The 57,671-nt window shown below is 33.9% G+C and carries 53 protein-coding genes and 1 riboswitch (2 of these 54 cut by a window edge); of the genes, 36 read left to right on the forward strand and 17 right to left on the reverse strand.

The features are described 5' to 3' along the window. The 11 genes from ACSVH5_RS02320 to ACSVH5_RS02370 all read left to right on the forward strand — a co-directional run. A protein-coding gene (locus ACSVH5_RS02320) for a hypothetical protein (protein ID WP_438059850.1) crosses the window boundary here: on the forward strand, positions 1–23 show its 3' end. 640 nt of this gene lie to the left of the window's left edge; the window shows 23 of its 663 coding nt (coding positions 641–663); its start codon lies beyond the left edge, outside the window; it ends in the stop codon at positions 21–23. Positions 24–148: 125 nt separating this feature from the next. Beyond that, a complete protein-coding gene (locus tag ACSVH5_RS02325) occupies positions 149–454 on the forward strand; it encodes a hypothetical protein (RefSeq protein WP_438059851.1) in 306 nt (101 codons plus the stop codon). 97 nt (positions 455–551) lie between these two features. After that, positions 552–962, forward strand: coding sequence for a hypothetical protein (locus ACSVH5_RS02330; protein ID WP_438059852.1), 411 nt, complete (start codon positions 552–554; stop codon positions 960–962). Between the two features lie 57 nt (positions 963–1,019). Beyond that, positions 1,020–1,430 (forward strand): DUF3293 domain-containing protein, encoded by a 411-nt coding sequence (locus ACSVH5_RS02335; protein ID WP_438059853.1) that lies wholly within the window; start codon positions 1,020–1,022, stop codon positions 1,428–1,430. 315 nt (positions 1,431–1,745) lie between these two features. Beyond that, positions 1,746–1,864, forward strand: a riboswitch (SAM-I-IV-variant riboswitch). Positions 1,865–1,924: 60 nt separating this feature from the next. After that, a complete protein-coding gene (locus ACSVH5_RS02340; RefSeq protein WP_438059854.1) occupies positions 1,925–2,713 on the forward strand; it encodes a hypothetical protein in 789 nt (262 codons plus the stop codon). Between the two features lie 97 nt (positions 2,714–2,810). Next, positions 2,811–3,299, forward strand: coding sequence for a hypothetical protein (locus tag ACSVH5_RS02345; RefSeq protein WP_438059855.1), 489 nt, complete (start codon positions 2,811–2,813; stop codon positions 3,297–3,299). A 320-nt stretch (positions 3,300–3,619) separates the two neighbouring features. Then, positions 3,620–4,012, forward strand: coding sequence for a hypothetical protein (locus ACSVH5_RS02350; protein ID WP_438059856.1), 393 nt, complete (start codon positions 3,620–3,622; stop codon positions 4,010–4,012). Continuing rightward, positions 4,012–4,761: an N-formylglutamate amidohydrolase gene (locus tag ACSVH5_RS02355; protein WP_438059857.1), complete on the forward strand. Its 750-nt coding sequence runs from the start codon at positions 4,012–4,014 to the stop codon at positions 4,759–4,761. Before ACSVH5_RS02350 ends, ACSVH5_RS02355 begins: the two co-directional genes overlap by 1 nt. Before the next feature lie 85 nt (positions 4,762–4,846). After that, positions 4,847–5,299, forward strand: coding sequence for a hypothetical protein (locus tag ACSVH5_RS02360; RefSeq protein WP_438059858.1), 453 nt, complete (start codon positions 4,847–4,849; stop codon positions 5,297–5,299). A gap of 2 nt (positions 5,300–5,301) precedes the next feature. Beyond that, positions 5,302–5,604: a hypothetical protein gene (locus tag ACSVH5_RS02365; RefSeq protein WP_438059859.1), complete on the forward strand. Its 303-nt coding sequence runs from the start codon at positions 5,302–5,304 to the stop codon at positions 5,602–5,604. Positions 5,605–5,881: 277 nt separating this feature from the next. Then, the gene (locus ACSVH5_RS02370) at positions 5,882–7,936 is read left to right on the forward strand and encodes a tetratricopeptide repeat protein (RefSeq protein ID WP_438059860.1); all 2,055 of its coding nucleotides are present in this window, start codon (positions 5,882–5,884) and stop codon (positions 7,934–7,936) included. A gap of 213 nt (positions 7,937–8,149) precedes the next feature. On the opposite strand, the gene ACSVH5_RS02375 is transcribed toward ACSVH5_RS02370, so the two are convergent. Next, positions 8,150–9,166: a helix-turn-helix transcriptional regulator gene (locus ACSVH5_RS02375; protein ID WP_438059861.1), complete on the reverse strand. Its 1,017-nt coding sequence runs from the start codon at positions 9,164–9,166 to the stop codon at positions 8,150–8,152. An 808-nt stretch (positions 9,167–9,974) separates the two neighbouring features. On the opposite strand from ACSVH5_RS02375, the gene ACSVH5_RS02380 reads away from it, so the two are divergent. The 13 genes from ACSVH5_RS02380 to ACSVH5_RS02440 all read left to right on the forward strand — a co-directional run bounded on the left by ACSVH5_RS02380 (position 9,975) and on the right by ACSVH5_RS02440 (position 23,663). Then, entirely contained in the window at positions 9,975–11,330 is a 1,356-nt protein-coding gene (locus tag ACSVH5_RS02380; RefSeq protein WP_438059862.1) for a reverse transcriptase family protein, read from the forward strand. Positions 11,331–11,333: 3 nt separating this feature from the next. Next, the gene (locus ACSVH5_RS02385; protein WP_438059863.1) at positions 11,334–12,587 is read left to right on the forward strand and encodes a hypothetical protein; all 1,254 of its coding nucleotides are present in this window, start codon (positions 11,334–11,336) and stop codon (positions 12,585–12,587) included. After that, entirely contained in the window at positions 12,584–13,198 is a 615-nt protein-coding gene (locus ACSVH5_RS02390; RefSeq protein WP_438059864.1) for a hypothetical protein, read from the forward strand. The genes ACSVH5_RS02385 and ACSVH5_RS02390 overlap by 4 nt, the downstream gene beginning before the upstream one ends. Continuing rightward, a complete protein-coding gene (locus ACSVH5_RS02395) occupies positions 13,195–14,943 on the forward strand; it encodes a response regulator (protein ID WP_438059865.1) in 1,749 nt (582 codons plus the stop codon). The genes ACSVH5_RS02390 and ACSVH5_RS02395 overlap by 4 nt, the downstream gene beginning before the upstream one ends. Before the next feature lie 87 nt (positions 14,944–15,030). Continuing rightward, positions 15,031–15,378 (forward strand): DUF3127 domain-containing protein, encoded by a 348-nt coding sequence (locus tag ACSVH5_RS02400; RefSeq protein ID WP_438059866.1) that lies wholly within the window; start codon positions 15,031–15,033, stop codon positions 15,376–15,378. A gap of 59 nt (positions 15,379–15,437) precedes the next feature. Beyond that, positions 15,438–16,496, forward strand: coding sequence for a DnaB-like helicase C-terminal domain-containing protein (locus ACSVH5_RS02405; protein WP_438059867.1), 1,059 nt, complete (start codon positions 15,438–15,440; stop codon positions 16,494–16,496). 190 nt (positions 16,497–16,686) lie between these two features. Then, positions 16,687–17,796, forward strand: coding sequence for a reverse transcriptase family protein (locus ACSVH5_RS02410; protein ID WP_438059868.1), 1,110 nt, complete (start codon positions 16,687–16,689; stop codon positions 17,794–17,796). Positions 17,797–18,929: 1,133 nt separating this feature from the next. Further along, a complete protein-coding gene (locus ACSVH5_RS02415; RefSeq protein ID WP_438059869.1) occupies positions 18,930–19,562 on the forward strand; it encodes a murein L,D-transpeptidase catalytic domain-containing protein in 633 nt (210 codons plus the stop codon). A gap of 50 nt (positions 19,563–19,612) precedes the next feature. Continuing rightward, entirely contained in the window at positions 19,613–19,990 is a 378-nt protein-coding gene (locus ACSVH5_RS02420; RefSeq protein WP_438059870.1) for a hypothetical protein, read from the forward strand. A gap of 135 nt (positions 19,991–20,125) precedes the next feature. Then, complete coding sequence (locus ACSVH5_RS02425; RefSeq protein ID WP_438059871.1) at positions 20,126–20,641, forward strand: hypothetical protein; 516 nt, start codon at positions 20,126–20,128, stop codon at positions 20,639–20,641. A 65-nt stretch (positions 20,642–20,706) separates the two neighbouring features. Further along, positions 20,707–20,913, forward strand: coding sequence for a hypothetical protein (locus ACSVH5_RS02430; RefSeq protein ID WP_438059872.1), 207 nt, complete (start codon positions 20,707–20,709; stop codon positions 20,911–20,913). A 106-nt stretch (positions 20,914–21,019) separates the two neighbouring features. Next, on the forward strand, positions 21,020–22,270 hold the full coding sequence (locus ACSVH5_RS02435; protein WP_438059873.1) for a hypothetical protein: 1,251 nt from the start codon (positions 21,020–21,022) through the stop codon (positions 22,268–22,270). Between the two features lie 97 nt (positions 22,271–22,367). Next, positions 22,368–23,663 carry a DUF2130 domain-containing protein gene (locus ACSVH5_RS02440; protein ID WP_438059874.1) on the forward strand — a complete coding sequence of 432 codons (1,296 nt, stop codon included), beginning with the start codon at positions 22,368–22,370 and terminating at the stop codon, positions 23,661–23,663. A gap of 140 nt (positions 23,664–23,803) precedes the next feature. On the opposite strand, the gene ACSVH5_RS02445 is transcribed toward ACSVH5_RS02440, so the two are convergent. From ACSVH5_RS02445 to pabB, 4 genes are all read right to left on the reverse strand, one after another. Beyond that, positions 23,804–25,651: a CocE/NonD family hydrolase gene (locus tag ACSVH5_RS02445; RefSeq protein WP_438059875.1), complete on the reverse strand. Its 1,848-nt coding sequence runs from the start codon at positions 25,649–25,651 to the stop codon at positions 23,804–23,806. Between the two features lie 85 nt (positions 25,652–25,736). Continuing rightward, complete coding sequence (locus ACSVH5_RS02450) at positions 25,737–27,770, reverse strand: protein-disulfide reductase DsbD family protein (RefSeq protein WP_438059876.1); 2,034 nt, start codon at positions 27,768–27,770, stop codon at positions 25,737–25,739. An 8-nt stretch (positions 27,771–27,778) separates the two neighbouring features. After that, a complete protein-coding gene (tilS, locus tag ACSVH5_RS02455) occupies positions 27,779–29,086 on the reverse strand; it encodes a tRNA lysidine(34) synthetase TilS (protein ID WP_438059877.1) in 1,308 nt (435 codons plus the stop codon). A 193-nt stretch (positions 29,087–29,279) separates the two neighbouring features. Then, entirely contained in the window at positions 29,280–30,566 is a 1,287-nt protein-coding gene (pabB, locus tag ACSVH5_RS02460) for an aminodeoxychorismate synthase component I (RefSeq protein ID WP_438059878.1), read from the reverse strand. A 515-nt stretch (positions 30,567–31,081) separates the two neighbouring features. Between pabB and ACSVH5_RS02465 the strand changes: the two genes are divergently transcribed. Further along, positions 31,082–31,456, forward strand: a complete 375-nt coding sequence (locus ACSVH5_RS02465) for a DoxX family protein (RefSeq protein ID WP_438059879.1) — start codon at positions 31,082–31,084, stop codon at positions 31,454–31,456. A 60-nt stretch (positions 31,457–31,516) separates the two neighbouring features. Here ACSVH5_RS02465 and lpdA read toward each other — a convergent pair whose 3' ends face one another. Then, positions 31,517–32,920: a dihydrolipoyl dehydrogenase gene (lpdA, locus tag ACSVH5_RS02470; protein WP_438059880.1), complete on the reverse strand. Its 1,404-nt coding sequence runs from the start codon at positions 32,918–32,920 to the stop codon at positions 31,517–31,519. A 303-nt stretch (positions 32,921–33,223) separates the two neighbouring features. Beyond that, on the reverse strand, positions 33,224–33,682 hold the full coding sequence (locus ACSVH5_RS02475; RefSeq protein WP_438059881.1) for an Lrp/AsnC family transcriptional regulator: 459 nt from the start codon (positions 33,680–33,682) through the stop codon (positions 33,224–33,226). Positions 33,683–34,057: 375 nt separating this feature from the next. Here ACSVH5_RS02475 and ACSVH5_RS02480 point away from each other — a divergent pair, with 375 nt between their 5' ends. Together ACSVH5_RS02480 and ACSVH5_RS02485 are read left to right on the forward strand one after the other, a co-directional pair. Continuing rightward, on the forward strand, positions 34,058–35,266 hold the full coding sequence (locus ACSVH5_RS02480) for an aminotransferase class I/II-fold pyridoxal phosphate-dependent enzyme (RefSeq protein ID WP_438059882.1): 1,209 nt from the start codon (positions 34,058–34,060) through the stop codon (positions 35,264–35,266). 149 nt (positions 35,267–35,415) lie between these two features. Further along, positions 35,416–35,976, forward strand: coding sequence for a DUF6642 family protein (locus tag ACSVH5_RS02485; protein ID WP_438059883.1), 561 nt, complete (start codon positions 35,416–35,418; stop codon positions 35,974–35,976). On the opposite strand, the gene ACSVH5_RS02490 is transcribed toward ACSVH5_RS02485, so the two are convergent. Both ACSVH5_RS02490 and ACSVH5_RS02495 read right to left on the reverse strand, forming a co-directional pair. Next, positions 35,973–36,503 carry a DUF4442 domain-containing protein gene (locus tag ACSVH5_RS02490; RefSeq protein ID WP_438059884.1) on the reverse strand — a complete coding sequence of 177 codons (531 nt, stop codon included), beginning with the start codon at positions 36,501–36,503 and terminating at the stop codon, positions 35,973–35,975. The genes ACSVH5_RS02485 and ACSVH5_RS02490 overlap by 4 nt on opposite strands. 1 nt (position 36,504) lies before the next feature. Then, positions 36,505–37,455: an NAD(P)H-dependent flavin oxidoreductase gene (locus tag ACSVH5_RS02495; protein WP_438059885.1), complete on the reverse strand. Its 951-nt coding sequence runs from the start codon at positions 37,453–37,455 to the stop codon at positions 36,505–36,507. Between the two features lie 367 nt (positions 37,456–37,822). On the opposite strand from ACSVH5_RS02495, the gene ACSVH5_RS02500 reads away from it, so the two are divergent. The 5 genes from ACSVH5_RS02500 to arsB all read left to right on the forward strand — a co-directional run bounded on the left by ACSVH5_RS02500 (position 37,823) and on the right by arsB (position 41,186). Then, positions 37,823–38,542, forward strand: a complete 720-nt coding sequence (locus ACSVH5_RS02500) for a DUF547 domain-containing protein (protein WP_438059886.1) — start codon at positions 37,823–37,825, stop codon at positions 38,540–38,542. 89 nt (positions 38,543–38,631) lie between these two features. Next, complete coding sequence (locus tag ACSVH5_RS02505; RefSeq protein ID WP_438059887.1) at positions 38,632–38,985, forward strand: ArsR/SmtB family transcription factor; 354 nt, start codon at positions 38,632–38,634, stop codon at positions 38,983–38,985. Between the two features lie 19 nt (positions 38,986–39,004). Further along, complete coding sequence (locus ACSVH5_RS02510) at positions 39,005–39,475, forward strand: DUF6428 family protein (RefSeq protein WP_438059888.1); 471 nt, start codon at positions 39,005–39,007, stop codon at positions 39,473–39,475. 27 nt (positions 39,476–39,502) lie between these two features. Beyond that, positions 39,503–40,117: a low molecular weight phosphatase family protein gene (locus tag ACSVH5_RS02515; RefSeq protein ID WP_438059889.1), complete on the forward strand. Its 615-nt coding sequence runs from the start codon at positions 39,503–39,505 to the stop codon at positions 40,115–40,117. A gap of 4 nt (positions 40,118–40,121) precedes the next feature. Beyond that, the gene (arsB, locus tag ACSVH5_RS02520; protein ID WP_438059890.1) at positions 40,122–41,186 is read left to right on the forward strand and encodes an ACR3 family arsenite efflux transporter; all 1,065 of its coding nucleotides are present in this window, start codon (positions 40,122–40,124) and stop codon (positions 41,184–41,186) included. 101 nt (positions 41,187–41,287) lie between these two features. Here arsB and ACSVH5_RS02525 read toward each other — a convergent pair whose 3' ends face one another. Further along, positions 41,288–42,349: an outer membrane beta-barrel protein gene (locus ACSVH5_RS02525; RefSeq protein ID WP_438059891.1), complete on the reverse strand. Its 1,062-nt coding sequence runs from the start codon at positions 42,347–42,349 to the stop codon at positions 41,288–41,290. 927 nt (positions 42,350–43,276) lie between these two features. Between ACSVH5_RS02525 and ACSVH5_RS02530 the strand changes: the two genes are divergently transcribed. The 3 genes from ACSVH5_RS02530 to ACSVH5_RS02540 all read left to right on the forward strand — a co-directional run bounded on the left by ACSVH5_RS02530 (position 43,277) and on the right by ACSVH5_RS02540 (position 46,133). Next, on the forward strand, positions 43,277–44,911 hold the full coding sequence (locus ACSVH5_RS02530) for a SulP family inorganic anion transporter (RefSeq protein WP_438059892.1): 1,635 nt from the start codon (positions 43,277–43,279) through the stop codon (positions 44,909–44,911). Between the two features lie 14 nt (positions 44,912–44,925). Further along, positions 44,926–45,561 carry a carbonate dehydratase gene (can, locus tag ACSVH5_RS02535; protein WP_438059893.1) on the forward strand — a complete coding sequence of 212 codons (636 nt, stop codon included), beginning with the start codon at positions 44,926–44,928 and terminating at the stop codon, positions 45,559–45,561. A gap of 125 nt (positions 45,562–45,686) precedes the next feature. Continuing rightward, positions 45,687–46,133 carry an N-acetyltransferase family protein gene (locus ACSVH5_RS02540; protein WP_438059894.1) on the forward strand — a complete coding sequence of 149 codons (447 nt, stop codon included), beginning with the start codon at positions 45,687–45,689 and terminating at the stop codon, positions 46,131–46,133. A 45-nt stretch (positions 46,134–46,178) separates the two neighbouring features. On the opposite strand, the gene ACSVH5_RS02545 is transcribed toward ACSVH5_RS02540, so the two are convergent. After that, positions 46,179–46,643 carry a YciI family protein gene (locus tag ACSVH5_RS02545; RefSeq protein WP_438059895.1) on the reverse strand — a complete coding sequence of 155 codons (465 nt, stop codon included), beginning with the start codon at positions 46,641–46,643 and terminating at the stop codon, positions 46,179–46,181. 135 nt (positions 46,644–46,778) lie between these two features. Continuing rightward, entirely contained in the window at positions 46,779–47,231 is a 453-nt protein-coding gene (bcp, locus tag ACSVH5_RS02550; protein WP_438059896.1) for a thioredoxin-dependent thiol peroxidase, read from the reverse strand. A 290-nt stretch (positions 47,232–47,521) separates the two neighbouring features. On the opposite strand from bcp, the gene ACSVH5_RS02555 reads away from it, so the two are divergent. After that, the gene (locus ACSVH5_RS02555; RefSeq protein ID WP_438059897.1) at positions 47,522–48,175 is read left to right on the forward strand and encodes an endonuclease III domain-containing protein; all 654 of its coding nucleotides are present in this window, start codon (positions 47,522–47,524) and stop codon (positions 48,173–48,175) included. Positions 48,176–48,792: 617 nt separating this feature from the next. Here ACSVH5_RS02555 and ACSVH5_RS02560 read toward each other — a convergent pair. The 5 genes from ACSVH5_RS02560 to ACSVH5_RS02580 all read right to left on the reverse strand — a co-directional run. Next, positions 48,793–49,377, reverse strand: coding sequence for an RNA polymerase sigma factor (locus ACSVH5_RS02560; protein WP_438059898.1), 585 nt, complete (start codon positions 49,375–49,377; stop codon positions 48,793–48,795). Positions 49,378–49,753: 376 nt separating this feature from the next. Continuing rightward, the gene (bglX, locus tag ACSVH5_RS02565; RefSeq protein ID WP_438059899.1) at positions 49,754–52,039 is read right to left on the reverse strand and encodes a beta-glucosidase BglX; all 2,286 of its coding nucleotides are present in this window, start codon (positions 52,037–52,039) and stop codon (positions 49,754–49,756) included. A 258-nt stretch (positions 52,040–52,297) separates the two neighbouring features. Further along, the gene (locus tag ACSVH5_RS02570) at positions 52,298–53,728 is read right to left on the reverse strand and encodes an MFS transporter (protein ID WP_438059900.1); all 1,431 of its coding nucleotides are present in this window, start codon (positions 53,726–53,728) and stop codon (positions 52,298–52,300) included. A gap of 70 nt (positions 53,729–53,798) precedes the next feature. Continuing rightward, positions 53,799–55,064, reverse strand: a complete 1,266-nt coding sequence (locus tag ACSVH5_RS02575) for a glycosyl hydrolase family 17 (RefSeq protein WP_438059901.1) — start codon at positions 55,062–55,064, stop codon at positions 53,799–53,801. Between the two features lies 1 nt (position 55,065). Further along, positions 55,066–57,671, reverse strand: partial view of a hypothetical protein gene (locus ACSVH5_RS02580; protein ID WP_438059902.1) — the 3' portion only. 796 nt of this gene lie beyond the right edge of the window; only the last 2,606 of its 3,402 coding nucleotides appear in the window; its start codon lies beyond the right edge, outside the window — the gene reads right to left on this strand; it ends in the stop codon at positions 55,066–55,068.

Genomic DNA, 57,671 nt, shown 5'->3' on the forward strand with positions numbered 1-57,671 from the left:
TGACCTTAAAAATAATTGAGTAATTGTAAATCAATACATGATACTGTTTGAAGAAATTGACCCTATCCGTTTTAAGGATATAGCTACGTCATTTAGCAAAGAGGACTTTCGTATTTTTCCACTTTCTAGAAGGCCAAAATATCATGTAATGATCCATAAACTCTACAGAATCATTCACAAGGAGTTCGTAGTAGGATATATTTATACTATGAAAAAGGGAATCATCATACAACAAGTTTTTGCCCATGAACTTTGCCTTATCATTCTAGAGAAGAATAGAGCTACAGGCATTGGTAAGCAGGCATTGTTCCAATTTATGAAAGAAAAGGGTGCATCATTTTTTACTTTTTCTAAAAGAAATATAGCAATGTCAAAAATAGCAGCAGATGAATCAAAATTCACTAAAACAATTGACATGACTGGCAAACCGATTTATCACCTCAAAAATGAATGAAACACTAACTGCAAACCAACCTTGTGCTGTTTTAGCATACTGATTTGGAATACATCATCACATTCCAATGAATAACCAAACGAATAATAAACTATACATGGAAACATCCTTATCAAGACTAAAAACAATTTCTCTTTCATTGATTGAAAAAAATACAGCTAAAAATCATAGCACACAGTTGCACACAAAAAATATTGAAGTAGTACCAATTCAAAGTAACGCAAATAACATTCACTTATATGAGGTGATGCCGCAAGTAGATAACCCTGTTTTAGTTCACATCAATAACAACCAACTCACCAGTTTTCTAGACTGTACTGGGGTAACACCCTATGAAATGTGGTACTTTGACCAAAACCTCCAATTTACCGGAAAAGCGTACAGTATAAACCAAAACAACGGAAGGTTCCAAATTCAAACCCAAGCCAAATGGGTACTTCTAATTAATTTAAACACAACTCTTTTCAACGAATTGGACTCTTTCCATGGGATTGCAATACACATTTAACTATAAGTTTTAAATTGAAACATCAAACAAGTAAAACCTTACCTCAACACCAAAAATATGACCCCACAAGAACTCCATCAAGCCTATACGGAAACCAATTTTAAAGTATTTGTAAGTGATACCAAAACAATTGTAGTAAACATTGACAAGGAATCCACTGAACTTGAAAAAGAATACCCTGAACTAACAACTTGGGCATTTATAACGGCTTGGAATCCTTCCCCTAAAATTTTAGAGGAGCAGGAAAATAACAAAAGAAACGAAGATTTAATAGAAGAAGTAAAAAAATTAAACTTATACTATACCCCGGGTGTTGGGAGTTCTGCAGATGAAAAATGGTCTGAAGAAAGCATATTGATACACAATATTTCTTTTGAAAACGCAAACAACTTGTCCAAAAAATTTGGGCAACTCGCTTTTGTTTTTGGATTTAAAAATCAAAAAGCAACCTTAGTTTACACCAAATAAACACTATCCCAAGAGTGTGTAAGTTGAAAAGCCATGGCTTCGTTTTTGATATTCGGAGCCTTTTTTCAAATTTGAGGGTAAATTTTTAAAACCACTCCCAAATTTCGAATTGGCATTGACCATTTTTGGTTGCTCCCATAAAGCCAATTATACCGATTTAAGAACCACTTCATCTATTGGTATAGACATTTTAATTTTTGGTGTTTTCACTATTCACTAATTACTATTCACTATTCACTATTCATTAGTTAAAAACTCTTTTTAAAATTTTTCATGTGATTTAGTTGCACAATAAAAAAATAATTTACAATATTTGCCAAGCATCAAGAAGGAAACTTGTTTCCTGCCAACCGATCTACTCACGACACGGTGGTTTTTAATCTGAACTTGTTCAGATTCAGATGCGGAACAGTCGTTCAAATGTGTTGAGAAACCACAATTCTTTCCGGCATTGAATCGACATAACAAATTGTTTAATTTTTAATTGTTATGTGATGCAAACAAAATTCATCAAATGGGTTAACAACACCCAAGAACTCTGCTCAAAAGCGGAGAGTACACATGTGTATGCGCATGAAATCCATGAAAAAACCGTTCAAGTCAGTCAATTCTGTACCGGTAAAACTACCCCAATCTTGCTCGAAATACAACACGAGCACCTCGTTACGTTATTAGACCTAACAGGCGTGGTACCTTACGAAATTTGGTACTTTGACCAAAACAAACAGTTTACAGGCAAAGCTTTTAGTACCCACACTGGTAGTGGTTCTTTTAGAGTAGAAACCCAAGCACGCTTTGTTTTTTTGGTGCATTTAGAAAAAAAATCTCGTAGTTGTCAAAGTAAATTCAACTATTTTGAATGGGAAAAGGATGATGTATTCGGAAGTAAAAATTTCCCACCCTACTTTGGCAAATTCCCTTATTTGATCATCAAGCAACGTATGCCTAGTTTTTATACACAATTACCATTGCTTTTACTCAAAGAAGGAGTTGACAAGCCAGAAAACTACCCTGGGGCTGTTATTCACATCAATGAGGAGATCGAGGCCAATGAGGATAAAAAAATAAAAGCGTTACTTCATGCAACCCAACAAATCTTTGAAAAAACGAAAAAAGAGTCTCCTAAACGAATGTGTTTGGTGATCAACGAAGACCTTTGTTATTATTTTGAACCCGACAAAGAAGAATCTTCTGTAAACGAAAGCATCCCTTCTGGAGGTAACCTATTGTCTCCCGATGGAAAATTAATCGCCATGAATGTCGCCCATTTTATGGCCAACTAAACTTTTACTCCTTTTGTTTTCCTTTAACAGCTTTACTTCTTTGAAGTAAAAGCTGTTGTAAGGAACAAAGGGAACTAACTTTTTAATTCCTACATTTATGATAAAATATCAAGATCAAGAATTTTTAAAAATTGCAGCCTACACCCTACTCTTTAATGTCAATAGCATCAATCAAAAGTTGGGTTCCTTAGTTAAATTAGATCATGAATTAAATTTCGGAGGGGTAACTAATGGAAAACTCTATGGAGTTGGTTTCATGGCCTATACCGATGAGGTAGAGAGTAAACTGTATGACTTCATTACCCAATACAATTTCATCGAAGAAGAAGACTATATTTTCATGGAATCTGGTATGTTCTTCGGTATAAAGCACGAAATTGATGCTTTGGCTTACAAAGAGCAACCCGTCACCCTTGAAATTCCATGGATTTCGAGCATCCTAACTCCCAATGGCACTTATGTTTGGGCCGTAGCCCCCAATATATCTCTAACAGAAAAACAACAACAAAACCAACGCATCCAAAGCTTAGCCAGATCCCACCCAAACCTCGAACAATTTGAAAAAACAACATCCTTATCATTTTAGCCAACCTTTAGTACATTATCATGAAGTCAAATGTTTTTATGCTTTGATTCATATTTTAAAATTCAAAAAATATGGTGTGCAAAAAAAAATTCTTTCTCGCATTGATGCTCCCTTCTTGAAATCGAAGATGCAACGACTTCTAGGAAACATAAAATTTGGAGTTAAAGGGGCTGTGGTGTTTTGATTTTTTTGAGAATATTATTATTTCAAACACAATAAAACATCCCTTAACTCAATTATATAGTACTATTAGGACACAAAACAAAAAACAAAAAACAAAAAACAAAAAACAAAAACCGAAAACTGCAACCATAAAAAAAATGAACTCAAACACCTGTCCAACCTTTACCGCACAAGCCACTTTCGGACTAAACCGTGGCTATACGAATAGCATTATTTCTTTAACCGAATTCAAAGCAGCACTAACAAAAACACAGCAAGCCATTCACTCAGCATATAGTATCGCTATAAGCGCAAAAATTACCCCGTGTGAAATTGTCTTTCTTGGTCAAGAAGAGCCTTCGGTTACCATTGAAATCATTCAATACCCCAAATTTCAATATGAAGTACAAACATTAAAAACTGCCTTTATTGCCCTGACAGAAAAAATGATGCTCGAATTAGAGCAAAACCGTGTGGTAATTGTATTTCCTGATACTACGGTAATGCTAGAACAAAACGAAGCTATTGATCCTAAAATCAGAATGGAATAATGAGAAAATTAATCTTGCATATCCCTCACGCTTCTACACACCTACCATCAAAAGAAGGCTATGTTGTTGACAATAGTATTTTAGAAAATGAAATACTCAAATTAACCGATTGGTACACCGATGACTTATTCAGTAACAGTCAAGACGATGATTGTATCGCTCCATTTAGTCGCATCTTTTGCGACGTAGAACGATTCAGCAATGATGCCGAGGAAGTGATGGCTCAATTTGGAATGGGAATGATTTATGAAAAAACAGACAATGGTACAACGATGCGGGTAGTAACAGAAGAATTACGCAACAAAATACTTCAAGATTATTACACCCCACACCACCAAAAATTGATCTCATTAGTCCATCAAGAAATAAATCGTAACCAAAAAGCGGTAATCGTAGATTGTCATTCCTTCCCAAACCTACCCAATCAAAGAGCTTTGGACCGAACTGATTTTCGTCCAGACTTCAACATAGGTTTTGACCCATTTCATTGTAATCAAAATCTTGTAAACGAAGCTCAATCGTTCTTGCAAGCAAAAGGGTATACTGTCGGAATAAATCGTCCCTATAGTGGTAGTCTAGTCCCAGAGCCATGGTATTTAAAAGACAAAAGTGTGCAATCCATTATGTTAGAAGTCAATCGAAAACTCTACCTTGAGGAAAACAAGCAACATAAATCATCTTCCTATGAAAAAACCAAAAACACAATCCAAGAATTCCTAAATACCCTCAGAAATTCAAAAAGTATTTAAGAAAAAATCATTTCAAATACCAACTACTAAAACCGACAACTGACAACTGACAACTGACAACCGATAACCGAAAACAATATAAAAAATGAGCACTACCATTATTTCCCTAAAACAAGAACCCTTTTCTATTGAAAAAACCCAACAATTCATTAAAGACTTAGACGAAGCTTGTCAAACCTTTAATAGCGAAGCCTTTGTTCTATTGTTCCAAAAATACGAGTGGCAGGAACGGGAAGACTATCAGGAGGTATTGTCTTTAATTGTAAGTCAATTCAAAAAATGGAATAGTGCCCCTGATGGCATTACCATTTTTGAGAGGGGACCTTTTGAAGCACAATGCCTATTTTGCTATATAGGCAAACAAGTATCGGGTTATTATTGGAAATTTCATATCAACGAATTGGATCCACCATTTGACAAAACCGTTTTTACTGCAAAAATGGCCTTCAATTTCGAATACGAGAACGGACAATTGTTGGAATTTGGGGTATGCAATAAATTTATTGATCCTACCAAATTGGAAGCTTTAGAAGAATAATCATGAAAACAAAACAAAGCTTAGTATTACTGCTCGCTATCATGGGATTGATGATCCATTGCAAGCGTCACAAATCAGAAAACAAGACAAAACATGTAAGAGAAAAAATCAATGCTAATGCAAAATCAAAGGCTTCCGAAGCCCTAGATTTTTGCCGTGCTAATAACATGAATACGGATTTTTGTATTTTAATTGATATGAGTGTCCATTCGGGATTAAAGCGGATGATGCTTTGGAATTTTAATAAAGAAAAAGTAGAAGCATCATTTTTGGTCAGTCATGGTTGTGGTGATGCTTTTTTATAATGAGTTACTAAAGTGCAATTTGTTTATTAATGTTTTTATTATTTCAGGAAATCATATCAAGTAGTTATGAGAACTAACCAATTTGCTTTTGATACAATTAGGATTTTCAAAATAATGAACCTCCAATCAAATTTTTTGAGCAAAAAATACAACAATTTAATTATCAAATATTTAACACAAATCCATGATAAAAATCATGATAATACTTCAGAATCTCATATAATTTTACAATTCTTTACAAGTTAAAGCAATTTGAATTATAATAAAAACGTTTATAATGAAAAAAACATTTTTTACATGTATCGTATTTTTCACAATACTAATGTGTAAAGCTCAAAGCTATAATTTCGAACAGGGAATAAAGGCTATAAAAGAAAATGATCTTGAAAAAGCCCTTGAATATTTAGGAAGAGAAATTAATGACAACCCTAATGATCCTTTAGCATTATACTATAGATCGCTTACCTACAAATTTCTTAATCAAAATTCATTTGCTTTAAGAGATATTAATAAGTCTATTAAATATATAAAACCAAAAGATAAAAATTTATTAGCTATAGCACATAAATTAAGAGGTGATATTTATTACAAAATTGATAATCATGAAAAGACGTTTGAAGATTATGAATTTGCGCTTAAGTTAACGCCTACAGATCCTGAAATTTATATCGATCGTGCACAATTCTATTACGAATTAAATCAATATTCAAAAGCGGAGATAGATTACAAACAAGCATTGAAAATTGATGAATCATTAGTTACACCATATGCAGGATTAGGTAGAAATTATATAGATCAGAAAAATTATAGCGAAGCAGAAAAGATATTAAATAAACTAATTAAACTTTCGCCTGATTATACTGAAGGATATAAATTTAGAGCTCTGTTATTTTATGAACAAAAAAAATATAATGAAGCAATTGAGGATATATTCCATTGTTATCAATTAGACAATTCGGATAATGATAATTTGACTTTATTTATTGACTATGCAGAGAAAAACTATCCCCTAGCGTTTTCAAAGGTAAATGCTAAAATTGCTTCTAATCCTGAAGATAATCTTTGGTATTATGTTAGAGCAAAACTTAATGAAGGTAAAAATAATTACAATGCAGCTATTTCAGATTATTCTAAATTAATGGAAATAAGTGATGATAATTTTGTACCTAATTTATTATCAAATAGAGCAGATTGCTATAAAAAAATGGGAATGTATCAGCAATCAATAGCTGATTACACAAAAGCAATTGCAATTGACTCAACTTATGCATATTATTATGGCTACAGAGGTGATGCTAAAAGATTAATGGGTGATTACAAAGATGCAATTGATGATTTAACTAAAGCAATTTCTGTTGAACCTAGGGAATCATGGTTTTATTATCAACGAGGCTGGATTGAAGAAGAGTTTCTAAAAAACAACGAAGCAGGCTTAAATGATTATAACGAAGCGATATCAATAGATAAAAACTATGCTTATACTTATCTACACAGAGGTCGATTTTATGAAAAAAAATTAGGCAATGTCTTATTGGCAAACAAAGATTATAACAACATTCTATCTATTGACACAACAGTTAGTAAAAGTGGCAATACTCGTCAATATGCTCTTTTCCATTTAGGTCGAATTGATGAGGCTATATTGTGGTTAAAAGAAATATTAGAGCAATATCCTACAAGCGACAATTACTATGATGCCACTTGTTTATACTCTTTAATGAAAAAACCAAACGAAGCATTGGAAAGTTTAAAACAAGCCTTTCAAAATGGCTATAGAGATTTTATACATCTTGAAAATGATGATGATATTGATAATATTCGAAATTTACCAGAATTCAAGACCTTAGTTTCGGAATGGAAAAAAATTTTTGATGCATCCAATAAAAAAGATACAGTTGAAAATAAAGATGAGACTGTAATTGAAACCCAAACCGTTTCAATTCCTTTGAAAAAAAATGGAGGAGGCACTTATGAAGTCCCTTGTAAAATAAATGAACTTGGTTTAAATTTAATTTTTGACACTGGCGCATCTGATATTACCATATCCAAAACAGAAGCTGAATTTATGTTAAAGAATGGATACCTGAGCAACAAAGACATCAATGGAACTTCCAGTTATATGATCGCAAATGGTGATATTGCAATTGGTACAACAATTGTTTTTAGAAAAGTTGAATTTGGAGGGCTTATTTTAAAAAATGTTAAGGCGACTGTTATCGAAAACAAAAATGCTCCCCTTCTTTTTGGACAAAGTGCATTAAGTAAATATGGAAAAATTACAATTGATAACGAAAAAAAAATTATTACAATTACGACTAAATCAACAAATTAAAATGTTGATTGAATAATGTCCTACAAATTTCAAGAATGTGGAAAAACTTTGACGACAACTTGGCTAACTTTGTTTACCGCTGATTCTCTGATTTTCAAAGATTAAAAAAAATGTTAGATAGAATTAAAATACTCTTCGCAAAAATGGACACTATCCCAAAAAGTGTGTAAGTTGAAAAGTCAAGGCTTCGGTTTTTATAATCGGAGCCTTTTTTCAAATATACAAACCTATACCATGATTTAACCTTAAAACTATTTTTTCCCGCAAAACTTCAGGTGCAATAACTCTCACACTCTCCCCATAACTCAGGATCAATCGCTCCAATTCATAATTCAAAAAAACTTTGATTTTAAGTTCTAGCGTGTTTTCATCAATCCATTTATGGCGCTGGGTTTCATGAAGTGATTTATTCTCCATATACTTTCCCGTTAACGAATTAAAATGCAAAACCACTTCTTCAATAATTCCGTCTACAGGCCTACTCACCCCTATCATATCCGAAAAATAATCACGCCAATCAATGCTAGTATTCGGAAAAAAAAGAGTGGTGCTTTCTTCTACTGAAATAATTCGGTCAATGGCTACATTCCAATCACATTTACCCGATTCCTGATGCAATCCAAATAAAAACCAGCGATGATTGTATTGTTTCAAGTAATAAGGATGCAAAACAAAGGAATAGGCGTCTTTATTGATAAAATCTTTATATGTAATAGCCAAGGGTGTTTTATTTTGTACAGCCTGATACAAAAAACTAAAATGCTCAATCCCTTTCAAATCTTGTTGGCTGTCAAACCCAATAAAAGGTGTTCTTTCTTTAGATGAATGCAAATCGTACTTCAATTTAGCAACGATTTCTTGAATCCCTTCAAATTGAGGCATCCCCTCAAATTGAGAGAGGGCTTGAATAGCCGTTTGAAACTCATGCATTTCCAAGTCATTTAGAGGGGCATTATTAATCGAAAAATTTAAATCTTCATAGCGATAAATACGCTTTTTGTTTTCAAATTCTTCTGCCAATTCAATACTCCAGCCCTCAGAGCTGCGCATAAAAGCAATATCATCCCGCAATTGGCGGAGTTTAATACATTGCGATTCCGAATCTGAAATTTGAAACAATTCCTCATTAACCTTAACTAACAAGTTATCAATAGTATACTTTTTATAAGGGTTTCTAAAACAACTATCAAGTATTTTATAGCGGATAAGGGGATTTTTAGTAATTGCCATTCGATCTTATTTTTATTTTATTTACAAGTTGACTATGCAAATGTACAAATATTTTTTTACTGTGCAGTTTAAATGCACAAACAATAAATACGTTTGCAGTGTCAAACAAAAGTTCTTTGAAAAACCGCAGTGAAATTATTGAATAACCTATCGCAAGATAGGTTGATCTGCTGGGACTTTAAATTATAGTTCAAATCGGCAGAGAGTACTGTTGCAAAACAGTACAAAAGGTTAGTGTAGTACTTAAGCTTGTCCTCCCTATGTTCAAGACCCTCACCAATCTTTGTCTTTAATTTAATAATAGTATTTATCGCTATTATTTTTATTGGTCAAATAGGCAGATAAAGAATAATAACTACGGTTTAAAAAAGAAAAAAATAAAAGTAAAATCTATGTATAAAAGCATTTAATAAGAGAAAACAAATAATATATTAAAGTGCTTTCGTATATTTATCCAAATCAAACTTAACAAAGTTGCTACTGTGTATTAAAATTGCACACTTTAAATATACGTTTGCAGTGTCAAACAAAAGTTCTTTGAAAAACCGTAGTTAAAATATTGAATGGTCTATCGCAAGATAGGCTTTCCTGCTGGAATTAGTAGTGATACTCATTCAAATCGGCAGGTGGTTCTGGAGCAATCTTGAACTGAAGGTTAGTAGTGTAATTTTACGTACTTGAAAAAAAATTCAAGCATAAGATATTATTAGCATTATTAATAGCTGCAAATCTATATTTATAAGATCTTTTTAGACACATAAAGAAAGAATAACAACTACGGTTTTCAAATACTTACAATACATCAAAAATGAAAATTACTCCTGAACAAAAGTCAAACATCCAAAAAGCTTTTCAAAAAATGAATAGCAAGAATGATTTTTTAGCCTTACTCAATGAGGTAAAACAAATGGAGTATGGCAAAAAGTGCCATCCTTTTACCGAAAAACAATTAAATTATTACATCAATAAAGACAAATTTGCATCGGATTTTGAAGTTATACAAGCTTTGTTCCCGGAAGAAGCAGCTAAAAAGAACCTTGTCCACACAGGCCAAGGCTATACCACCTTTACTATAAAAAAGAAATCAGGAGGAACCAGAACAATTCATGCCCCACAAAAGGGACTTAAGGAATTTCAAAAAGCCTTAAATACAATTTTACAAAATGTACATGAACCGCACAAAGCCGCCACTGGGTTTGTATTAAATAAATCAATAGTCGACAATGCCAAAGTGCATGTAGGCCAACTATACGTGTATAATCTCGACCTAAAAGACTTTTTCCCAAGCGTAGACAAATCCCGTGTTTGGGGCAGATTATTGGTTGCGCCATTTCATTTAGAAAATTCTGTAGAACGCAAAAAAATTGCCAACATGATAGCTGCAATAACATGCACTAAAATGGAAGTAGAACGCTATGAAAACAACGCATGGATAAAAAAAATCTGCGCTGTCCTGCCACAAGGCGCCCCTACTTCGCCAACCTTAACCAATGCCATTTGCGAAAAAATGGATGTTCGCTTGGCAGGAGTTGCCAAACGATTTGGCTTAAAATATACACGCTACGCTGACGACATTACTTTTAGCAGCAATCATAACAATTATGAAGTTACTCCGAACAACTTCGAGAAAATATTCTTAACCAATAGTACTTTTGATATGGAAGTCAGACGAATTATTGCGGATCAAAATTTTCACGTTAAGGAGAGTAAAGTGCGTTTGCAAAAAGAAGGCTATCGACAAGAGGTAACGGGTTTGGTGGTGAATGATAAAGTAAATGTTACGCGTCGCTATGTCAAACAATTACGTCAATGGCTATACTACTGGGAAACCTATGGTTATGAAAAAGCTTTTACTTTTTTCTTGCAAAAATATGCAGCAGAAAAAGGGCATTCCAAAAAAGGAAAACCAAATATGGCTATGGTTTTGGAAGGGAAGTTACTATATTTGAAGATGGTAAAAGGCGAACTTGACGGAACATATTTGAAATTAAAGGAGCGCTTTGATAACTTAATTGACAGTGCTACACCCATAAATTCAATTCTAGATATCTGGGAAACCCAAGGTATAGAAAAAGCTATGGAGACCTATTATAGTTCTAAAAAGGACAATAAAAAAGAAGAAAAGAAAAAGGATAAGAACAATAACGTAGTGCTTATTATATAAAAAATGATGAAAAATAAAATATCATTTATTACTGAATTGTTAGATTCAAAAAAGATTCAAGCTTCTCAAAAAGAGAGGCTTTTCCAATTGACCGCAAATGAATTGAAAAAAAATGAAGAAAGAGATGAGAAAATTTTATCTGAAATTGAAGCTATTAAAAAACAGTTGACAAACATTTCAGAAGGAAAAGTGAATATTACTGAATCAGGAGCATCTCATCCGCCTGATTCTGAAGGAACTACTAAACCATCAGGGAGTTCTAAAAATAGTAAATATCACAATCCAAAAATCATTTCAGTTTTTTTAAAAAATTTCAGGGAAAATACCAATCTGAAATTTTCAACTCATATTTGGGACAGTATAGAAAAATATGCTGACATTGATACCTTTATAATTGGTTTGGAGGCGGACAAGAAAAACTTTAAGTTCTCTAACTTGTTTAACCACAATGCCGATTTATACAATTTAATTAATTACTTTTTATATAAGCCCAAACAAGAAATTGTAGACGGAATTCCTAAATATGGTTGGCCTAATTTAAACGAGATTAAAATTGGCTGGCAATTCCCAGGCAGCTTATTGATAGATTGGTGTAGAAAAAACTACGACAATCAATTAGATAGTTCTAATTTCAAATTTCCAATGCAATTTTCCTTGCCTCAAAATTTGAAACCTAAAAAAAGAATTGGAGGAATAACAATATCTACATTTGAAAATGTTGTAAATGTGTTTAAAAACGAAATTGAGTTTAGGGACAATTATTTATATGAAGAAATCGAAAAGAAAAGGAATATGATTATTCCTGATTTTAAAGTAGAATCTTTTGAATCCCTCAAAGGAATACAATTTTATACTTACACAAGGGGTGTAACTTTAGCAATTGGTCGAATATTTGAAATGTTCAAAAAAAATGAAATAGCAAAAACCATAACTATAAACGCTACACTTCACGACAACATTTTTACACTAACAATTACTCAAAATGATTCGTTTCCAACAAAAAAGATAGATTTGAATAATCTAAAAAATTTCATTGGAGGTGATACGAATGATATTATTAAAAATGTTTTTAGTTTATGTGATTACTCTATAATATCAAAGTTCAAAATAATTAATGGAGAAGAAAAAATGGGCGAATTCAAAATATTATTTAATGACGCGGAATACGATTTAAAGTCATTAATTTCAAATCCAGAATTTATAACAATTGAGGATAATGTTGAAGGATTTACACATCAATTCAAATTTTATTTATGAGAGCAATACTAATAGAAGATAGACCCGATAGACAAAAATTATTCCTTTCTGATATTGAAAACGGCATTGAACAATTAAAGGATATTTATAATTTAGATATTCCAAGCGGTCAAGATTGCAGGGATATAATTACAGCTATAAACGATGAAAAATTCCATTTTGATGGCATAAATTTGATAATGATTCACAAATCATCGCTAAGCTCAATCGGGATTAATTATTTAATCAAACTCTCACAAGGTAAAGTGACGCTGGTATTTTTTAGTGGAAATATTGATCAACTTATATATGATAATACGAATATTGAATGTCTTCATATTAATTCAAAAGATTTTTATTCATCAAGATTAATTCCATATATAAAAGATTTTATAGCGGATTTGAAACCACATGTTTTAGAACTAAAGAACAAGGACTGGAAACTTTCTTACTTCTTTTTACTGAGGCAATTATTTCAAAATAGAGTAATTGAGGACGATTATGAAGAGAAACATATACTAACACAAAAAATAGAAAAAATTAAAACCATACTTAACATTAAAGAAAAAGAAGATTCCGAAATTCTTGATTTTATTTCAAAGGAAACTGATAAAATAATGGCTACAATATGAATGCACTCTTAATATATAACGATAACATCAGTAGTAAACTAATTAAAGAGTTTGAAGAAAAAGGGGGGATTGCAATTGACTTTAATATCGGTAATCAAGATTTAGCTAACCCTAATTTTTCCTTTGACAATACTGTTTCTGAAAAACTAGAATCAATTGAAAACAAACAATTTGATGTGATTTTTTTGCCATTTTCACTATCTGAAGAAAATTATATCGAGTTTTTGGGTATTCAATTCTCTTATCATATAAGGTTAACACCTAATTTTAATAATATATATACTCCTATCGTTTTTTTTGGTAACGAAACGCCAGAAATCATTAATAAAATAACAAGTCAAGGAGTTATTTTATTTACACCAGGCATTTATTGCACACAAAAATCAACGGTGAATGATTTTGAGAAACAATTAAATTTTATCAAAAGTAAAAAACCAGCAATAACCAAAGAGGAATACAAAACGTTTTTAGAAAAAATAAATGTTATACCCCCAGCTAATTATGCGACACATCATTCTATTACCAATGAATGGAGTATACTCAGATGGGCAAAAACACTAAATGTGAATGACGACGATGATATATTAAAAATAGAGTCTAAAATTGGATCTTCTCTTTACTATAAATATCTAAATGCAAAATATCCAATTTTGGAATCTAATAAAATTTCGGATTCAGAGCTATTAATTAAAAATAAAGGGAGAGTACTATATTTAGATGACGAGGCAGAGAAAGGGTGGAGTGAATTATTTAGTGAATTATTATTTACCAAATGTGAATTAAAGGAATTTGATGGCGAATTGGGTTATGATTTTAAAGGAAAGGAAAAAAAAGAAATAATACATTTAAGTTTCGAAAAAGTTAAAGAGTTCAATCCAGATGTTGTGATTTTAGATTTACGTCTGCATGATGATGATTTTGAAACCCAAAATCCCAAAGAGATTTCAGGCTACCAAATTCTTAGAAAAATTAAGGAATATAATAATGGGATACAAGTAATAATATTTTCTGCAACTAATAAAATTTGGAATCTATTAGAACTGCAGAATGAAGGAGCCGATGGATTTATCTTAAAAGAAGCCCCCGAGTTAAGCGTAGATAAAAATTTTACAAAAGATTCAATTAAAAATATTATCAATACGATTGACAAATGCTTGGAATATTCGTTTTTAACTGATTTTTATAGCAAATATAAAGAAATGAAGCAGGAACTTTTGCCAAGAACAAATCCAAAAAACGCTGAATATCCATTGGATAAAAAATTTGTAAATGAATATTTAAAATGGCTGAAATTTGGTATTGACAATATTGGAAAATTTAAAAACAAAGAAGGATTTGTAACTTCATTTTTAATTTTGTTTAGTGTGTTAGAAAATCTTTCAAATAGAATAATTGATATTGATAATCCTGAAAGTGTGTTTATAAATAACGAAACCAAATATCAATACAAATTCAGAATAAACGACAAATATTTAAAATTTTTCGAATGCAATGATGATGTTTATTCAAGTAGTAATAAAAACCTGGTTTCTTTGAAAAGCATAAATTGGAATCAAAAAATTCTTAATGCATTAGATTTTCTCTCAGGGTATGAATTGAATTTTCCTAACATAAATAATATAATAAGAAAGAGAAACGACATAATTCATTCAAATACTACAACTGGTAACAATATTGAAATATCGATTGATGAAATTAAAAAATTATTTTATCTGATTACAAATAACATTAATAATTTAAAATAACTACTCTGCACTAAACCTGCACACATATCCATTTCCTTTGTACTGCTGAAATAACAAACCCAGTATTAATTTACAATTTAAAAACCTATGAACATCACAGCAAAACTAATTCAAATACTACCTATGCAAACCGGAACGGGTAAAAACGGATCATGGCGCAAACAAGACATTATTGTCGAAACGGAGGCACAATATCCCAAAAAAATTGCCGTTAGCATTTGGGGGGACAAAATCAACGAAAATCAATTAATACTTGGCACTACTTTAACTATCGATTTTGATATAGAAAGTAAAGAGTTCAATAGTAAATGGTATACTGAATTGAGAGCTTGGAGGATAGAAAATAGTGTAGCAACTATTACTTCCGAAAATAATCTAACCTCTGGCAGCATAACTGCTGAAGAAGAAAATGAAGATCCGGATTTACCTTTTTAATTGAAAAAATGAACAATATCCAATAGTTATTTATAATCCTTAACATTAACAAACAAATCATGGACACCATCTTCAAAAAAAAATTAGAAGAAATCATCAACAATCCAAAACTAGAAATACAGGATATGAGGAATGAATTCCATAAGATGGTCAGCCAATGGGATTTTCAAAACACCATCTTGAAAAAACCAAAAAAAATAGAAGAACTAGCTTTTGAAGGAAAAGAATTATGGGGCAGTGATTCCCATAAAATAGAAACCATCAAAACTGGATTCAAAGATCTTGACATGTCCTTACAAGGATTGAATTTTGGGGAATTAGTCGTAATTGGAGGTCGCCCCTCTATGGGTAAAACACAATTTATAGCACAACTTGCTTTACAAATTTCAGTTTCCCATCCGGTGCTTTTTTTCTCTTTTGACGAATCAGAATATGCAATGACTTGTCGATTTGTATCCTCTCTTTATGGAATTGCCACAAACCAACTCATTACTAATGAAATGAGTGATGAAACAAGAAAAAAATTACTTAGGGTGGATGAAGAAATGCAAAAATATCAACTCTTTCTTAATGATGATTATTCTTGTTCGTTAGCCGCTTTTCAAAACTATTGTCAAACGCAAATAAAAGAGCAAGGCATAAAAATCATTATGATTGACAACCTGCAAAAAGTGAGCAACAACAATCTTAGCAATTATAAAGAAAAAGAAATTGGCAATTGGGTTAGGGCCCTAAAAAAAATGGCTCACGAACAGCAAGTGTGTGTCATTATCACCAGTCAACTAAGTAGAGCCGTAGAAGGAAGACCAGGGTTCAAAATTCCACAACTTTCTGATTTGAGTGATAGCGGGAGTATAGAACAAGAAGCCGACAAAGTACTTCTCATGTACCGCCCAGAATTTTATAAAATTGATGAAAATGAAGATTTTATTTTTACTGCAGGATTAGTAGAAATGATCTTGGCAAAAAACAAAAATGGCGATCTAGCCAAAACCTACCTTATGGTCAATTACAACTTTACCCAATTCCGAAATTTTAAAGAAAATAGCTCCGAATTTGAATTCTCTCAAGAAAGAATCAACGAAATTGACACTAACGATTTTCCATTTTTAAAATAAATTAACTTGAGCCGTTGTACTAAAATTATGATGTCATTAAAAGGAAATACCTTGACATAGTGGTTGTGTTCCTGCAACCCGTGAGAATATTGGAGTGTAGAACTCCTTTCATTGCGATGCTCACTCCGTTCCGCTTCTCATAAAAGGCTAAAAACAAGATAATTAACAACGGCTCTTTTTAAACTAACTCATGACTATTTCAGAAATAATAACGATTGCAAAAAAAAACGAGAAACAGTTAATTAATAAACTGTACCAAAAACCATATGCTATTGGAAAGCAGCTGAAAAAATTAAAAAAACACCAACGCAATGCAGTATTGTTCTTATCACTTAAGAAGCCAATGCAGCTTACCCGCTTTTTTAATTTACCTTTTTTTGAAATAGAAGAAATAATCAATAATCCCATTTATACCCAATATATTATTCCCAAAAAAAGTGGCGGTAGTCGTCAAATCGAGGCACCTGAAGAACGCTTAAAAAAAATACAAAAACAACTTAACTTCTACCTACAAGCTCATTACTTATGGATCAAACCCAGAGAAGTATTTGGGTTTGTTATAAATCCAAATGATCTAGAACCTTTCTGCAATATTGCCGAGAATGCAAAAGTCCATATCAATCACAAGCAGGTACTAAATCTCGACATCAAAGACTTTTTTCCATCATTAACAGCAGCACAAGTAAAACAAGTCTTTTCAGGACCGTTGTTCAACTTCAACGAGCAAATGGCCACAGCTTTTACTTTACTTACCACCTACAAAGGAAAGCTTCCAATAGGCGCTCCTACTTCACCTGTGCTATCCAATTTTATATGTAAAGCATTGGATAACGACCTAATCCTTTTTGCCAAGGAAAACCATCTTAACTATACCCGCTATGCGGATGATCTTACTTTTTCTTCCCAACAAACCATTGAAACCAAAACTATTGACCAAATCAAAGCTCTCATTACAAAGCACCATTTGGTCGTCAATGAAAAGAAAGTACATCTAAAAGGGAACCATAGCAAACAAATAGTAACTGGAATAACCGTAAACACTAGAATCAATGTGGATCGAAAACTCCTAAAAAAAACTAGAGCAATGCTGCACGACTTAACCGTAAACGGTTTAGAAACAGCAACTCAAAAACACTTCAAAACGAGTGATAACATTCCCAAACTCAAATATAAATTCTTAAACCGTTTAGACGGTTATATTAATTTCATTGGCCAAATAAGAGGAAAACAAAATCCTACTTATAGCAAATACAAAGAAACTTTTAAAAAAATAAGCATTCAATTGGAAGTAAATAAATAAATACAAGAGTCATTTATCTAAAAAAAAAGACATAAACAAAAAGGATTTTCTGATAAACTACTAGTAATCCAATAAACTATTTACCATGGCAAATCTAATACAAACATTTTGTCGCTCCTGTGGCTTTAAAAATAATTTTCTTTTGGGAGACGGTAAATTTAGGGATCCCAATATTCGTATGGTACCCGCTTTAAATCGAGAAAAACAGTCCTTTGAAATGGCTAATTATTTTGAACACGAATATTCAGGCAAATACTATTTCTATTCTGATGAAAAACTAAAAGGGGAAAAGTGTGAATTAGGAATTTTGAAAGTTTACAATTTTTCATATCACTATGAAAATAACTATTGTCCAAATTGCAAAAATTATTCATGGGCATTTCGAACGGGACTATATTGTAGCTAATAATGTAACAAATGCATCAATACTAAAATGTTTCCTTCAAACAATATTTTCGCTTTTTACCAAGATAGTACTACAGAATTATTCCATAAAATGAATAACTAATGGACTATTTTGAAGAGATAATACTTTTGTATTTTGAAATTTTCCGAAAGATTTTAAGAAGTAAGTTTTTGGTGTTAAAACAGACAACAATAATCATATTACAACAAATGAACCCTAAAAAAAAATAAAATTGAATCCTTGAACATTGTAAAAAAATGAAAATTGTGTAACAAAATGATTGTAATGTATTTCATTAGCTAAATCAAAGTTAAAGGAGGACTCAATATAATCAGGGTTAAAGTCATTTGTTTAATTTTATTGATTTTTTCTAAATAAAGACATTTTTTTATGATAGTTCACTACTAGCTATAAACTATTGTTGATAATAACATAACGATAATAATAGACTATGAAAAATGAAGGAATTGGAAGTATCAATAAAAACATCAACTTTCTGAAATTGGGATTGAAATGAAGTCAATATTATTAAATACTTACCTACAATATAACTATAGCAAAAGATTTTACAAAAGATACATTTCCTATTTTTTTTCAAAATGAGGAAATCCGTAAGGAATTCTTTGTCTGGAAATATAAGTTTGATGATCTTAATAAAATGGAAATTTATTCATTTATAAAAAAGAGAATAACTGAAATGTTGTAGTAAAAGATAAAAACAATTCATATGATAAAAAAAAATATAATTATTAGCCTTGTAATTATAGTTAGTACCATGACCTATTGTAAACGTCTTGAGAATAAGAACAAAATAAAAGAATTAAACGAAAAAACACTAGTAAATGCAAAATCAAAAGCTTCCGAAGCCCTAGATTTTTGCCGTGCTAATAACATGAATACGGATTTTTGCATTTTAATTGATATGAGTATCCATTCGGGATTAAAGCGGATGATACTCTGGGATTTTAATCAAGAAAAAGTAGAAGCATCATTTTTGGTCAGTCATGGTTGTGGTGATGCTCCTTGGGGTTTAGATCTAACTAAAGAAAATCCTTCCTTTAGCAATAAAGACGGAAGTCATTGCAGCTCTTTAGGAAAGTATAAAATTGGGGAACGAGGCTATAGCAACTGGGGAGTTAACACCAAATACCTCATGCATGGTTTGGAAGCTAGTAATCGCAATGCACTGAAACGTACCATTGTATTTCATTCTTGGGAAGCGGTTCCTGATGATGAAGTTTACCCCTCCGGTACTCCCGAAGGATGGGGCTGCCCCGCCATTTCCAATGCAAGCTTCAAAATCATCGACCCTAAACTGCGATACAGTTCAAGACCTGTTTTGATGTGGATCTATAATTAAAAAAAGAGCCTCTCGTTTGCTGTATTATAAAAAACCAATTAATTTATTTAATGATTAGAATAGCAACCTTCACCGTAATTACACTGCTCATAATAGTCGGTTTTATGATTAAACTACCTCATAGTTTTCATAATTATGATAAAGAACTACATGCCTTGTTTTACTTTTATGCAAGCTTTGGTTGCAACTTGTTTTGGGCTAAAAACAGAGGGATTTACTATATTTTAGGAGTATTCGGCTTGATCGTTTTTGGTGTTGGTATTGAAATAGCCCAAGATACCTCCAACCACTTTTTCAGAAAAAAAATCCATGGCAATTTTGACCTTCAAGACATTCAATACAACCTTTTAGGAATCGGGCTCTACTCAACACTATTCTTTGCGAATTCTTTATATCAAAAAATCATCACCAAAACCCAGTCACTTTAAAAGAAAACAAAATCGTATTTAAAACGAAACTAACCTTATATAACTTTACCCCATAATAAGCAACTGATAACCGAAAACTGATAACCGAAAACTGATAACTGATAACCGAAAGCCGATAACCGACAACTGACACCTATGACACCCGAATTTTGGATTGCCCATGCCGACTCCCTTTTCCATCAGATATTCATGTTATTTATGGGTGGATTGTATGCCCTAGCGATGCTCGTAGGAGTAACCTATCAAACCATGAATATTTATTGCTATTTTATATTTTATCCCGCTTCATTTGCCTTGTTTTTGGAGTCAAAAAAGAAATATTGGGTAGTAGCTGCAACACTGTTGTTTTTTGCCATCCCTAATCTCAATTCCCATTGTGGCGTATTTTTCAAACAATGTGTTGCCTTTTTAAATTATACTGCAAAAATTTTCAATTCCAATTACATTGACATGAGTGTGTATCTCTGTGTATGGGTCCCACTTTTACTATATGTCCCCTTTGTTACATGTACTCACAACAAGCAGCAACTTAAAAAATTAGGAATCATTATAGGAATTGTAGCAGTTGTGTATATGATTGTTATCTATCCTTTTTTCAAACCTGCTTTGGAATACGTTTGGAAAAACCAACACCAATGGGTCAAAAGTTGAGTTTTTTTTCTACATTTAGAATAAATAAATGGAAATACACGAAAGTTCAATTCAAAACTTCCAATATGACACTAGCAAAACGGATCCAAGAGTATTTAGCCTTAAACGAGGTGCTTTATCACGCACAATTAGAAAAAGAAGAATGGATTGACCTGATACCCTTACCTAAAGTCATGCAACGTATGTTTAGTAACGATAGTTTTATTCCCAAACCAGATGACACCCCAAGAAGTAATGATACAAGTTCAAACGAAGACCTTCCTACAACTTAATTGTAGGCAATAGACTATTTACTACAAATAGGAATTAGGTGCAAAAACGGAACATTAAATCTGATCTCTGAACACTTTTTCACTGAATACTTAAATGCCTAACCTCATGTACAAAACCCTACTCCTTTTTTGTCTCGGACTATATACAACAACCTTAGCTGCACAAATAAACCCTGAATTCGAAACCCATAACAACGGACTCATCTATAGTGAGGCGACAATGAAAACGTTGCAACATCTAGTAGATTCTTTGAATTTAAAATTCAAAAAATGCGAACTCAACAAAGTTTTCTATGCCAAAAAACAAACTTTAGGACATGCTATTCAGTTGGACAAAGGTAATATACAACAAGCCAAAATTGATCTAGAAAATCAAATGCCACTGAATGAATTCATTCTTAAATACCCATTTGCCAAAGTCGAAAAAAACGTGCTTTTGATAAAATACAACTACACCGACTACAAGAACAAAGAAAAAATTGTTTTTCATAAAGTCGGTTTGAACAAAAAAAATAGCCTTGAGATAGTGTGTAACAAAGATCAAAAACCCTATGAACAAGCCTGCAAAAATACTTGGGTATGGCAATATGATGAAAAAACCGAATACAGTAAAGAGGAAATTATAGGTTTTTATTTCCCTGAAGAATTTGAATCGAAACCATTACCCTCAAAGTATGCCTTGCAAATCGCCTATGCCGATTGCCTTATTGACACTACAGCAACAAAATTCAAATCAGAGCTAACAGAAGGTTGGATAGATTTACCCGAAAATTGGCAAGCTTTATCCAAAGACAACCAACTCAAATTATTGAATGAAATGCGTGCGACAAGAGTAGTAGGCCGTTGTAGCATGGACAGCAGTCCAAGAACACACGCCTTAAACATTGCCCTGTTATCTGCTGAAACCACCCAATGGGAAATCTTTCTCAAAGCCCATTTAGACATTATGAACGATCGTTTTTTAAGAGTTTCTGACGGCAGTTACGCCTTTGAAGGTCGCAAAACCTATATTAAAGAACTAGAAAACCTCAACATCAACGTCCCCGACCTAATTTTGGGTACAGCCTTACAAGTAGAAAATCCAGCTGCAAATCATTATTTTGCAACTGTAAACCGTATGGGGAGAGCCCTTGCCGAAGCCAAGGACAAAGAGCAATTCAAAACCCTACTCCTCTCCATGATGGGCGACCCCGAACTTGACAATTTCAACAGAGTACAAGCCTATTTTATGCTACTTAACGCTATTCCTCACATCGAAGACAAACAGGAACAAAAAACCTATGAAGTAGCCTTAACACAAGCGGTAAATACGTTACCAGTAGTTTTAAAAGAGAAGATCCATTTGATTAAAAAATAAAACTAAATTTTGAAACAAAACATTTCATTTAAGAAAAATACTTACGTTTTGAATAAACTTAAAGAATTAATTAAAAAAAACAATAAAAACAGAAATCATGAACGAAATTATCTGTCCTCATTGCCATAAAGCCTTTAAAGTAGATGAAGCTGGTTATGCCGATATCCTAAAACAAGTGCGCGACCATCAGTTTGAGGAAGAGCTTCAAAATCGATTAGCTTTAGCCGAAAAAGAAAAAGAAAGTGCTATACAAATTGCAGAAGCGAAAGTTCGTAAATCATTACTAGAACAGTTAACGCAAAAGGAAACAGCCATCGCTAAATTAAAATCAGATGCTGCAGTAGAATTAGCACAAAAATTGGCCCAAAAAGAGGCAGAGGTGGCAAAAGTAAAAGCTGAAAAAGCCAACGAGCTAATGCAATTAAAAGCACAAATAGACAATGCCGAAGTAGCCAAAAAATTAGCCGTTACAGAAGCCTTGCATAAAATTGAGAAAGAACGTGATGCCTTGTTGCATGAAGTAAATACCAAAGAGTTAGAAAAACAAAACATTGAGAACGCTTTAAAGCAACAATTCAGCATCGAATTACAAAACAAAGAAGCCATTATCAAATACAAAGACGACGAAATTGCGCGTGTAAAAGACATGAAAGCTAAGTTGTCCACCAAAATGATTGGCGAAACCTTAGAGCAACATTGCGAAACCGAGTTCAATAAATTACGCGCTACGGCTTTCCAAAATGCTTATTTCGAAAAAGACAACGATGCGCGTTCGGGTAGTAAAGGTGATTTCATTTACAAAGAAACAGATGAAGCGGGTAATGAAATTATTTCCATCATGTTTGAAATGAAAAATGAAGGCGATGAAACCGCAACCAAAAAGAAAAACGAAGACTTTTTCAAAGAACTGGATAAAGATCGTAACGAGAAAAAGTGCGAATATGCCGTTTTAGTGACCATGCTAGAAGCCGATAGTGAGTATTACAATACAGGTATCGTAGATGTATCCTACAAATATCCAAAAATGTATGTGGTGCGTCCTCAGTTTTTCATACCTATTATCACTTTGTTACGCAATGCTGCCATGAATTCTTTACAATACAAAGCCGAATTAGCCTTAGTTCGTAATCAAAACATTGATATCACCAATTTTGAAGAAAAAATCAATCAATTCAAAGAAGGATTTGCTAGAAATTATGATTTAGCCAGCAGAAAATTTCAAACAGCAATAGACGAAATAGACAAAACCATCATCCATTTGCAAAAAACAAAAGAAGCGCTCTTATCGTCCGATAATAACCTGCGCTTGGCGAATCAAAAAGCAGAAGATTTAACCATCAAAAAATTAACCCATGGTAATCCTACGATGAAAGCTAAGTTTGATGAGTTATAAATACCTGCATAGTCCTTAAAAATTTTTAGAGTTTTACTAAACAAACCTCTCTATAAAAACTATAAACAACCTTACTTTTTTGTTACAAAAAAACCTCCAAAATGAGTTTGGAGGTTATTACAAATGAAACATTAATTGCTTTATTTCAAAACGGTGAATTCAATAGCTGAGTCTGAATAGACACGATGGGTTTGTTTTTTGAAATCCTCTGGCTTAGCATAAAATATGTTTGGCACAAAAGTTTGAGGATTCAAATCTATCAAAGGAAACCAAGTACTTTGCACTTGTATTTGAATTTTATGTCCTTTTTTGAAGGTGTGAAAAACATCCTGTAATTTTACATTTACAGCAGTTTTCTCATTGGCCACAAAAGGCTCAGGCTTTATAAAACTATTGCGAAAACGTCCTCTCATCACCTCACTGCGCACCATCATATGATAATTACTCATTTTTAAATACGGTTGCACTTCTTTTGTTTCAGGTTCATCATTCGGGAAAACATCAACTACTTTAACAACCCAATCCGCATCGGTTCCAGTGGTAGCTACTTGCAATTTGGCTAAAATATCTCCAGCCAAAGTAACATCTTCTGCTAAAACATCTGTTTCAAAAACCAAAACATCAGGTCTTCTAGCAGCAAATCGTTGGTCATCGGTCATATATTTTCTTGGAGTCAAACCTTGTTGCTTAATATCTTCTGAGTGCGGCACAGGTTTTTTTGGGTCGCTGACAAATTCCTCAAAAGAAACTGCTCCAGCATTTTTAGTTAACTTCTGTTGCGGTTGCAAATAGAACTGTTGTTTTTCTGTGTTTTTTGGAGGCCAAGCGTCGTAGGTTTTCCATTCTTTTCTTCCCGTATCAAAAACGTAAGCTTCGGGCAATTTGTTCTCCCCTTTCCCATTATTTTTCAAGAAATGACGGAAAAAATTAGCCTCAATATTCTTTTGATAAAAACCAGAAATACTGTCACCAAAATTAATATTTCCTATAATTTGTTTTTCTGAATTTCTAGCCCAATCGCCGTGGCTCCAAGGCCCCATAACAATAGTGTTATAATTCTTACTACTTTTTTCTATGGTTGAATACGTATTCAATGGACCATACAAATCTTCAGCATCGAACCAACCGCCAACAATCATTACAGCTGGTTTGATATTTTTTAAATGCTGCAACAAGCCTCTTTTTTGCCAGAATTCATCATAGCTTGAATGTTCCTTAAGTTGTTGCCAAAATTCATTGGAAGAATCGTAATATTTGTCCAAATTCACTAAAGGCCCAGCATTCAAAAAGAACTGATAATCATCATTGGTACCAACATTTGGAAACTTAAACCAAGCTTCTGTAGTTGGCTTTGTTTTTTGAGGGCCAAAAAGTGGCGTCACCTTCCAATAACTCAACAAATAAGCCCCATTATGATGAAAGTCATCAAAGAAAAAATCACTAATACAAGCCTGAGGAGACACTGCTTTTAAGGCAGGATGCCCACTCAACAAAGAATAAGACGCATAATAACCTGGATATGAAATTCCCCAAGTTCCAACATTTCCATTGTTATTGGCCACATTTTTTACCAACCAATCAATCGTATCGTAGGTATCTGAAGCCTCGTCAACCTCCGTTTTTCCCTTTTTGTTTGGAATATATCCTCTCATATTGTCATATAATCCATCGCTCATATAGCGCCCTCTCACATCTTGATACACCACAATGTATCCTTCTTTCATCATCGTTTCGTTAGGACCAATACTTCTTTTAAACTGATCTGGTCCGTAAGGTGCGCAATTGTATGGAGTACGCTGCATTACAATAGGATACTTTTTAGAAGTATCTTTTGGGGAATAAATCGCTGTAAATAATTCTAAGCCATCGCGCATTTTAATTCGTACTTCTTGCTTGGTATACTTTTCAGCTACATAATTGGGTTTCTTTTCTTGTCCTACAGCCAAAAGACAGACAAACAAAAAAGGAAGTAGTAGTAATTTTTTCATATTTGGTTTAGTTTATTAGATAATTCGTAAAAATAAGAAATCCCATCCGACTTAACAGATGGGATTACAAAAAAACTAGTTTTGTTTAAAACTTTGCTATACCAGACTTTAACCAAGCTTCGTACTCTTTTACACCAACATAACTTATGGTAGGCTGTGCTGCATTCAAACTTTTTCCTTCTAAATCAGTTAGCACATACAAAGGCTGGGTGTTTGTTTTATATCGAGTAATCATAAAATCTGTCCATTTATCCCCAATAGTTTCAATTTCTGAATCGGTTGCTTTGGAAAAGAATTGTTCGTTTTTTGGCAATTCTCTTTTATCATCCACATACAATGAAATCACAACCACTTTCTCTTTTAAAATAGACAAGACGTTAGGATTGGACCAAACATTGTTTTCCATTTTACGACAATTTACACAAGCAAAACCTGTAAAATCGAGCATAATGGGTTTGTTTACTTTTTTGGCATAAGCCAAACCTTCTTCATAATCATCAAAAACAACAATCCCGTGAGGACCAATTTTGCCTCCATCAGGTAACTCTTTTGTAGCTACACTAGTAGATGAGCCTCCAAATCCCATTGGACTTTCGCTATATTCCATTGGCGGAGGAAAAGCATTGATAAATTTCAATGGAGCACCCCATAACCCAGGAATTAAATAAAAGGTAAATACCAAAGAAAGCAATCCCATATACAATCTACCCACAGAAATATGTCCTACTGGACTATCATGTGGCAGCGTGATTTTTCCAAAAAGATACAACGATAATGCTCCAAAAATAGCAATCCAAATGGCGATAAAGACTTCGCGTTCTAGCAAATGCAATTGCAAAACCAAATCTGCATTGGATAAAAATTTGAAAGCCAAAGCCAATTCTAAAAATCCAAGAACTACTTTTACGGTATTCAACCAACCTCCAGATTTAGGTAAAGAATTTAACCATCCCGGGAACATCGCAAACAACATAAAAGGCAAGGCTAATGCCAATGAAAAGCCTAACATTCCTACTACTGGTGCAATTCCACCCTTAGAAGCAGCTTCTACTAATAAAGTTCCGACGATAGGCCCCGTACAAGAAAATGACACAATGGCCAATGCCAAAGCCATAAACAAAATACCTATGATTCCACCGCGGTCGGCTTGACTGTCTACCTTGTTTGCCCAAGAATTCGGCAACATAATTTCGAATGCGCCTAAAAAAGATGTGGCGAAAACAATTAATAAAACGAAGAAAATAAGGTTAAACCAAACATTGGTAGACAAGGCATTCAGCGCATCGGCACCGAAAATCCAAGTAACCAATAAGCCCAAACCTACATAAATAACGATAATGGAAATTCCGTAGATAATAGCGTTTCTGATACCTGCTGCTTTATTTTTGCTTTGCTTAGTAAAGAAACTTACCGTCATAGGAATCATTGGAAAAACACAAGGCGTTAACAATGCTGCAAAACCAGATAAAAAAGCAATAAAGAAAATTGCCCACAACCCGTGTTCTGTTGTTGCGCTTTTTACAGGAGCTATTTGAGAAGTCTCTGTAGTAACTGAATCTTTTACAGTATCAGCGGCTACTGTTGTTGTAGAATCTATCGTCTGCGCAGTCGTATCTTTTACTAAATCATTAATCGGAGTAGTTGGAGATGCTGTTGTAGCAGCGTTTTTCAACTCAGGTATGGCAATGCTAAATTTCTTTTCGAGATTGATACAAACTTCTTTGCAAGCTTGAAAATTCAACTCTACTTCTATGGTCTTAACTCCTTTATTTACTAGACTTATTTCTTGCGTAATTTGCGCTTTTTTCTCAAAAAAAGTTTCATTTACCTCAAAAATATCATTGTAAGCAGTTCTTGTTTTACTCTCTTTGGCTTTGCCTACCAAAGTATAATTCCCTTTTTGGTTCTTAAAATTAACTTCTAAAGGTAGTGGTCCTCCATCTGGAGTAAACTGTGAATATACGTGCCATTCGTTTTCGATGGTCGCATTGAATGTTACTATAAAATTGGTTGCTGATTTTTGTTCGATTTTGGTGGTCCATTTTACTGGGTCCAAAATTTGGGCGTTACCCAAACTACAAAAGAAAACTAAAAGTCCTAAAAGAAGGTGTTTTTTCATTACTAAACTTATATTATTGCTATTTTTAAAATTGTGTTGGTGGTATGTTCTACTTTAAATCGTTCGTCAGCTCTCATTCCAATTACCCAAACAATGGCATCATTGGAACACAAAAGCCAGGTGTTTTCTTTGTCTAAAAGTGCCATTTTTTCATCTTTAAAAAACTTGCTTACTTTCTTGCTTTTGCCCTTCATTCCCAAAGGATAAAAGACGTCGCCTTCTTTCCATTTTCTGAGCACCAAAGGATAGGCTAACTTAGATTCATCGACAAATATAGTATTTGAATCTGCTTTGTTGATGCCTTTAACTATACAAAATTTGAGTTTTAAGGGAATCTTAACTTTATCTTGATTTTTTTCAATAAAAAATAGCTCCTTTTCAGGCTCTTGTATTGGACTCAAAATAAAAAAATCGCGGTCTTTTAGCAATCGGTATTCTGCTGAAAAAACTTGTTTTCCTGATTGACTATCAACCAAATTATAAATATCATCCCAAGCCGAAAAGCCATATTCTTTAAGCCATTGATACAAATAAGAGGTATAATTAGGTAAACGCAATAATTGCTTTAAATCAAAATAAATGATATCCCCTTCTTCTCTTGCTACATGCTGATACACCATACTAGCTGCATCTGCAACCAATTCTTGTGCTTGTTGCAAATACTCTTGCGTCATTCCAAAAGTTTTTAAAAAATCAGGATTTAGTTCTTTGAGTATGGGCACCAAATGATGACGAATTTGGTTGCGCAAATATTTATCTGAGGCATTACTGCTGTCTTCTCGCCACTTCAAGTTGTTGGCTTTGGCATATTCCTCAATAGCTGCTCTGGAAAAAGGCAACAATGGCCGAAGTACCGCATCATTTTGAGCAGGTATACCCGACAAACCGTCTAAACCTGTGCCTCTTGAGAGGTTAATCAAAAAAGTTTCCAAATTATCATCGGCGTGATGGGCTGTTAAAACAAAGTCGAATTGATGGAGCTCTAGTTGTTCGTAGAACCAATCGTATCGCAGTTCTCTTGCAGCAACTTGCGTCGAAAGTTTATAATCATTGGCAAATGCCTGAGTATCGAATTGGGTGTAATAAAAGGGAATTTGATATTGAAGTGCATAATTTTGCACAAAACTTTGGTCTTCAAAACTTTCAATGCCACGGAGTTGAAAATTACAATGAGCAATAGCAATGGTATAAGGCAATTGTTGCAATAAATGTAAAAGCACCATACTGTCTAAACCACCGCTTACGGCCAACAATAATTTTTTGTTTTCGAGAAACGGAAATTGCGTTTGTAGATGTCGGTAAAAGAGGTTTTGCATACTCAAATTTACTTATTTTTAATTAGATGCTTTTTTTGTCTCCAAAAATAGACAATTGTTACTCATTAGCCCAGATAGTAGCGGCATCCTCTTGTATGGCGAAAGCCAATACAAGAGATATAGCGGATAGCTGGAAACCCTCTTGGCAAAAAATCCTATTGTTAGCGCTCCTAAAAATAGTTCAGAACAAATTTTATGCTAATACGCTCTTCATTGCTTTGGCTTTGAGCAAACATTCTTCGTATTCTTGCTCTGGTACCGATAAGGCTGTGATGGCACTTCCGACCGAAAAAGAAAGATATTGCTTCTTTTGGTTGTACAAAATACTGCGAATTACGACATTGAAATCGAAATCACCTTCGGGTGTGAAATAACCTACTGCCCCGCTATACAAGCCTCTTTTGGTTGCTTCTAATTCCTCGATGATTTTCATAGCCGAAATTTTGGGAGCCCCCGTCATACTTCCCATTGGAAAAGTAAGGCGCAATACATCAATAACTGAATATTTTTCGTCCATTTTTGAAGTGATGGTTGAAATCATTTGATGGACTTGCATAAAAGAATAAATGCCGCAAAGCTCTTCTACTTGCACCGAACCTTTTTGTGCGGTTCGCGATAAATCATTGCGAACCAAATCGGTAATCATAATATTTTCAGCACGCTCTTTTGGATTGGTAGCCAAATCTTCTTTTGCTTTTTCGTCGGCCACAGGGTCTTCATAGCGTTTTGCGGTTCCTTTTATGGGCTGCGAAATCAAATCTTCTCCTTCTTTTCTCAGATATCTTTCTGGCGTGGCAGACAACAAGTACTGCTGGTTATTTTTTAGGAAAACCGCAAAGGGTGGTTGCGAAATGGCATTTAACTTTTGAAACTTTTCGAGTGGCTGAATGCTTGCTTTTTCTGCATAAAATTCCATACAAAAATTGGCTTCATAAATGTCCCCTTTATGAATGTATTCCTGCATTTTTTGTACTTGCTCGAGGTATTTTTTTTGGTCTATTCTAGCTTGTACCACAACAGAATCCGAGGCGGTACTTTGTTGAGGAACAATAGTCGTAATATCTTGATAATCTTCTTGTAGCTCGTCATCACATAGGTGTAAATACCTTGTTTCAAGTTGATTCCCTTTTAGCAAAAAAATCTTTTTGGGCTGAAAAAAGAACAAATCTGGAAAATCCAATCCATCAAAATTATTGGATTGTAAGCGCTCGCTATCGTTTTTTAAATCATAAGACAAATAGCCAAACAGCCAGTCCTTTGTAGTTTGCTGGTACTGCTTTAAATCCTCAAAAGCATTATGATAATCGGTTTGAAGCAAAGTGAAAGCGTCTACAGCTAACATACAATCATAACTAGAATACGCTTGTGGATAACTATTGCTATCCAAAAAAGCTACTTCACGAAACTGCTGCGCCCAATGCAAAAGTTGTTCTTTAAAAAGGAATGGATTGTCAATAGTGTAAAATTCAGAAACTCTCAAGAAAAATTATTTTAAGCTCCAAAATTACGACAAAAAATTCCCTTCTGCCTTTTTCCTGAAAAAAAATAGGAGCATTCACATTTAAAAAAATTTAGCACAAATTTAAAGAAAGTGGAAAAACTTTGACGGCATCTTGACTAACTTTGTTTACCGCTGATTCGCTGATTTTCAAAGATTAAAAAAAGTGTTAGAAAGAATTATACAAATTCTTGTAAAAAAGACAAAAGGAATGTCATGCTGCTGTACATTCAAAAAAATCAGTGATGATTGAGGATAGCTGCTTATTGAACTAGTAAAATAGGCTATTTATAAGAAAGTAACATTCTTAAAAAAAATATAAAAATCCATTCCCTGGAGCTTTTTACAAAAAATACAAAGTTTTAATTCGTTTAATATCAATTATTTAACCTAAATTTGATATATAAATAACACCTCAAAGTTCTACTTCATGGCTCACTTAATCTAAAAATAATGGCTATTGAAACAATTTTATAACCTTTTAAACTTGATTAATTATGAAGATAGCAACAACAATTGTTCGGATTTTGATTGGTTTACTGCTTTTATTTGCCTCCATCAGTTATTTTCTTCACCTGATGCCTGAACCTGAGACAACTGGTAATTTCAAAGCATTTAATGTTGGCTTAATAGCCGCGACTTATATTATGCCCTTAGCTAAAGCTATCGAATTATTAAGTGGGTTGGCTTTTGTAACCAATAAGTTTGTAACCCTCGCCAACATCATGGTGTTACCTATTACGATAAACATTTTGTTTATCAATATATTTTTAACTCCTGAAAACATTCCTATTGCAGCGGCATTATTCATGGGGAATTTGTTTTTAATCAGTCGCTATTGGGATAATTACAAAAGTGTTTTCACTCCTTGATTTACATAAAAAAACCCGTCTAAAAATTACGAGACGGGTTTTTTTTTGAAAGTTACGCTTTTATACGTGTAACGCTCTATTCTCTGTGGCAGCCAATGCCGCTTCTTTAATCGCTTCCGCAAAAGTAGGATGCGCGTGAGACATTCTAGAAATATCTTCGGCTGAAGCTTTAAATTCCATAGCGGTAACGGCTTCTGCAATCAAATCGGCTGTTCTAGCTCCAATCATATGAACACCAAGAACTTCATCCGTTTTGGCATCAGCAAGGATTTTTACAAAACCATCTAAATCGGCACTAGCGCGCGCACGACCCAAAGCTTTGAAAGGGAAATTCCCCACTTTGTAAGTTACTCCTGCTGCTTTTAATTGTTCTTCTGTTTGTCCAACAGCAGCAACTTCAGGCCAAGTGTACACGACACCCGGAATTAAATTATAATCGATATGTGGTTTTTGACCTGCTAAAATTTCAGCCACCATCGTACCTTCTTCCTCAGCTTTGTGAGCCAACATCGCGCCACGCACTACATCACCAATAGCGTAGATGTTTGGAGTAGATGTTTGCAAGTGGTCATTCACTTCGATTTGACCTCTATCTGAGATTTTTACACCCGCTTTATCTGCATTCAATCCATCAGTATAAGGGCGACGACCTACAGAAACTAAAGAGTAATCTCCTTCTAAAGTGATGATTTCACCTTTAGCATTTTCAGCTTTCACGGTTACTACATCACCAGCTCTTTCTACTGACTGTACTTTGTGAGAAGTATAGAACTTCATTCCTTGTTTTTTAAGGACTTTGGTCAATTCTTTAGACAATGAAGCATCCATTCCTGGAATGATTCTGTCCATAAACTCCACAACAGATACTTGCGCACCAAGACGTAAATACACTTGCCCTAATTCAATTCCAATTACACCTCCACCAATAATTACAAGGTGCTTAGGCACTTCTTTTAATTTTAACGCTTCGGTTGAAGTAATAATTCTTTCTTTATCGATTGAGATAAAAGGTAAAGAAGAAGGTTTTGAACCAGTAGCGATGATGATATTTTTGGCTTCAATAGTTTCAGAAGTTCCGTCAGCTTTGGCAACCGCAACGTGAGTCGCGTCTACAAAAGAACCCAAACCGTTAAAAACTGTGATTTTATTTTTATCCATCAAAAACTGAACTCCTCCAGATGTTTGATCAACAACTGCTTGTTTGCGAGCAATCATTTTCTCTAAATTCACTTTAACCTCACCAGAAAGTTCAATTCCGTGATCGGCAAAATGTTTAATTTCATCGTAATGATGTGAAGAAGCTAGAAGCGCTTTGGATGGAATACATCCTACATTTAAACAGGTTCCTCCAAGAGTGGAGTATTTCTCGATAATTGCGGTTTTGAAACCTAATTGTGCGCAACGAATTGCCGACACATATCCTCCAGGACCAGAACCTATAATGACTACGTCAAATGAACTCATAGTGTGTTGATTTATTTTTTTGAGTGACAAAATTAAGGAATAAAGTTTTGTTTAAACGCTACTTTTTAAGGTTTTTTGTGTGAATTTCTTGAGAATAAAAAATAAAATAAACCACTACGACTTAAAATACTTAGTTTTGGTTGACAGACTTAAGTCTGCAAGTTTGAAAACATAAAAAAAACCACAAATTCGCAAATTACAAACTTAAAAGCAAAAAATAATTTGCGGATTTGCGGTAAACATTTTTAGAACCTGAAAGGAAAAAACTATAAATTACATAGTTTGAACTGAAATTTGAGAGCATCAAAAACCAATAACCGTAGTGTTTTTTACCTCACTAATCATAAAGGTGCTTTGTGTACTTCCAATGTGTTGAAGCGTGGTGAGCTTGGTGACCAAAAACTCGCGATAAGCTTCCATATCTTTTACTAAAACTTTGAGGATGTAATCATAATCGCCACTCACGTGATGGCATTCTAAGACTTCGTGCAATTGTACCACTTCGTTCTCGAAACGGGTGAGGAATTCTTTGGTGTGTTGTACCAATTTTAAATGACAAAACACAACAAATCCTTTTTCTATTTTGGATTTATCTACTAAAGCAACATACTTGCTAATGATGCCCTCGCGCTCTAACTTCTTGATGCGCTCATAAACAGCGGTTACCGAAAGATTCAATTTTAATGACAATTCTTTGGTTGTTTTTTTACTATCGGTTTGGAGTAAAATCAACAGTTTTTTATCAATTGTATCTAAAGTCATAGCATTTTTTAAGGGTTTAAAGGTTTAAGGTTTAAAAGTTATGGGTTATGGGTTATGGGTTATGGGTTATGGGTTTTGGGGTTAGGTATTGGGTTTGGATTGTTTTTGATGTGAAAAAAAATCTATTAATACAGGATTTGAAACACAAAAATAGAGATATAATCTACATTAATACTTATTAAAAGATTTAAAAACTATAATTATCACTCACTATTGATTAATAATCTACCTATTCTTTATTTTGGTGTGGTTCTCAACAAAAAAGCCTAGCCCCGATAGCAGCGGCATCCTTTGCCTTTTTCCTTTAAAAAGGCAAAGATATAGCGGATAGCGGGATGAGCTCCTAATGAAAAAAAACTAAACTAAATATAGACTATGAAAAATAACGATTTTAATCCAGCAGATAATATTCAGGATTTACAATATTTTGGGGAATTTGGAGGCGTAAACCCTTCGATATCGGACTCGTCTACCTACACTTTTTTATCGGCCAAAACAATGTTTGACACCTTTGAGGGCAATGTGGAAGGCTGTTATTTGTATTCGCGTCACTCCTCGCCTAGTAACTTGTATTTAGACCAAGCACTTGCTGCGATGGAAGGAACGGAAGCAGCGAATGTCTCGGCTTCGGGAATGGGAGCGATTACGCCTACTCTTTTGCAATTATGCGGTGCGGGCGACCATATTGTATCAAGCCGCACGATTTATGGTGGTACGTATGCTTTTCTTAAAAACTTTACGCCGCGCTTAGGCATTGAAACGACCTTTGTGGACATCACAAAACTAGCGGTAGTGGAAGCTGCGATTACGCCAAAAACCAAAGTGTTGTATTGCGAAACGGTAAGCAACCCGCTGCTAGAAGTTGCCGATATTGCGGGATTGTCTGCAATCGCCAAAAAACACAATCTGACTTTGGTGGTTGACAATACTTTTTCTCCACTTTCGGTTTCTCCTGCCCGTTTAGGAGCAGATATTGTAATTCATAGTTTGACCAAATACATCAATGGAAGTAGCGATACGGTTGGTGGTGTAACTTGTGCTAGTCGCGAATTTATTAATAGTTTGAAAAATGTAAATACTGGTGCTAGTATGCTTTTGGGGCCTACAATGGACAGTCTTCGCTCGGCTAGTGTAATGAAAAATCTTCGTACGCTTCATATTAGAATGAAACAACATAGTTATAATGCACAGTATTTGGCCGAACGATTTGAAAAAGACGGTTTAAAAACGGTTTATCCTGGTTTAGCCAGTCATCCAAGTCATCAACTGTACAAAAATATGATTAATCCCGAATACGGCTTTGGTGGAATGATGACTATTGATGTTGGAAATTTAGCCACTGCTAATGCTTTGATGGAGTTGATGCAAGAGCGTAATCTGGGCTATTTAGCCGTGAGTTTGGGCTTTTATAAAACCTTGTTTAGCGCACCAGGTACCTCAACATCTAGCGAAATCCCATTGGAAGAACAAGCCGAAATGGGACTTACCGATGGATTGATTCGTTTTTCGATTGGACTTGATAACGACATCGAAAGAACCTACCAAAGTATGAAACAATGTATGCTCGACTTGAATGTTTTATAATACTCTCGATAACTTTTACACATCCGTTACTTCACCGTAACGGATTTTTTTTTGATAAAAAATTCTCATTTGAAAGAAGAATGATTTGTACAAAAAATCAGAATCCCAAAAAGAAAGAATATTTTTGTAACCTATTTAAACAAGACGTTATGCACCAAGAAAAGTTTATTTTCTGCCTCGAAGGAGTTCCCGATATTGACTTTGAACAACAAACAGCCGTAATCAAAAACCTTGAAAGAATGGCTTTTGAACAAGGTTTAACGAGTATTTATAAGTCTTGTGATACGATTGAAGGTCTTGAAGAAAGCTTGAGTACCTTGCTCTATGACGACAATAATTTTCAGGCCTACGAAATCATTTATTTGGTGATGCCTGGAGAAGCCAATACGATTTGCCTGAATGATTACTTTTATAGTTTGGAAGAAATTGCAGAACTATTTGAAGGCAAAATGAAAGGTAAAATCATTCACTTTGCCAATGCAAAAGTATTGGACTTAGACGAAGAAGAGGCCCAATACTTTTTGGACATTACAGGAGCAAGAGCCGTTTCGGGCTACGGTATAGCCTCGACCTTGATAAGCAGTCATTTGCTCGACAAAACTTTTTTTGATTTGTGCCAAAAGGAAGACGACATAACAGACGTAGTCGAAAGACTGTTCGAGAAACAATACGCTTTGTGTCAGCTTTTGGATTTTAGGCTGTACTATTAAGAAGGCTCTTTTGAGGTTTTCTTTTTTTGAAGTTTTTGCTTGTAGTGCGCTTTGCTACTGATATAAATGGTTTTTTCTAATTCTGTAAACACCTCTTGATTAGCATTGGTAATCAACAATTGTTTGACGTAGTTCACTTCATTTTCTTCGGCAACTCTTTGTTGAATTTCTGCAATTTCATCACTGGTAAAATGAAAATCAGCATAAGCCACACTGAAAGCAGGTTTACGAAATCGAATAACAGAAGCTTTATCCCAAACCACATAGTCTTTCCCTAAAATTTGCATAAGCTGAATCATATAAATGGGGTCGGTTGCAGCGAACAAACTTCCGCCAAAAATGGAACCTACATAATTCTTGTTTTTATAACTTAAAGGAATTTTAATGCGAACCGTGTGCAAATCTTTTGAAACATAAGTGATTTTTCCGCAACTTCTTCGGTACATTGGTGACCAGTTGAACAAAACCTTAAACAATGTTGCCTTTTCTACAAAACGAATAAGAACTAAATAAATCTTTTCGTACATACTAACCCACCAATTTTTGAACAATCTGTTGCACGGGTAAAATAGCAGTAGTATCTTCTATACTAGGTCCCGCAACCCATACTGTTTTGTAGGTAACCTGAGTTGCTGCTTTTTCGGTGGCTTTCATCCCGATATAGAAACGAATCATTTTTACCCATTTTTTCAAGCTTTTATTTTTATTCAAAAGTGTTTCAAGCCAAGTTTGTTTGGTACCTACTTTTTGCACATAAGGCGTATTGATTACGGTACACGGAGTTCCCGAGATACGCTCTGTCATAATAATATCTTTCGCTCCATAATCCACACAAGCTTGTTTGTATTCTTGAGAAACGCTCGCTTCGTTTGAAGCTATAAAAGGACTACCAACAGAGACACCAACGGCTCCATAACTTAACATTTTATCCAAATCGGCCTTACTCCCTACTCCTCCAGCAGAGATTACGGGCAAACTTGTTTGCTCATTCAATAACTTAATTAAGGTTTCTGGGTCTATATTTCCACGGTGTCCACCTGCTTGATTATTGACTGCAATAATAGCATCGGCACCTAAACTTTCTACTTTTTTTGCAAAAGATAAATCCGTAACGTCACAAAAAACCTTGATACCAACTTTGTGAGCTTCAGCAATTGTTTCCTCAGGTGAACCCAAAGAAGTAATGATAAAATCTACTCCTTCTTCGCACAAAACACGTAGTTGTTCTTTGTACTTTACATTAGACTTGTTTACAATCAAATTGTACCCAAAACTACCACCCGACACTTTGGCTTGCTTTAATTCAATTATTGAAGCACGTAATTCTTCAAGTGTGCGATAATTCAATGCTGGGATGCATGCTGCAATTCCACTCTTCATACCTTCGATTACCATTTTTGTATTCGATACCAAAAACATAGGAGCCATAATCACTGGATGCGAGATTTGTAAAAGAGATTGTAACGATTGTTTTTCCATAGTATAGATTTTATTGGAATCAAAAATAGCAAAAGAAAACGATATATTATGCATGCATACAAAATAAATGAAATCGATTTCGTATACGGTAAAGGAATAAGAAAAAAGAAAAAAAATAGCAATTCATTATTTAATGTCAAAATATGGTAAAAACAACATAATTATAAGTGAATTTTAGAAATTTAAATACAATACTTCAACAAAAAAAACAAAAAAAGAACAGATGTGTATTCTTCAAAAAAAGACATACAATTACTCGTCAAATTTTTAATTAAATAAATATAATTTGTTTCAAAAAAATTAGTTTATTTGCCCAATTATTAGTAAATGAATATACCAATATAATACCATGAAAACCCAAATCTATATGAAAAAAATTGTATTACTAGTTTCCTTTTTAATCCTTACTTCTTATTCACAAGCTCAAACTTTAACTGATTTTTTTGAACAAACCAACGAATTTTTGAAGAAAAATGTTTCTCCAGAAGGTAAGGTAAATTATGCTCAATTAAAGAAAAGTCCCGGAGAATTAATTTACATTTTGGACAATATTTCAAAGTTAAAAACAGAATTTAAAACCAAAGAAGAAGCCAAAGCTTTTTGGATCAACGCCTACAACTTATTAGTTATCAAAGCTGTAGTTGAAAAACTACCTATTGTTTCTGTGAATACCATTCCAGGTTTTTTTAATGAAAAATCATTTGTTGTAGCCAAACAAGAACTCACTCTTGATGATATTGAAAACACGATTTTGAGAGAAATCATAGCTGATGCAGGAGTTCATTTTGTATTATGCAAAGGAACCAACGGCGATGCTCCACTTTTGAACGCTGCTTATACTCCAGAACAAGTGAACGATCAAATCAAACAACGCGCTAGGTTGTATATAAACGACAAAGATTTTTACAAAATTTTCAAGAATACCAATTCTATTGAATTACCTAAAATGTTCGAAACCTACAAAGGCGATTTTGTAACGGGTTACTTTAACGAAATAGATTTCATCAATATCTTTTTAGAGAAAAAAATTGAGACTACTTACAAAGTAATGACCCGCGCTTATGACTGGTCTTTGAATGGTAAATAATAAATTAACGTTTAAAAAATGGTTTTCTTTTCAAAAACCATTTTTTATTTCTATTTATTATCGTAATATTGCGATATTAAAATATAACAATGGGCGCATCCAAAACAGAACATTTTAAAGAGCATCAAAATGAAATTGCACTTTTAGCCAAAGCTATGGGACATCCAGCTCGTATAGCAATTTTAGAATTCTTACTTAAATCTAAGTCTTGCATGTGTGGAGAGATAGTCAATGAACTACCATTGGCACAACCTACAGTTTCTCAGCATTTAAAAGAATTAAAAAATGCAGGACTGATCAAAGGAAATATTGAAGGAAATGCTATTTGCTATTGTATAAATGAACAAGGATTTGAAAAAATCAAGACCTTTTTTGAAATGGTAACGTCAAAATCAAGTTCTGGCTTACCAAACGATTGTAATCCAAACGAAACATGTTGCTAAACTTTTAATTCAAATAATCATGAAGCTTTCTGAAGTAAAAACAATCTTAGAAAAACTAGAGGATGTCAACTTTAGTTTACCCAACGGACAAATGGTACCCATACATTTTCATGTGACCGAAGTTGGAATCATCAGCAAAAAATTTATTGATTGCGGTGGAACGGTACGAGAAGAAAAAGTAGTCAATTTTCAATTATGGAACGCCAATGATACGGATCACCGACTAAAACCAAACAAATTACTAAACATCATCAATCTTTCAGAAAAAGTACTTGGAATTGAAGATCTAGAAATTGAAGTAGAATACCAAAACGAGACTATCGGAAAATATGACTTAGGATTCAATGGCAATCATTTTTTATTACTAAGCAAACAAACCAATTGTTTAGCGCAAGATAACTGTGGCATTCCAGCCGAAAAACAACCTATTTCTCTACAAGAATTGACTACTTCTAAAAACACTTGCATTCCTGGAGGAAGTTGTTGCTAATACATATCACATTTTAAATTCTATTTTATGTTTCCAAAAATAAAATCAACTATAGAACAACTCAGCTTTGACACCATTTCCGAGGAAAGAAAACAAGTTGTAGCACCACTTGTTCAATTCATCCAATCTAAAGCTAACAGTGGATTACCTATTCGCCTCAACTTCATTTGTACCCATAATTCTAGAAGAAGTCATTTGTCGCAAGTTTGGGCTCAAACTGCAGCTGCATATTACAATATCAAAAATGTATTTTGTTATTCTGGCGGTACAGAAGCCACAGCCTTATTTCCAAAAGTAGCCGAAACATTGACCAATTCAGGATTTGAAATAAAAGTTATCAGCAAAAGCGATAATCCAATTTACGCCATAAAATACACTACCAATGAGCACCCCATAATCGGATTCTCAAAAAATTATGAAGACGATTTTAATCCGCAAAGTGAATTTGCAGCCATTCTAACCTGCACGCAAGCAGATGGTGGCTGTCCTTTTATTGCAGGAGCCGAAAAAAGAATCCCCATCACTTTTGAGGATCCAAAAGCTTTTGACAATACCCCTTTACAAGCAGAAAAATATCAGGAAAGAAGCCTACAAATTGCTACCGAGTTATTGTATGTTTTTAGTCAAATTAAATCCTTATAATAATATGTCAGCAAATAATTGTACACCCGTTGTAAAGAGAAAAAAACTTGGTTTTTTAGATAAAAATTTAACGCTGTGGATTTTCTTAGCTATGGCTTTGGGCGTAAGCATTGGGTATTTTATTCCTTCAAGTAGTACTTTTATCAATTCCTTTTCAAGCGGAACCACCAATATCCCATTAGCCATTGGATTGATTATTATGATGTACCCACCACTAGCCAAAGTAAACTACAGCAAAATCAACGAGGTCTTTCAAAACACCAAAGTACTTGGAACTTCTTTATTTTTAAACTGGATTATTGGACCTATATTGATGTTTTTTTTGGCATTACTTTTCTTAAATGGCTATCCAGAATATAGGATTGGTGTTATCCTAATCGGGCTAGCGAGATGTATTGCAATGGTTGTGGTTTGGAATGATTTGGCCGACGGAAACCGAGAATATGCAGCAGGTCTAATCGCTTTAAATAGTATATTTCAAGTCTTATTATACAGTGTCTACGCTTACCTATTTATCTCGGTACTTCCACCATATTTTGGTTATTCTGGATTTGATGTTTCTATAAGCATTGGTCAAATTGCAGAAAGTGTTGGTATTTATTTAGGAATTCCATTTGTATTGGGAATACTTAGCAGATACGGCTTAATTGCTATGAAAGGACAAGAATGGTTTGATAAAAAATACCTACCAATGATTTCTCCGGTTACTTTAATTGCACTATTATTTACAATAGTTATAATGTTTAGTCTTAAAGGAGAATTGATAATTCAAATTCCGTTAGATGTTATTAGAATCGCTATTCCTTTAGTGGTTTACTTCAGTCTGATGTTTGTTCTTAGTTTTTTTGCAGGCAGGTATTTTGGAGCCGATTATTCTAAAGCTACTGCCATTGCTTTTACTGCCACAGGAAACAATTTTGAACTAGCCATTGCTGTTAGTATAGGTGTTTTTGGCATCAATAGTGGTCAAGCTTTTGCTGGAGTTATTGGTCCATTGGTAGAAGTTCCAGCATTAATAGCTTTAGTTAATTTAGCCTTTTGGTTTAGAAAAAAATATTATACTAACTAAAAAAATACTGCTTGATTTCAAATAGAAAATCAAGCAGTATAAAAAAAACTGTCACAACACTTTAAATTAAAGTATCATGACAGAAAAAAAATAGATTGTAATTAGAATGAATAGGTTGTTGCAAACAAGATATTAGCTGCACTTCCTGTAGCGCTTCCATTTGATTTAGTGAAAAAATCTTTAGATGAAGAATCTAATCGAATTTCAGGTATGAAAGTAAAATTTCCTTCTTTGAAGTTTAAAGACAAAGTGTTTGCAAAAACATTATTATCAACTATACCATATTTTGCAGCATCTTTATAATCAAAATATTCAATTCTGTAAGCCAAACTCACTTTATCTGTAAACAAATAATTAGCATAACCTACGAGAGCAAACCAACTAGCATCAAGTGAAGTATCGGTATCATCTTTTAAAGAAGCATAAGTTCCGTTGAATCCTAAGGCAAATTTATCACCTAACTTCTTTGTAGCTACAATATCATATTGTGTGGCATTGGTTTCGGAAGCTGGATTATTACTACCTGATGTAAAGTTGAAATAAACGGCACCAGTCTCTCCAGTATAAGAAAGTTGAGCAATGTACGTTTTTTGATCTGTACCACTATCCAAAGCCGTTTTAAAGTCTGTTGGGTTAGTAACACCTGCCATCAATCCAAATTTACCAGCTGTATATTGTGCTTTCACCCCAGTATTAAAGAAAGGTCCATTGGTAAATGCATAGGACATACTGTAGTTTTTATTATCAACTGCATCGACCAACTCATAGCCAACATGAGTAGCGAAACTACCTGCAATTATTTTAAACTTATCTGAGAATTCATAGGTAAAACTCAACTGTTTGATTAAGAAAGTAGCATTATCATTTGCTGAAGTATCATTGTATGAGAAATCAGCAGCTCTTTTGCCAAATCCTAAATCAACAAATACTGAAGCCTTACCAAACTTGTGAGAAGCTTCAACAGAAGCCATACCCAATTCAAAAGAATTACTAGAGTTGGTAAAACTGGTTTTATTATTGGAAGGTTTATTAGCAAAATCATATTTATAATAAGCATCGGCTGAACCAGCAAAAGTTGTCGCTGGGGTTGTTTTTACTTCTTCTTGGGCTAAAATAAAATTAGACGAAAGCAATAAAGTTAAAATTAAGGTGGCTTTTTTCATGTGCATTTAATTTTGGTTAAAATTTCAATTATTTGGTTAAAGTTTTTTGGTATGCGATATGATTTTAGCTAAAAATCGAACCTAAAAAAAGTACCTTTTGTAGGTTTTTTTTCCTTTTTCTTTGACGAATTTATTACCTTTTTTTTGAAGACCTTCTAAAAAAAAAGCACTTTTTGCTGATTTTAACGAAGAATTATCAAATCAAAAATTTGAATCCAAAATACTAGCAAAATCCTATTTTAATTGGCAAATTTTATAAAAATGATAATGGGTATTTTGTATAAATTTTAACTTTTTGTTACATATATTCAAATATTTTAAGGGCTATGTTTAAAAAATAATTGTAATTAAATTATTTACCCCCTAAAAAATTAGGGTATAAAAGAAAATAGTAAAAAATTATGAATTTTTATAAATATACAGCAATTCGCCGTTAAAAAGTCTAAATTCAGAAGCCAAAAACCAATAAAATCGACAAGAATCGACTCCCTTTTATTATATTATCAAATTCATGGCAAGCCTCTATATTTAATTATGTATTTTTACATTTTAATTTTGCAAAAAAATGAGGCCATTTACAAACATAGTTGTCTTTTTACTACTCTTGTTTTTATTCAAGCCTACAATTGTATCTATAATTGAAAAAAAAATACCTAGTGGCTATAGTAAAGAAACAATAGTAGAAGAGGATGACACTAATGAAAGGGAAAAATTGGCCCCATTCAAACAATTAACAACTATTGAAACCCAAAAAAGTCCAATTAGCACTACTAGCCCAATTCGTCTTTTTGATATTTTTTCAATTCCAACTAATTATATTCAAAAAATAAACACTCCTCCTCCACGAAATATATAGTTCCTCTGTCAAGGCTGTTTTTAGTTTGCACTAAGAACAAATTTTCAATTAATTATCTATTTCAGAATAAAATGTCCAAAAAAATCAACTTATTTGCAAACCTTAACTCTGATTTTGCAGCAGGGTTAGTGGTTTTTTTAGTAGCCCTTCCTTTGTGTTTGGGTATTGCAATGGCTTCTGGAGCGCCATTGTTTTCAGGTATTATCTCGGGTGTAGTGGGAGGAATTATTGTAGGCTATTTGAGTCAATCACACATTAGTGTTTCTGGTCCTGCGGCAGGATTAACCGCAATTATACTGACCGCAGTAACGGACTTTAAAGCTTTTGATGTCTTTTTGTTAGCCGCATTTTTAGCAGGTGTTATTCAGCTACTATTAGGTTTTGTAAAAGCGGGAAGTATTTCTAATTATTTTCCAAATAATGTAATTGAAGGTATGTTGGCTGGTATAGGAATCATTATTATTTTAAAGCAATTACCCCATGCCGTTGGATACGACACAGACTTTGAAGGCGATGAAGCCTTTTTTCAAACCGACGGAAGTAATACTTTTTCTTCTCTAGTAGGTTTCTTTGATTATATACAATTAGGTTCAATACTCATCACCCTTATTTCACTTGCTATATTGATTACTTGGGACAAACTTCCAGCTTTGAAAAAACTAAAATTAATTCCTGGCGCCTTAGTTGCTGTAGTTGTTGGTGTGATTTTAAATGAATCATTAATAGCTAGTGGCAGCACTTTAGCCATACAAAAAGAACATTTGGTTTCGTTACCTATTCCAACTTCCTTCGAAGAATTTAAAAATATAATTATCACTCCCGATTTTTCGAGCATCACGAATCAAAAGGTTTGGGTGGTCGCTTTAACCATAGCAATTGTTGCTTCTATAGAAACCTTATTATGTATTGAAGCAGCTGATAGAATGGATTTTCAGAAAAGATACACCAATCCCAATGTTGAACTCAAAGCACAAGGAATTGGTAACATGATAAGCTCACTTTTAGGTGGATTACCTATGACTTCAGTGGTTGTTAGAACTTCAGCCAATAATAATGCAGGGGCCAAATCAAAAATGGCTGCTATTATTCATGGTGTATTACTTTTAATTAGTGTATTAGCGATTCCTTCTGTTTTAAACAAAATTCCGCTAGCAACTCTTGCCGCTATTCTTTTATTAGTAGGATACAAACTAGCCAAGCCAGCTACTTTTCTACATTTTTGGCATTACGGAAAATATCAATTTATTCCTTTCATCGCTACTTTATTAGCTGTAGTATTTACTGATCTACTCAAAGGTGTTGCGCTAGGAATTGTCATCAGCATTCTTTTTATCTTGAGAGGTAACTTAAAAAGAGCTTACAGTTTTAGAAAAGAGGAATATGAAGATGGGGACATTATTCATATTGACTTAGCTCAAGAAGTTTCTTTTCTTAATAAAGCAGCGATAAAATCAACCTTAGCCAAGATACCTGAAAATTCAAAAGTTATCATCGACGCCAAAGATACTGTATATATTACCCATGACGTTTTGGACTTAATTAACGAATTTAAAGAAATTAGATCCAAAGACCTCAACATCAAAGTAAAATTAAAAAACTTTAAAGATGAATACCAACTCGAAAACACCGTAAACACTAATCATGTCACCGTTGAACACCATTATGATTTTGTAAAACGAAAAGTAATAGAAAAAGAAACCTTTTAAATACATTAGTGAAAATGAGTGATTTTTATAAAAAAATATTAGACAATAATAAAGAATGGGTAGAGCAATGTTTAGCCGAAGACCCCAATTATTTTCAAGATTTAGCCAAAGGACAGACGCCTCCATTATTATGGATTGGTTGTTCTGATAGTCGTGTTCCTGCCAACGAAATCATTGGTGCAAAACCAGGTGAAGTATTTGTTCATCGAAATATTGCCAACATGGTAGTTCATACCGATATGAATATGTTAAGTGTACTGGATTATGCAGTTAATGTATTAAAAGTAAAACACGTGCTAGTTTGCGGACATTATGGTTGTGGTGGCGTCAAAGCAGCTATGGAAAATAGTTCAATTGGAATTATAGATAATTGGATTCGCCATATCAAAGATGTATATCGATTGCATTATGAATACCTTGATTCTATCCCTGATCTAGACAAACGCTTTAATACTTTTGTAGAATTAAATGTAAAGGAACAAGTTTTTGATTTGGCAAAAACCTCCATTGTGCAAGCTGCTTGGAAAAACAATCAGGAACTTACTTTACACGGATGGGTATATGGTTTAAACTCCGGTTTTGTTACCGATCTAAAAGTAAATATTAGTTCAAACAAAGACTTAGACGAAGTATATCAATTAAAATTTTAATCCCTTTTATTCATTAAAAACAAAGAAAACAGCTATTTTTCTAAAAATCAAAGTTTATTCATTTTTTTGCTCAATATAAAATAAAATCGTATTTTTAACTGTAAACCTCATAAATACAAACAGTTATGATACGAAAAGCTACATTAAAAGACATTGATGCATTAACCGTTTTATTTGACCAATATTTAGTGTTTTATAAAAAAAACTCTGATTTAGAAAAGCACAAAGCGTATTTAAAAGAGCGACTTGAAAATAATGAAGCGATCGTTTTTATGGCTTTTGACACACAAGATAGAGCTATTGGATTTGCGCTCAATTATATTACTTTCTCATCGTTATTACTAAGTAAAATAGTAATTCTAAACGATATATTTGTAGACTCTAACATTAGAAAAAATGGGACTGCAAAAGCATTAATTGAAGAAACAAAAAAATTAGCTCTTGAACTTGGCTCTCCCATCATTAGATTACGAACTGCCAAAAACAATTTTGCTGCACAAAATTTATATCACAAAATGGGATTTGTTCGTGACGAACACCTATATGGTTATGATTTAACGCTTACTAAATAATTCAAAAAAAGCCGCTCACCATAAATGAAGCGGCTTTATCTTAACTCATGGATTTATTTTCCATATTTTATCATGGATAGATAAATATTCTGACAATGCTGCGGAACCATACCAAGGAAACATTTCGACGCTTAAAAGATTGGCTTTTATAGCAAGATCATTTTCTAACCATTCTTTGGCTTCTTCCATTGTAGTGACATTCAAGATAAAAATTCCTCTCAAATTAGCCTCATTTTTACCCATGGGTCCTGCTACAATCAATTTTTTAGCGGCGGCCAATTTAGAAATATTAGCCATATGACCTGCAAAACAATCTGCAATAAATTGCTTATCAGTGGTAGTATTAGTACCCGTTTTTAGAAGCACAAAAACATAACGCTTCATGCCATACTCGTCTGCCCCTAATTGTTTGGCCAATTCGGCATCATACTTTGGATTCGTATTTTGCCCATAACCTAGGTTTAGAGTAAAACAGCATACTATCATCCATAAGATCTTTATGTTTTTCATATCGTATTGATTTTATTATTAGGTTAAAAATACGCAATATCCGCTATAAAATCACTTACATAAACAAGTTTAATACCATTAAAAAGCCAAATGAAAAAGACTCATTTGGCATACTTGTTAGCTCTAAATTTGATTTTATTTTAAAATCTGCGAAGCGTGTACTTTTGTTTTTACATCGGTAATTACTTCCGCTATGATTCCTTTTTCATCAATAACAAAAGTGGTACGGTGAATTCCATCGTATTCTTTACCCATAAACTTTTTGGGTCCCCAAACACCAAAAGCCTGAATCACAGCTTTGTCTTCGTCTGCCAATAATGGGAATGGAAATTCGTATTTGTCTTTGAATTTGGCTTGTGCTTTGGCACTGTCGGCACTCACACCAAGCAAAGCATAATTTTGAGCTTCAAATCTAGCGTAATTGTCTCTTAAATCACAAGCCTCGGCGGTGCAACCTGGCGTACTGGCTTTTGGGTAGAAAAAAACGACTAATTTCTTTCCGACATAATCTGCTAATTGATGTGTTTTTCCGTCTTGATCAACTCCTGAAAATGATGGCGCTTGATCTCCTTTTTGTAATGTGGTCATATTTTGATGCTAATGATTTAAAGGTTGTTTATAGTTTATGGTTTATAGTTTATAGTTTATAGTTTATTGCTATTCGTAATCGTTATAGGAACGTGTTATACCCCAGATGGTAGTGGAAAGCCAGGAATGAAAAACTGTTTTTTTTAATAAAAAAGAACGACCATCCCAAAAGCCATCGGACTCATCTTTGGCCCTACAAAAATACAGTTTTAAAAAAGGGCTTACAACATACAGCTGATTAGGCACATTATAAAAAATGGCCTATTTTTACCTTTTATAAAAGTAATAAAATGACCAAACAGGAGCGCGTAACATTTGTTATAAATACGTTAAAAGAATTATACCCAACCATTCCGATTCCCTTAGACCACAAGGATCCTTATACTTTATTGGTCGCTGTTTTGCTCTCGGCGCAGTGCACTGATGTGCGGGTGAATAAAATAACACCACTGCTGTTTGCCAAAGCGGATAATCCGTATGATATGATAAAATTATCCGTAGAAGAGATTAAAGATATTATACGTCCTTGTGGCTTATCCCCTATGAAATCAAAAGGTATTCACGGTTTGTCGAAAATTTTAATTGAGAAACATAATGGTGAGGTGCCCCAGAATTTTGAAGCGCTAGAGGAATTGCCTGCTGTGGGACATAAAACAGCAAGTGTGGTGATGTCACAAGCTTTTGGAGTACCTGCTTTTCCGGTAGATACACACATTCATCGATTAATGTACCGATGGAATTTGACCAACGGAAAGAATGTGGTTCAAACCGAGAAAGATGCCAAACGCTTGTTTCCTGAGGAACTTTGGAACGACTTACACTTGCAAATTATTTGGTATGGCAGAGAATATTCTCCTGCGAGAGGTTGGGATTTAGAGAAAGATATCATTACCAAAACAATTGGTCGAAAAACGGTTATTGATTCGTATCATAAAGGAAAATAATCATTTAACCCAGATTACGCATTAGAAATCTACTACAACTAAATTACTTCACCATTTTTTTATTTTTTAGCGGAGTTCAGTGAATGAATTTCTTCTTCAAAATCAGGAGCTTTTTTCACGAGTTTATATTTTTTGAGAGGAGTTCAAGATACGCTACGCTTGATTCTCCTATTTTTAAATTCAAAATACAAAAGTAGTAGCTCATTGGTATATATCTAACATAGGTATTCGCTGAACGTTGTTTCCTTCTTCAAAAATAGTCCGTGAGCTCTTGGTTTTATTGAATAATTCAGTTTTGCTACGAAGTCTAATGCGGATTCTGGGTTTAAAAAACTAAAAAGCCTAAAAACAGTCTAGACTAGTCTGCATTTAGGCATTTTTAAACAAAAAAACGGAATTAACTCATTAATTAGAAAGTACTTCAAAGTCATTTGTCTTTGTTTTCAAGACTGTTAAAGCTTTGGAATAATTCAAAAGAAAAGAGATTACTTCTTTTTTGGGTTTTAAATCTTTTGAAGGGGCATTTTTTTTAGAGTAAATTTTGGCCATAGATGTTAAAGATAAATAAGTGATTGTATTGATAATCAAAATACAACGCCACAATTTATCTTTTAGTATCAATTCGTCAAAATAATTTGATGCTTGTCGATAACTTTTCTTAAATTAAGAATAGCATAGCGCATTCTACCAAGTGCAGTATTGATGCTAACCCCTGTAATTTCAGAGATTTCCTTAAAACTCATATCCTGATACATACGCATCATCAATACTTCTTTTTGATCATCAGGTAGTTCATGAATAAGACGTCGTAAATCTGATTCGACTTGATGCGCTATTATTTGGTTTTCTATAGTTAAAGCATCATCAGACATCACAGAGAAAATTGAAAAATCTTCGGTCTCTCTGTACATCGGCATTTTCTTGTTTTTTCTAAAGTGATCAATAATTAAATTGTGAGCGATTCGCATTACCCAAGGCAAAAACTTACCTTCTTCGTTATAGGTGGTTGATTTAAGTGTTCGAATCACTTTGATGAAGGTATCTTGAAAGATATCATTCGCCAAATCACGATCTAGAATTTTGGAATAAATAAATCCAAAAATCTTGGATTCATGTCTTTTGATTAAAATCTCAAGGGCATTTTCATTTCCTGAAATATACTCTTGAACTAATGCCGCATCAGTTAGGTTGTAGGTAGCCATAGTCATACTTTTTAAAAGGTTAAATAGAATTGGGATTTCTAAAAAGTATTTTTTTACAATAGGCGTTAACTGTTTTAGATTGTTAATGATTCAAATTTAACATTTTTTTACAAAATCAAAGTTTTTTTTCGTTTTTTTTTATTAGATGTTTCTCTTAAAAAACCGTTATTTCTTCAAAAATAGTTTGTGAGCTTTAGTTTTCCTTGAATATTTCAGTTTTAGCACAAAAAATTATTAGTATTATAGGGTAAACATTGTCAAATGAAATCACAATAAATTTATTACATAAAAAATCATTTACTATTTTGGTGCTTGGACTAATCATTCTAGCCATATCTAAAGCGTTTGGCTTACAAATTGATTGTATTTTTCGAACTTAATCTAATAGTTCAAAATTAGCACTTAAGGTTTGTACCGAATTGCCCCCCACAAATACTTTAAATTCCCCAGCTTCTGCCTCCCATTTATTGTTTGCTGAATAAAATTCCACCATTTTTTTATCTATGGTAAAGCTTACATGTTTGGATTCATTGGGTTGTAATTCGATCAATTCAAAACCTTTAAGCTCTAGAACAGGTCTAGTAACACTAGCAACCAAATCACGTATATAAAGTTGAACCACTTCTTTACCGGCTACTTTACCCGAATTCCTAACGGTTACTGACACTTCAATTTTTCCATTGTCTTTGAATGAAGGTGCTGACAATTTCAAATCTGTATACTCAAATTTTGCATAACTTAATCCGTATCCAAAAGGATATAAAGGAGTATTTTTTTCATCGATATAATGAGACCAAAAAACAGTTCCAGGATCTGAAGCTTGTGGTCTACCGGTATTTTTATAGTTATAATAAATGGGGACCTGACCTACATTTCGTGGGAAACTCATAGGCAATTTTCCGCTTGGATTGTAGTCTCCATAAAGCACTTGAGCAATGGCATGCCCACTTTGTGTACCTAATTGCCATGCCTCAACAATTGCGGGAATATTTTCATCTGCCCATGGGATAGCCAAAGGTCGTCCATTTTGAAGTACCAAAACAATGTTTTTATTGACAGCAAAAACAGCTTCTAATAATTCTTGTTGCACCCCAGGCAAACCAATATCAACTCTACTTCTCGCTTCACCTGACAGCAATCCATGTTCGCCTAGAACCATCACTACCACATCAGCTTTTTGAGCTGCAGCTATAGCTTCTTGAAAACCACTTCTATCGGTGGTATTGAGTTGGGCTTCAAAAACAAATTTGGGTTCATCTGTTACCACATTGGCTCCTTTGGCATAGAGTAACTCATTTTCTTTGTAGACTTGCATCCCTTCAAGAACGGATACGGCAGAATTTTCATCAGCAGCCAATCGCCAATTTCCTAAAGGACTTGTTTTATCTGAAGCCAAAGCACCTATTAAAGCAATTTTTTGCCCTGATTTTTTTAGTGGCAAAAGTTCGTTATTGTTTTTCAATAAAACTATTGACTTCTTGGCCATCTCCAAAACGGTTTGTTGGAATTCGGGTTTGCCAACAGTGGTTGCTTCATAAGACTCATCACAGTATTTATAGGGATCATCAAACAAACCTAACAAAAACTTGGTTCTTAGAATTCGCTTAACGGCTTCATCTATCGTACTTTCTTTTACTTTCCCTTCGCGAACCAATTCTATTAAATGATCGATATAAGCATATGATTCCATATCCATATCAGACCCTGCATTGATTGCAAATTCAGCCGATTGTTTGAGATCCTTAGTATAGCCATGATTTTGCATTTCCATAATTGAGCCCCAATCCGAAACCATAAATCCTTGAAATCCCCAATCACCTTTTAAGATTGTGCGTTGTAAATAGGCATTGGCAGTGGCTGGAATTCCATTAAGTTCATTAAAAGAATTCATAAACGACAAAACACCTGCATCAACCGCTGCTTTAAATGGAGGCAATACTACATTATGCAAAGTAGATTCACCAATATCAACGGTGTTATAATCTTTTCCTGCTTCGGCAAAAGCGTATCCTGCAAAATGTTTGGCACAAGCCAATATATTTTTATTGGAACTAAAATCACCTTGAAAACCTTCTATTCTTGCTTTTGCAATTAAACTTCCTAAGAAAGGATCCTCACCTGCTCCTTCCATTACTCTACCCCAACGCGCATCTCTTGACACATCGACCATGGGCGCAAAAGTCCAATTGATTCCAACAGCACCAGCCTCTTCTGCTGCCATTGCAGCCGATTTTTTAATAGCTTGCAAATCCCAACTAGCCGATTCAGCCAGCGGTATAGGGCTTATCGTTTTATAACCATGAATAACATCAAAACCAAACAAAAGCGGAATTCCCAAACGTGTTTCTTCTACGGCTATTTTTTGCAGAGTTCGTACATCTTTCACGCCTTTTACATTCAGCATTGAACCTACATATCCTCTTTTTAAATCTTCGTATTTCTTGGCGGCTTTCCCTTCTTGAGGTTTAGGTCCGGTCACGTCCCAAAAACCGTTGTATTGATTGAGTTGTCCTACTTTTTCCTCCAGTGTCATCTTCTTTAATAATGCGGTCACTTTCCTATCCAAGCTTACTGCAGTATATCTTGATTTATTTTGCGCCAAAATTCCAGAAATTTGCATTATCAGACTTAGTAGCACCAAAAGTATTCGTTTATTTCTCATTTCTTAATTCTTTATTTGATTCAAAACCATTTCATTATGTAATGCTTAGGCTAGTAGATTTTTACAAAAAATCATACCTTTAAGTGACGAAAAATTCAGTAAAAACAAAAGCAATACTAACAAAATAGTATGGTTTTTGATTAATTTCTTTGATCAAAGAAACTAATTTTTCCAAAAAACAATAGACTTTAGTTACAAATTTACCATAAAATCAATTATTAACCTCTTGCATTAAAATGAGTGGTTACAAGTAATTAACTAACTTTCCAAGCTGTTTTTTTGATTCAAAGCTTCTTTGATTTCTTTCGCTTTTTCCTCGCTTAGATCATAATCTTTCATTACCCACATGGCAATCAAAGTTCCACAAATAGGGATCCCAGAGAAAAACAAACGCAAACCAGTAACAGCACCCTCAGGTTGAGTTGCGGCTCCAGCTTTAAAAGCAACAGCCGACATAATGACTCCCGTTAAAAGACCGGCAATTGCAAAACCAAACTTCACCATCCACCAATAAATAGCTCCAAAAACACCTTCTCTTCTTTTACCGGATACTAACTCATCCATATCACATACATCAGCTGTCATGGACATCATCATAGTAAACAAACTACCAATTCCAAAGGAAAAAAATGGTAAAGCAAACAAAAACATATAGGGTTTACCCGGAATAAAAAGAAACCATAATAAGATGTATCCAAAAATGGAAATTCCTTGACAGATCAAAAAAGTTTTCTTTTTTTCGATTTTTTTAGACATCCATGCCACAATAGGAATAACGATAAAAGTAGTAGACAAAGCTCCTAAACAACCAAAAAGTGTTGGCCAAATACCCGAGGCGGTAGTATCGCCATTAAACAAATAATAGACTACGATAAAAAAAGTAAAACCTGAAACGGTATTAAAAGCATTAAAAATAAAAAAAGTGGCCACACACAGTTTTCGAAAAGGTCTATTACTAAAAGCCTCTTTGAAATTAAGCAAAATTTCTTTCAAACTTCCGCCAATGGTTTTGAATGTTAAGGGTTCTAACTTATCATCAAATTGCGTGGATTTGCTTTTGATAAAAATAGCTGGTACCATTGCTAAAAGCATGAAAATGATACCCACCCATATCGCCAAAGTTCTTGTAGCAGTATCGGCATTAGGAAACCAAGAAGGATCATACATAATGACCCAAAACCATGGAGCAATTACCCAAGCCCATTGTCCAATCCATTGTGATATAGCCATAATATTGGTTCTCTCGTGAAAATCATCACTCATTTCATATCCCATGGCTACATAGGGAACACTAAAAATAGAAAGTCCAATATGAAATAATAATGACCAAATCAGAAAAAAAGTAAAATTATACAACACACTATCCTCTCTATACAATTGCCACATCGTCACAAATGAAATACCCATAATAATAGAGCCGATAAAAACATACTGTCTCCTTCTTCCCCACACCGATTTAGTATTATCTGAAATAAAACCCATGATTGGATCAAAAAAAGCATCTACAATTCTAGGCACAAAAAATAACACCCCCCACATCCAAGAAGGCATTCCTAAATTTTCTACCAAAACCACCATAAAGATTCCGAGGGCTGCTGGAAACATTTGGTTGGCTAACATTCCTAACCCAAAAGCTATTTTTTGCCCCATTGGTACTTTTTTTACAAGGCTTGAATTATTATTTTTCATAACAAACTATTTTTTATTTGAATTAGAATTGGATTTTCGTGCTAATGCTTCAATCAATTATAGCTCTAGCTTATTTAAGAAGAGGTGGTGTTTTGACTTCTACCCACAATGCTTTTTCATTTCCTTGATACGTTTTTGTAATCGGTGCTCCGTCACGGGTTAGGTTATTGAATCCTCCTTTGTCTACCAAATCCCATAGAACATATTTAGCTTGTCCTTTCAAATTGATCAATCCAAAATGATTTTCAGAACCTAGTGCATTATTACTGTCTTTCCATTGTTCATCAAAAGCTTCAAAGTAAAAAAGAGAAACACCAGATTTGTCACTCCAGTCTCTCATCAATTTATAATAGACAGCTGCTTTATATTCGTCAGTAGCTTTAGAGCCTGAATCACCATAGAATTCATTCGAAACCGAAGCCCAACCCGTTTCACCAATATGAATAGGTTTATCAATCCCTAAAGACTTCATATACTTGTGAACGTTGGTGAATTGAGTAATAGCATAATCTCTAGCTCGAAGCATCGCTTTATCAATTTTTTCCCTTTCCGAAAGTGATGCTTCTTCTTTCAATACACCCCAAAACTGCGGATTGTAATGCGAATCATGCATGGGATAAGTATGTACTGATATATAATCAACCGCTTTCAGCAATTGAGTCAAATCCGCTACATGATATTCTTTGTCACCACCTCCCCAAGAAGCAAAATTATCCGAGCTTGTGATCCAAACCTCTTTAGGTAAACCACCCTCTTTTTTTAATTTTTGCAAATGATTTACCCATTTCAAGATAATACTAGGTTGTACATAATAACTTGATGCCCACTTAACCATAGCTTCATTTCCTACTGCTATAATTTTAATGATATCGGGATATGCATTGGTTAATCGAACAGCCTCCTTAATTTCAATAGGATTCCGATCGCTGTCTTGGTCTCGAATCAAGGGCTTGGTTGTCCATGAGTTTTTACAATCTATCCAAGCACCCAACATAACATACATTTCAAAAGAAGGATTTTCTTTTTGCAACAAACGAATTGCTTTTAATAGATTGGAAGTTTCAGCAAAATGCACATTATAGGTTCTTAAAACCTTAATATTCATAGCCGAAAGTAGCTTTAGATCTTCTACAATTTGTGCAACTGTTGGAACACTATCCCGAGATTTTGTGCGGTAGCCACCATAACAAATCGCTTGGTATTTTGCATTTCCTAAGAGTGTGGCAGCAGTTAGCTGATTAGGCCTACTTTCTTTTGCAGTTAACTTTGTTGCATTGGTTTTACAATTACAAAAGATAAGTACAAGTACAAGGGCAAGTAGTGTTGTGGCTTTCATTTTATAAATCTTTTAAACAAACTTTTAGTAAAACAATAGCTCCTGTACGATGAAACAGCATTTGACTCATTTCCTGATCTAGGGATAAGGAATTGATGATTTCGACTTTTCCGTCTTTAAAATGCACCTCAACACTATTTTCGAGTCCTATTTGATAAATGACAGGCACTTGACAAACAGAAAATGCAAGGCTTTGTGGTCGCAAAGTAAGTGTATAGGCCTTGTTATGAAGATCATAAAAAAGTCCTTCTTCAGGTTGATTTAAAAACTGATTCTTGTTTAAAAAAGTAGGATGAAAAGTTAAAACCCCTTCGTTTATCTGCAACCCAAGTTCTCCTCTACGGGTCAATACGTCTTCTTTTACTTGTCCTGTCATCCCTGGTTGTTGTGCCCCTCGATGTGCTGGCGTATGTGAGTAAGGATCTGTTGGGAAGGCACCATATACTTCAGGTGTTTTATGAACACCAATGCCATCACCTATTGCTAAATAATGAGCGGTTAAAGCATGTACTACAGCGTCAGATTCATTTTGTACCGAGGCTTTTTCAACCACTTCTTGAACAGCCAAATGCAATTTTGAAACCATATGCCAATAAATAGACCCTAAGCCTTCGTACCCAAAAAAAGTTCCGGAACGTCCTGTAAATGCTTTATGATTAAAGACTTCTTCAAATATTTGAAGGACCAATCCTGATTCTTGCTCCACAAGAATGCGGTATTTGTCAATTTTTTGAAGTTGTAGTAAGGCATTTTTGACATCATTTGCATTATGAAAATTTCCATTGAAATGAAAAGTACCTTTAACATCCTTATTGATTATTGCAACATTGGCATCTGCAGTTAACTGAGAAAGCAGTTTCGATTTTTTGATGCTTACCTCAGGAATGCAATTTTTCTCCAAGAATTTAGGCAATTCTTTATTTGGATACAAAATATAACTGTTTTGATCGGCACGATATAAGGCACTTTTACGCAAAGCATCAACCGTTTGTAAGGCTTCGTTGGCACTCAAATAACCGGAACTAAGTACCGCCACTTGTCCTTCGAGCATTTCACTCAAGTAGGAAACAGAAATGCCATCATTTACTACAGACATTAAATTATAAGCGTGAAATAATTGATCTTCACGTTTATTAGCAGCAATAGTATGATCTAAAAATTGTAAAGTAATGGCTGAAAATTCCTTTAGATCAGCAATATCCAATACCTGTTTTTGACCTGAAAAGCCATAAGTGTAAATATGCAAACGGTATTTTGAAGCGGATTCACCTAACTCATCTAAAATCTCTTTTCTCTTCTTATCACTAATTTTACCATGAAGTACTGTTTCATTTTGAATAAAACACTCTGAAACACATTGGAAAAAATTAAACAACTCATTGGATATTTTGATGCTTTCATTAGGATAACCATCGAGCATCTTATCGAAAGCCGTAATAAAACGGCGCAAATAATATAAGGTTACCATTGAAACTCCATTTCCTACCAAAGCATTGTTGGCATCGTTCCACTCTGGACGTTGTGTATTCATCCAAATACCGCCTTCAGGAATAAAATTGGACAATTTTGCCAATAGTGTTGCCAGTATTTTTTCTATGAAATTGACGTGATGAATTTCATTTTTTGATGTAAACAATAAAGCTCCATCTGCTCCTAATAGTGCTTTGCGATTCAGAATTGTCTTTTCCCAACTATGACTATATTCGATCGTATCTTTTGGATTTAACAAAATATCTTGATACGGTTTGATTATGTAGGGAACTGCAGCATACACAAAGTAATCTTTATCAAAATAGTCTTGTAGTTTACCAGGATAAAACTTTTCAGAAAACTCTAAAAACTTCAACAAATAGATGATTTGGTGGTCACCCCAATACCCAATATACGACCAAGGATTGTCAGGTTCTATGGCTTCCCAATCAAAACCACTTTTGGTCACTCGATAGGGATTATAACCATCAAAGGTTGAGGCGTTCAAAAATTTATGAATCATTCCTTCAATAAAATTAGGATAGGAATACGCCAAAGCTTCCCAATTCTGAAAAATATCCCTCCAATTCCCTTGATAATCAAGCACCTTTGAACCGTCTGTTTCGTTTCGGGTATTGATGGAGAATTTGTTCCAAGGGCGGCTAGGATCGCCATGTCTTCGACTAAATTTGAGTGGCAAATATTCTGTACAAAGTCGGATTACATCTTTATCTTCAAGTTGCTGTACTGTCTTCAACAACTCTATATAACTGAATTCTTGGTCTAAGCTATCAAAAAAAGATGCATTTTTTTGAAAAACCTGCTCATTTGCCTTTTCAAAATAGGATACAAAATCTTCTTTTCCGATTTGATAATTTTCATCAAAAATTCCTCCTCTCATACTATTGAATAGTACATTTGAAAAATGGCGTGCATCAGTACGTTTGTCAGCAGTATATTGTAAACCATCAGCCGCTGCATTTAAAGCAATTAACTTTTGAGTGCCCAATAACACCTCATCTGTAAGCTGTTGTTCTAGTGTTGCATCGTGAATAATAGCCTCACAAAGTTCCAATACTTGCGCTTGATTTAGGTTGACATTGGCAACGAAATTCCAAGTTTTTGAGGCATTAGAAG

Source organism: Flavobacterium sp. RSSA_27 (genome assembly GCF_051547125.1).
Taxonomy (GTDB): domain Bacteria; phylum Bacteroidota; class Bacteroidia; order Flavobacteriales; family Flavobacteriaceae; genus Flavobacterium.

Bases quoted from the DNA above. Each gene is read 5' to 3' on its own strand.
- ACSVH5_RS02325 (WP_438059851.1), top strand. From the start codon at position 149: ATGATCCATAAACTCTACAGAATCATTCACAAGGAGTTCGTAGTAGGA.
- ACSVH5_RS02330 (WP_438059852.1), top strand. From the start codon at position 552: ATGGAAACATCCTTATCAAGACTAAAAACAATTTCTCTTTCATTGATT.
- ACSVH5_RS02335 (WP_438059853.1), top strand. From the start codon at position 1,020: ATGACCCCACAAGAACTCCATCAAGCCTATACGGAAACCAATTTTAAA.
- ACSVH5_RS02340 (WP_438059854.1), top strand. From the start codon at position 1,925: ATGCAAACAAAATTCATCAAATGGGTTAACAACACCCAAGAACTCTGC.
- ACSVH5_RS02345 (WP_438059855.1), top strand. From the start codon at position 2,811: ATGATAAAATATCAAGATCAAGAATTTTTAAAAATTGCAGCCTACACC.
- ACSVH5_RS02350 (WP_438059856.1), top strand. From the start codon at position 3,620: ATGAACTCAAACACCTGTCCAACCTTTACCGCACAAGCCACTTTCGGA.
- ACSVH5_RS02355 (WP_438059857.1), top strand. From the start codon at position 4,012: ATGAGAAAATTAATCTTGCATATCCCTCACGCTTCTACACACCTACCA.
- ACSVH5_RS02360 (WP_438059858.1), top strand. From the start codon at position 4,847: ATGAGCACTACCATTATTTCCCTAAAACAAGAACCCTTTTCTATTGAA.
- ACSVH5_RS02365 (WP_438059859.1), top strand. From the start codon at position 5,302: ATGAAAACAAAACAAAGCTTAGTATTACTGCTCGCTATCATGGGATTG.
- ACSVH5_RS02370 (WP_438059860.1), top strand. From the start codon at position 5,882: ATGAAAAAAACATTTTTTACATGTATCGTATTTTTCACAATACTAATG.
- ACSVH5_RS02375 (WP_438059861.1), bottom strand. From the start codon at position 9,166: ATGGCAATTACTAAAAATCCCCTTATCCGCTATAAAATACTTGATAGT.
- ACSVH5_RS02380 (WP_438059862.1), top strand. From the start codon at position 9,975: ATGAAAATTACTCCTGAACAAAAGTCAAACATCCAAAAAGCTTTTCAA.
- ACSVH5_RS02385 (WP_438059863.1), top strand. From the start codon at position 11,334: ATGATGAAAAATAAAATATCATTTATTACTGAATTGTTAGATTCAAAA.
- ACSVH5_RS02390 (WP_438059864.1), top strand. From the start codon at position 12,584: ATGAGAGCAATACTAATAGAAGATAGACCCGATAGACAAAAATTATTC.
- ACSVH5_RS02395 (WP_438059865.1), top strand. From the start codon at position 13,195: ATGAATGCACTCTTAATATATAACGATAACATCAGTAGTAAACTAATT.
- ACSVH5_RS02400 (WP_438059866.1), top strand. From the start codon at position 15,031: ATGAACATCACAGCAAAACTAATTCAAATACTACCTATGCAAACCGGA.
- ACSVH5_RS02405 (WP_438059867.1), top strand. From the start codon at position 15,438: ATGGACACCATCTTCAAAAAAAAATTAGAAGAAATCATCAACAATCCA.
- ACSVH5_RS02410 (WP_438059868.1), top strand. From the start codon at position 16,687: ATGACTATTTCAGAAATAATAACGATTGCAAAAAAAAACGAGAAACAG.
- ACSVH5_RS02415 (WP_438059869.1), top strand. From the start codon at position 18,930: ATGATAAAAAAAAATATAATTATTAGCCTTGTAATTATAGTTAGTACC.
- ACSVH5_RS02420 (WP_438059870.1), top strand. From the start codon at position 19,613: ATGATTAGAATAGCAACCTTCACCGTAATTACACTGCTCATAATAGTC.
- ACSVH5_RS02425 (WP_438059871.1), top strand. From the start codon at position 20,126: ATGACACCCGAATTTTGGATTGCCCATGCCGACTCCCTTTTCCATCAG.
- ACSVH5_RS02430 (WP_438059872.1), top strand. From the start codon at position 20,707: ATGACACTAGCAAAACGGATCCAAGAGTATTTAGCCTTAAACGAGGTG.
- ACSVH5_RS02435 (WP_438059873.1), top strand. From the start codon at position 21,020: ATGTACAAAACCCTACTCCTTTTTTGTCTCGGACTATATACAACAACC.
- ACSVH5_RS02440 (WP_438059874.1), top strand. From the start codon at position 22,368: ATGAACGAAATTATCTGTCCTCATTGCCATAAAGCCTTTAAAGTAGAT.
- ACSVH5_RS02445 (WP_438059875.1), bottom strand. From the start codon at position 25,651: ATGAAAAAATTACTACTACTTCCTTTTTTGTTTGTCTGTCTTTTGGCT.
- ACSVH5_RS02450 (WP_438059876.1), bottom strand. From the start codon at position 27,770: ATGAAAAAACACCTTCTTTTAGGACTTTTAGTTTTCTTTTGTAGTTTG.
- tilS (WP_438059877.1), bottom strand. From the start codon at position 29,086: ATGCAAAACCTCTTTTACCGACATCTACAAACGCAATTTCCGTTTCTC.
- ACSVH5_RS02465 (WP_438059879.1), top strand. From the start codon at position 31,082: ATGAAGATAGCAACAACAATTGTTCGGATTTTGATTGGTTTACTGCTT.
- lpdA (WP_438059880.1), bottom strand. From the start codon at position 32,920: ATGAGTTCATTTGACGTAGTCATTATAGGTTCTGGTCCTGGAGGATAT.
- ACSVH5_RS02475 (WP_438059881.1), bottom strand. From the start codon at position 33,682: ATGACTTTAGATACAATTGATAAAAAACTGTTGATTTTACTCCAAACC.
- ACSVH5_RS02480 (WP_438059882.1), top strand. From the start codon at position 34,058: ATGAAAAATAACGATTTTAATCCAGCAGATAATATTCAGGATTTACAA.
- ACSVH5_RS02485 (WP_438059883.1), top strand. From the start codon at position 35,416: ATGCACCAAGAAAAGTTTATTTTCTGCCTCGAAGGAGTTCCCGATATT.
- ACSVH5_RS02490 (WP_438059884.1), bottom strand. From the start codon at position 36,503: ATGTACGAAAAGATTTATTTAGTTCTTATTCGTTTTGTAGAAAAGGCA.
- ACSVH5_RS02495 (WP_438059885.1), bottom strand. From the start codon at position 37,455: ATGGAAAAACAATCGTTACAATCTCTTTTACAAATCTCGCATCCAGTG.
- ACSVH5_RS02500 (WP_438059886.1), top strand. From the start codon at position 37,823: ATGAAAAAAATTGTATTACTAGTTTCCTTTTTAATCCTTACTTCTTAT.
- ACSVH5_RS02505 (WP_438059887.1), top strand. From the start codon at position 38,632: ATGGGCGCATCCAAAACAGAACATTTTAAAGAGCATCAAAATGAAATT.
- ACSVH5_RS02510 (WP_438059888.1), top strand. From the start codon at position 39,005: ATGAAGCTTTCTGAAGTAAAAACAATCTTAGAAAAACTAGAGGATGTC.
- ACSVH5_RS02515 (WP_438059889.1), top strand. From the start codon at position 39,503: ATGTTTCCAAAAATAAAATCAACTATAGAACAACTCAGCTTTGACACC.
- arsB (WP_438059890.1), top strand. From the start codon at position 40,122: ATGTCAGCAAATAATTGTACACCCGTTGTAAAGAGAAAAAAACTTGGT.
- ACSVH5_RS02525 (WP_438059891.1), bottom strand. From the start codon at position 42,349: ATGAAAAAAGCCACCTTAATTTTAACTTTATTGCTTTCGTCTAATTTT.
- ACSVH5_RS02530 (WP_438059892.1), top strand. From the start codon at position 43,277: ATGTCCAAAAAAATCAACTTATTTGCAAACCTTAACTCTGATTTTGCA.
- can (WP_438059893.1), top strand. From the start codon at position 44,926: ATGAGTGATTTTTATAAAAAAATATTAGACAATAATAAAGAATGGGTA.
- ACSVH5_RS02540 (WP_438059894.1), top strand. From the start codon at position 45,687: ATGATACGAAAAGCTACATTAAAAGACATTGATGCATTAACCGTTTTA.
- ACSVH5_RS02545 (WP_438059895.1), bottom strand. From the start codon at position 46,643: ATGAAAAACATAAAGATCTTATGGATGATAGTATGCTGTTTTACTCTA.
- bcp (WP_438059896.1), bottom strand. From the start codon at position 47,231: ATGACCACATTACAAAAAGGAGATCAAGCGCCATCATTTTCAGGAGTT.
- ACSVH5_RS02555 (WP_438059897.1), top strand. From the start codon at position 47,522: ATGACCAAACAGGAGCGCGTAACATTTGTTATAAATACGTTAAAAGAA.
- ACSVH5_RS02560 (WP_438059898.1), bottom strand. From the start codon at position 49,377: ATGGCTACCTACAACCTAACTGATGCGGCATTAGTTCAAGAGTATATT.
- bglX (WP_438059899.1), bottom strand. From the start codon at position 52,039: ATGAGAAATAAACGAATACTTTTGGTGCTACTAAGTCTGATAATGCAA.
- ACSVH5_RS02570 (WP_438059900.1), bottom strand. From the start codon at position 53,728: ATGAAAAATAATAATTCAAGCCTTGTAAAAAAAGTACCAATGGGGCAA.
- ACSVH5_RS02575 (WP_438059901.1), bottom strand. From the start codon at position 55,064: ATGAAAGCCACAACACTACTTGCCCTTGTACTTGTACTTATCTTTTGT.